Below are 57,671 nucleotides of genomic sequence, written 5' to 3'. Positions count from 1 at the left end.
CGTCACCGACGACACCCTGATGACCCACGCCCTGATCCGGGTGTACGAGAAGGTCCGCGACCACCTCGACGCGTACGCGGTCGCCGAGCACCTGGTGCCCGAACTCATCGGCCGCACCGTGTGGATCCCGGAACTGGAGGCCGAGGCGCTGCCGCTCCAGCGGGTCTTCCTGGCCGAGAAGTGGATCGTGACCCGGCTGCACTACGCGCACGCCGACCCGCGCGAGGCCGGCACCGGGAACATCGTCAACTGCGGCGCGGCGATGTACATGGCCCCGGTCGGGCTGGTCAACGCGGCCGACCCGGCGGGCGCCTACGCGGAGGCCGTGGACATCGCGGGCGCCCATCAGTCCTCGTACGGGCGGGAGGCCGCCGGGGTGTTCGCGGCGGCCGTCGCCGCGGCCTGCGCTCCCGGCGCCGGCCCGCGCTCGGTCGTCGACACCGCGCTCGCCCTCGCCAAGGACGGCACCCGGGCCGCCATCGAGGCGGTCGCCGAAGTGGCCGACGGATACCGGGACTTCGAGTCCGCGCTGGGGCCGCTGCGGCGGGCGGTCGCGCCGTACGACTCGGTCGGCCCCGACTACCGCTCCCCCTCGCTCGACGCCCGCCGCCCCTCCCGTACCCACGCGATCGAGGAACTGCCCATCGCCCTCGGCATGCTGCTCGTCGGCGACGGCGACTACCGGCGTACGGTGCTCGGCGCGGTCAACTACGGCCGGGACTGCGACTCGATCGCCACCATGGCGGGCGCCCTCGCGGGCGCCCTGCACGGCGCGGCGGCGGTGCCCGCCGACTGGGCGAAGCGGGTGGCGGAGGCGAGCCGGCTCGATCTGCGCGCGCCGGCGGACGCGCTGGCGGCCGTGGCGCGCGAGGTGTTCGCCCGGGACGGCGAGCGGCGGCGCGCGCACGAGGCCGCGTACGCGCGGCTGACGGGCGCGGCCCGGTGACCTCCGCCGTCCCCGCCGCCACTCCTCCCCCGCCGTCCGACGTTCCCGCGTCGGCCGGTCTTCCCGCGCTGTCCGACGGTCCTCCGTCGCCCGGCTTTCCTGCGCTGTCCGACGGTCCTCCGCCGCGGGTCACCTGGGTGCAGCCGGAGGACCTGGTCGGGCACGAGCCGCGGCAGGCCGCCGAGGACGGCCGCGACGCCCGAGCCCTGCCCGCCCGCTGGACCTCCCCTCTCAAGAACCGGCTGTCGACCTCGGTGCCGTCCTTCGACGGCGTCGGCTTCGACACGCCGGCCGCACTGACGCATTCGGAGGCAGTACGCCCATGACCAGCTCCGCAGACCCCTCGAAACCCACCGGCCGCACCGAGCCCACGGGCCCTCTGACCCCTGTCGACCCCACCGCCCCCGTCGCCCCCGTAGCCGCTGCCGGACGCCCCGGGCTGGCCGGACTCACCGGGTCTGCGGGGCCTGCCGGGCCCGGCCGTCCGATCCCCGTCCGCCCGGCCGGCATCGTGGTGCTCGGCAGCGTGACCATGGACCTGGTGACCCGTGTCGACCGCGCCCCCGCCCGGGGCGAGACCGTCACCGGCCGCGCCTTTCACACCGTGCCCGGCGGGAAGGGCGCCAACCAGGCCGTCGCCGCCGCCCGCGCGGGCGCCGAGGTCGCGCTGATCGGAGCGGTCGGCGCCGACGGTCTCGGCACCCGGCTGCGCACCGCGCTCGACCACGGCGGCGTCGACACCGATCTGCTGCGCACCGTCGAAGGCCCGTCCGGCACCGCGCACATCGTCGCCGACGACGAGGGCGGCAACGCGACCGTCGTCGTCCCCGGCGCCAACGGCACCGTCACCTCCCTCGGTCACGGCGACGAAGCGCTGATCGCCACCGCCGACATCCTGCTGCTCCAGCTCGAACTCCCCCTTCCCGCCGTCACCGAGGCCGCCCGGATCGCCCGCGCGCACGAGGTGCGCGTCGTCCTCACCCCCGCGCCCGCGCCCACCCGTCCGCTGCCGCCCGAACTCCTCTCCGTCACCGATCTGCTGGTGCCCAATCAGCACGAGGCCGCCGCGCTCACCGGCTTCACCGACCCGCGCGCCGCCGCCCGGGCCCTCCTCGCCGACGTGCCCGAGGTCGTGATCACCCTCGGCGAGTCCGGCTGTCTGTACGCCGCGCGCGGCCGGGAACCGGTCGCCGTGCCCGCGCCCCGCGTGGCCGCCGTGGACACCACCGCCGCCGGTGACACCTTCGTGGGCACCCTGGCCGTGGCACTCGCCGAGGGCCGGCCCGTGCCCGAGGCGCTGGCCTGGGCGTCGGCCGCCGCCGCGCTCTCCGTCCAGCGCGAGGGCGCGTCCCCGTCGATTCCGTACCGCACCGAGATCGAGGCGGCCCTCGCCCCGGACCACAGCCTCCCGGACCACCACACGAACCCGGCCCACCAGGGGAATCCGGCCCGCGAAGAGCCGGCCCGCGACCAGGAGGCCGACCGCGTATGAGCCCCGCCGGCCACCCGGACCCCGTGAACACCGCGACCACCGCGAACGTCACAAGCCCCACAGACCCCACAGACCCTGCGAACACCACACTCCCCACCGGCACCGCCGCCCCCACCCCCGGCTCCACTCCCAGCTCCACCCCCGGCTCCCCTCCCGCCCCTCCCCTGCACGGGCTGCGCGTGCTCGACCTCGCCACCCTCTTCGCGGGCCCGCTCGCCGCGACCCTGCTCGGCGACTTCGGCGCCGACGTCGTCAAGATCGAGCATCCGCGCAAGCCCGACCCGTCCCGTGGCCACGGCCCGGCCAAGGACGGCGTCGGCCTGTGGTGGAAGGTCCTCGGCCGCAACAAGCGGACGATGACGCTCGATCTGTCCACCCCCGGCGGACGCGACACCCTGCTGCGGCTGGCCGCCGGCGCCGACGTGATCGTGGAGAACTTCCGGCCCGGCACCCTGGAACGCTGGGGTCTCGGCTGGGAGGAGCTGTCGGCCGTCAATCCCCGGCTCGTACTGGCCCGGGTCACCGGCTTCGGACAGTTCGGCCCGTACGCCCACCGCCCCGGTTTCGGCACCCTCGCCGAGGCGATGAGCGGGTTCGCCGCCCTCACCGGCGAACCCGGCGGGCCGCCGACCCTGCCGCCCTTCGGCCTCGCCGACTCCGTGGCCGCGCTGGCCACCGCGTACGCCGTGATGACCGCGCTCAGCGCGAGGACCACCACCGGCCAGGGCCAGGTCGTGGACCTGGCCATCATCGAACCGATGCTCTCCGTCATCGGACCCCACCCCCTCTGGTACGACCAGCTCGGCTACGTCCAGCCCCGCACCGGCAACCGCTCCCGCAACAACGCCCCGCGCAACACCTACCGGACCGCAGACGGCTCCTGGGTCGCCGTCTCCACCTCCGCCCAGTCGATCGCCGAACGCGTGCTGCGGCTGGTCGGCCGGCCGGAGCTGACCGACGAACCCTGGTTCGCCGACGGCACCGGCCGGGCCGCGCACGCGGACGTGCTCGACGAGGCGGTGGGCACCTGGATCGCCCGGCACACCCGCGACGAGGCCCTGGCCGCCTTCGAGAAGGCGGAGGCCGCCATCGCCCCCGTCTACGACATCCGGGACGTCCTCGCCGACCCCCAGTACCAGGCCCTCGGCACCGTCACCGAGGTCCCCGACCCCGAACTCGGCCCGCTCCGGATGCAGAACGTCCTCTTCCGGCTCTCCGACACGCCCGGCGCTATCCGCTGGGCCGGGCGCCCGCACGGCGCCGACACCACCGCCCTCCTCACCGAACTGGGCCTCGGCCCCGCCGAGATCGACACCCTGCGCGCCGAAGGAGCCGTATGACCCCCGACCACACCGCGCCCGCCCGCCGGACCGCCACCGCGGCCGCGCAGCCGGCCCGGCCCACGCCCCTCACCTGGCTCTACGCGCCGGGCGACCGCCCCGAGATCGTCCGCAAGGCGCTCGGCTCCGGGGCCGACGTCGTCATCGTCGACCTGGAGGACGCGGTGGCCCCGGACCGCCGGGCCTACGCCCTCGACGCCACCGCCGAACTGCTCGCCGACCCCCAGCCCGTACCGGTCCATGTCCGTGTCCACGCGCCCCGCGACATTCCCCCACTGGTGTCCCTCCCCGGACTCGTCGCTCTCCGTGTTCCCAAGGTGACACACCCCACTGACATCGGCCGGATCGCCGAGCTGTCCCAGGGCCTCCCGCTCTACCCGCTCCTGGAGAACGCGCTGGCCGTGGAGCACGCGTACGCCATCGCCACCGCCCATCCCTCGGTGCACGGCATCGCCCTCGGCGAGGCCGATCTCCGCGCCGACCTGGGGGTACGGGACGACCGCGGCCTGGACTGGCCGCGCAGCCGGATCGTGGTCGCGGCCCGCGCGGCCGCGCTTCCGCCGCCGGTCCAGTCGGTCCATCCGGACGTCCGGGACCTCGACGGACTCGCCGCGGACTGCGCGCGGGGCCGGGCGATGGGCTTCCTCGGCCGGGCCGCGATCCATCCCCGGCAGCTCCCGGTGATCGAGCGGGCCTATCTGCCGTCCCCCGACGAGATCGCCGACGCCGAGAAGATCGTCAAGGCGGCCGAGGCATCCGCCGACGGCGCCTTCCTGCTGCCCGACGGCCGCTTCGTGGACGCGGCGGTCGTCACCGACGCCCGTCGCGTCCTGGCCTTGGCGGCGCGCCGGGCCTGACCGGGCATCGCCCACCGCCACCCCGGCAGCCCCCTTCTCGGGCGGCTGCCGGGGGCGTCGACGCCTCGGAGCACCGCCGCCTACTGGCCTCCCCGCACACCCCGGACGCCCCGGACGAGCAGGGTGCCCGTGCGCCGGTTTCCCGGGGGCGCGGCGAGCACGGAGACGGACACGTCCGTGAAGCCGTGTTCGCGGAGGATCCGCGCCCACTCATCGGGTTCGTAGTCCCACCGTTTGACGACGGCGGGGTCCTCGTCCGGGCCTCGGGGGATGTACGACGCCTGGCAGCCGTAACACCCCTCCACCGGAGGGCGCTGGGAGAAGGCGAGCACGCCGCCCGGCCTGAGGTTCGCGTGAACGGCCGGCAGCAGCAGACCCGGGTCGGTGAACCACACGGCACCGAACACGCTGTAGACGGCGTCGAAGACCGTGGACGTGTCCGCGAGATAGGCGAGGGCGTCGGCCTGGTGGAGTTCCATCCCGTCCACGCCGGTCCACCGCTCGCGCGCCTTGGCGAGCTGCCCGGCGGAAAGGTCGATCCCGACGGACGTCATCCCGAGCGTGGCGAGATGCGCGCTGTTCCCTCCCGCCCCGCACCCGAGATCGAGCACCCGGTCCCCCGGGGCGAGCCCGAGCACATCCGCGCCGGGGCCGTGGTCCGGGTACTGGGTCCAGTTGAACCATGTGGTCTCGCCCTTGGCGTTGACCGTCCGCCGCTGGGGCTCGCTCCGCGCATAGGTGTCCCATGCGGTGGGACGAGAGTCGGTCATGTGTCCGTCCGTTCTCAAGAGACCCTCGGTCGGGCAGCGCATCCCGACAGCCGACCGGGGACCGGATGGGCGGAGGGCCGCCGGGACCCGTGGTCCCGACGGCCCTCCGTCGTGCGTATCCGTACGCGTGCGGGGCGTACGTGCGGTCTCAGCGCTTGCCCGCGCCGTCCTTGACCTCGTCCTTGTCCTTGTCCTCGGCTTCGGTCTCCGCCTCGGCCTTGGTCTCCGCGTCCCCGTCCGCCTCGGTCCCGGCCTTGTCCTTGGCCTTCGCGTCCTTCGGCTCGGCGTCCTTCGGCCCCGCGTCCCCGTCCGTCTCGGCGCCCTCGGCCGCCTCCGCGGCCGCCTGCCGCGGCTCCACGACCTCTTCCTGGCCCGGGCGCAGCTTCGCCGAGATCACGATGTAGACGACGGCCAGCAGGCCGACGATGAGCGCGGTCCACACGTTCAGCCGGAGGCCCAGGACGTGGTGCGCCTCGTCGATGCGCAGGTACTCGGTCCAGGTGCGGCCGACACAGTACGCGGCGACGTAGAGCGCGAAGGTGCGGCCGTGGCCCATCGCGAAGCGGCGGCCGGCCCAGATCACGAAGACCGCGACGGCGATGTCCCACAGGAACTCGTACAGGAAGGTCGGGTGGTAGAGCCCGGCCACGCGGTTCGGGGCGTCGCTGATCTCCAGCGCCCACGGCAGCTTGGTGGGCTTGCCGTACAGCTCCTGGTTGAACCAGTTGCCCCAGCGGCCGATGCCCTGGGCGAGGGCGATGCCGGGTGCGATGGCGTCCGCGTACGCCGGGAGCGGGATGCCGCGCCGGCGGCAGCCGATCCAGGCGCCGACGGCGCCGAGCGCGATGGCGCCCCAGATACCCAGGCCGCCCTGCCAGATCTTGAAGGCGTCGACCCAGTTCTTACCCTCGCTGAAGTACAGCTGGTAATCCGTGATCACGTGGTAGAGGCGACCGCCGGCGAGGCCGAAGGGCACCGCCCAGACGGCGATGTCGGCCACGGTGCCGGCGGTGCCGCCCCGGGCGACCCAGCGCTTGTTGCCGAGCCAGACGGCGGCGAAGACACCGAGAATGATGCAGAAGGCATAGCCGCGCAGCGGGATCGGTCCGAGATGGATCACGCCGATCGACGGGCTGGGAATGTAGGCAAGGTCCATGGCACCACCGACGCTACCTTGCCGGACGGGCCCCAGGGCAGCCCGCCCGGCAACTTCTCCGTAACTACCGACCCCGTCACCCGGCCGGAAGCGGGAGCCCGCGAGGCCGGGAACGGGGTCCATCCCGCCGGAATCGGGGAGTCCGATTCCGGGCGGGAACGGGGCCCACGCGGCCGGGTACGGGCCTCCCAGCCAGGGCCGAGGCCCGCGCGGCCCGGAGGAACGGCGGTGGTCAGTGCTCCGGGGAACCCGGGGCCGGCGACGCCGTGCCCGCCTTCTTGCCCTTGTTGGCCTCGGCGACCCACTTCTTCAGATTCTCCGGGGAGATCTGCACGCCGTCCTTCTGCGGGAAGACCGGCGTCCCGTTGAGCAGCACGGACGGCGTGCCTCGGAAGTCGCTCTTCTTGAACGCGGCGTGCGAGGTCTTGACCCAGCTGTCGTGGGTGCCGTCCTCGACGCAGGCGCGGAAGGCCGGGGTGTCGAGCCCGGGCACCTTCGCGGCCAGTTCGATCAGCTTCTCGTTCTTCGCGAACGCGTCGTTGGTCTCCGGCGGCTGGTTGCTGTAGAGCACGTCGTGGTACGCGGTGAACTTGCCGGCGTCCTGCGCGCAGGCGGCGGCGTTGGCGGCGCGCAGGGAGCCGGTGCCGCCGAGGTTGCCGTCGATGAGGGTGGCGAGGTGGTAGTCGACCTTGAGCGCGCCGGACGCCATCAGCTGGTGGACGCTGGTCCGCATGATGCTCTCGAACTGGGCGCACGCGGGGCAGCGGAAGTCCTCCCAGACCGCAAGCGTGGAGGGGGCGTCCGGCCGGCCCTGCGGGATGGCGGGCTTGTCGCCGGCGGTGGCCCCGGCGGGCGGGACGACCGGGCCCGCCTTGTCGGAGCTGTCCCCGCCGCCGCCCGCGGCGGCGATCACGCCGACCACCCCGGCCAGGCCGAGGACGCCGACGACCGCGGCCGTCACGATGAGGACGCGCCGCCGCTTCTCCCGGGTCTTGTCCTGCTCGCGCTGCTGCTTGAGGCGCTCGCGCGCGCTCCGCATTCCGTCTCGGTTCTTCTCGCTCACGCCCTCAGCAACGAACCGGGGAGGCGCGCGCACGCCTCCCCGGTCCGTATTCCACCCGTACGTGTGACGGGAACGCCGCAGGTGTTACGCGGTGCGGCGGACGCCCGCGGCGAGCTCGGCCGCCAGTTCCTTCACGGCGCCGAGCGCGGCGGTCTCGTCGCCGTCGGCGTCGAGCATGCGCTTGACGAAGGCGGAGCCGACGATGACCCCGTCGGCGAACCGGGCGACCTCGGCAGCCTGGGCCGCGTTGGAGACGCCGAGACCGACGCAGACCGGCAGGTCGCCGGCGGCCCGGGTCCGGCCCACCAGGTCGGCGGCCTGCTCGCCGACCGACTCGCGGGTGCCCGTGACGCCCATCAGGGAGGCGGCGTAGACGAAGCCCGAGCCGGCCGCGGTGATGGTGGCGAGGCGCTCGTCCTTGCTGCTGGGGGCGACGACGAAGACGGTCGCGAGACCGCGCTTGTCGGCGTGCGCCCGCCACAGGGCGGACTCCTGGACCGGCAGGTCCGGCAGGATGCAGCCGGCGCCGCCGGCCGCGGCGAGTTCCTCGGTGAAGCGCTCGACGCCGTAGCGGTCGATGGGGTTCCAGTAGGTCATCACGAGGACCGGCTTGCCGGTGGCCTCGTGCGCCTCCTTGACCGTGCGCATCACGTCGGCGATCTTCACGCCGCCGCGCAGGGCGATGTCGTCGGCGGTCTGGATCACCGGCCCGTCGAGGACGGGGTCACTGTGCGGCAGTCCGACCTCGACGATGTCGGCGCCGCCGTCGAAGACGGCCTTGATGGCGGCGATGCCGCCGTCGACGGTCGGGAAGCCGGCCGGGAGGTACGCGATGAGCGCGGCCCGGTTCTCGGCCTTGGCGGCGGCGAGCGTGTCGCCGAGCAGCTGGATGTTCCCGGTCACTTGGCGTCCCCCGCGATCTCGGCGGTGGCGGTCGCGTCGGCGGCCACCTCGGCGTCGGTGTCGTACAGCCCGAAGTAGCGGGCCGCGGTGTCCATGTCCTTGTCGCCGCGTCCGGAGAGGTTGACGACGAGGAGCCCGTCCTTGCCCAGCTCCTTGCCGATCTCCAGGGCCCCGGCGAGGGCGTGCGCCGACTCGATGGCCGGGATGATGCCCTCCGTACGCGACAGCAGGCGCAGCGCCTGCATGGCGGCGTCGTCGGTGACGGCCCGGTACTCGCCGCGCCCGCTGTCCTTGAGGTAGGCGTGCTCGGGGCCGATGCCCGGGTAGTCGAGGCCGGCGGAGATCGAGTACGGCTCGGTGATCTGGCCCTCCTCGTCCTGAAGCACGTAGGAGCGCGAGCCGTGCAGGATGCCGGGCTCGCCGGCGGTGAGGGTGGCGGCGTGCTCGCCGGTGGCGAGGCCGTGACCGGCCGGTTCGCAGCCGATCAGCCGGACGGAGGCGTCCGGGATGAAGGCGTGGAAGAGGCCGATGGCGTTGGAGCCGCCGCCGACGCAGGCGACGGCCGCGTCGGGCAGCCGGCCGGCCTGCTCCAGGAGCTGGCGGCGGGCCTCGACGCCGATGACCCGGTGGAAGTCGCGCACCATGGCCGGGAAGGGGTGCGGGCCCGCGACCGTACCGAAGAGGTAGTGGGTGCGGTCGACGTTGGCGACCCAGTCTCGGAACGCCTCGTTGATGGCGTCCTTGAGGGTGCGGCTGCCGGACTTCACGGCGACGACCTCGGCGCCGAGCATGCGCATCCGGGCGACGTTGAGGGCCTGGCGCTGGGTGTCGATCTCGCCCATGTAGATGGTGCAGTCGAGACCGAAGAGGGCGCAGGCGGTGGCGGTGGCGACGCCGTGCTGGCCGGCGCCGGTCTCGGCGATGACCCGGGTCTTGCCCATGCGCTTGGTGAGCAGGGCCTGGCCGAGCACGTTGTTGATCTTGTGCGAGCCGGTGTGGTTGAGGTCCTCGCGCTTGAGGAAGATCCGGGCGCCGCCGGCGTGCCCGGCGAAGCGCGGGACCTCGGTGAGGGCGCTGGGACGGCCGGTGTAGTGCACCATCAGCTCGCCGAGCTCACGGGCGAACTCGGGGTCGTTCTTGGCCTTGTCGTACTCGACGGCGACCTCGTCGACGGCGGCGACGAGGGCCTCGGGGATGAACTTGCCGCCGTAGGCGCCGAAGTAGCCCTCGGGGGTGGGGACCGACCCCTCCGGGTCGGGGATGAAGAAGTCGCTGGTCAGGTCGGTGGACGACATGCTGGACATGCGGATGCGCTCCTCGCGGGGCGGGGCCCCGGTGACGTCTGGACGATGGTCACGTTATGCGCATGCTCTGACACGTTCCGCACCCTGGCGGCACCGGCTCGCGCCGTTCCGCGTACGCGGGACGGGCGGCGGGCGCGCGGCGGGCCCTCGACGGGCGCTCGACGGGCGCTCGGCGGGCTTCGCACCGGCCCTCGGGACGGCCTGCGAGGCGACCTCGGGACGGCCCCGAAGAGCGGTCCCGAAGGGCGTTCTCGAAGAGCGGTCGCGAAGGACGGACTCGAAGGGCTTTCCCGAAGGACGGGGCACGCCTGCGAGGCTCCCCGGCGGGGCGTTCCGGCCCCCGGCCGCGAGGTGCGGCAAGGCGGCACGGGCGGGGCGGCACCGTTTTCGGGTACGGCGTCCCGTCCGTGCGGGCCGGAAACCTCGCGCGAGGGCCCGGTGGATGACCGGGAAGTGTCAGGAGTTGCGCGCGGTGGACGCGCGCCATCGCATGCCGTTGACCTGGCCCGGCTCGTCGCCTATCACGTACCGCACCCGGCGGCCGTGAACCCGGCGCGCGGGGGCGCGGCAGCCGCGCGGGCGGCAGCCCCGGGCCAGCGGGGCGTGCCGCCGGTCGCCCTCGTCCGCGCGCGCACCGGCGGCGCCCCGGGCATCACGGCCCGGGACGCACGCCTGTGCGTCGCTTCGGAGAAGGCGTCGGGACATGTGGGGTCAGCTCCGCCCGTGCCGCAGGGCCGGGTGGGCGCCGGCGGCGACCAGGTCGGCCACGGCCACCTTGGGGTCGCGGCCGGTGACCAGGGACTCGCCGACCAGGACCGCGTCGGCGCCGGCGTTGGCGTACGCGATCAGGTCGTGCGGGCCTCGGACGCCGGACTCGGCGACCTTGACGATGCGGTCCGGGATCTCGGGGGCGACGCGCTCGAAGGTGGAGCGGTCGACCTTGAGGGTCTTCAGGTTGCGCGCGTTGACGCCGATGATCCGGGCGCCGGCGGCGACGGCCCGCTCGGCCTCTTCCTCGTCGTGGGCCTCGACCAGCGGGGTCAGCCCGATGGACTCGGCGCGCTCGATGAGGGAGACCAGGGCCTCCTGCTCCAGGGCGGCGACGATCAGCAGCGCGAGGTCCGCGCCGTACGCCCGGGCCTCCCAGAGCTGGTAGGCGCTGACGATGAAGTCCTTGCGCAGGATCGGGATGTCGACCCGGGCCCGGACGGCCTCCAGGTCGGCGAGCGAGCCGCCGAAGCGGCGCTGCTCGGTGAGGACGGAGATGACGGCGGCGCCACCCGCCTCGTAGTCGGCGGCGAGGCCGGCCGGGTCGGCGATCGCGGCGAGCGCGCCCTTCGACGGGCTGGAGCGCTTCACCTCGCAGATGACCTTGACTCCGTCGCCGCTCAGCGCGGCGACGCCGTCCTTGGCCTGCGGCGCTCTCGCGGCGCGCTCCTTGAGCTCGTCGAGGGAGACCCGCGCCTGCCGCTCCGCGAGGTCGGCGCGTACGCCTTCGATGATCTCGTCGAGCACACTCACGCGAGGAGCCCCCTTCCGGGACGGTGACGGTCTGGATACAGCCAAGGTCGATGGTATCCGCAGGTGCGCCCCGGATCCGCATCGAAGGGGCGTCGTCCCACGTGCTGGGACTCCCGCCGGGTGCCGGCCGTGCAGGTCAGGGGGCCAGCGCGGCACCGAACGGCAGGTTCCGGACCAGCGTGAACGCGGTCAGGACGGCGCCGATCCCCCACCACCAGACCGGGGAGAGCGTCACTCGCAACGGGATGCCCCGGATGGCGCGGACCAGCCACAAAACCATGACGGCGGCGAAGACGCCGTAGCCGACGACGGCGAGGGCGTTGGAGCCGAAGGCGGCGGCGAGGTCGCCGTGGGCGAAGGCATGGGCGCTGCGCAGCCCGCCGCAGCCGGGGCAGTACAGGCCGGTGAAGCGCAGCAGGGGGCAGACCGGGTAGTGGCCGGGCTCGTTGGGGTCGACGGTGCCGACGTACGCGAAGGCGGCGACGACGGCGGCGAGGGTGCCGACCGGGGTGAGCAGCCGCCGGGTGAGCGGCGGCGGGGGCTGCGGGGCGTACAGCGGCAGGGACGGGAACGGGGCCGCTGACGGGCCCGCTGCCGGAGACGGGTGCGGCGGGGCATATGCCGGGACCGGGGCGTACGGGTCGGCATATGCCGGTGCGTACGGGTCGGGGGGCGTCCCCCCGGAGCTCTGGGGCTGGGGCTCGGTCACGGCCGCCGCCGTCGGGTTCGGGTCCACCGGGTGATTGTCGCCCCTGACGCACGAGGGCGCAGCACGGTTGTTCCGTACTGCGCCCTCGAGGTGAGCGGCAAGGCTGCCGGGAGCGTCAGGCGCGGGCCCGGATGCTCGCGGTGGCGGTGTCGCGGGCGGCCTGGACGGCAGCGGTGGGCTTCGGCGTCCCCATGCCGACCATCTTCAGCACGCCGCCGACGATGGCACCGAGGAGCATCAGGCCGATACCGACCCAGAAGCCGACCACGTTGGCGCCGACCATGAAGACTCCGCCGACGCAGAAACCGATGAAGGCGATGATGACACCGGCCCAGGCGGCCGGGGTGTGTCCGTGGGCGCTGCCCGACATGAGTTGCTCCTCTTTGGTGGTGCTCGGTGCTGACGCCTCATTCTTCCGCACATGACCGCGCGGTGGTGACTCGGGGGGCTCCGGGCGATCACGCGTCGCGGCGGAACGGGGTCCGGCGGTCGTCGCGGGGTCGTATCCGGCACCCCGGCACGGGCCGCCGGACGGGACCGGCAGGTCAGCGGCGGGTCAGCGGCAGGTCAGCGGCAGAGCGCCATCAGGTCGTCGTCGAAGTCCGGGAACTCCCGGGCCGCCGCCGCGATCAGCGCCTCGGCCGGCGCTTCCCGCTCCGGGGCGAACCTCCGCGCGACGGCGGCGCGCGCCGCGTCGGGCCGCGGGGTCCAGTCGGGTTCGTGCTCGGTGGCCGCCTCCAAGGGGCCGAAGCCGCCCGCGAGCACCCAGAGGAAGTCGCCGAGGCAGCGGGCCACGACGCCGGTCTCGCCCTCGGATCCGAGAAAGACAACGGGCTGGTCGGTGAGGGGCGCGCCGGGGCGGATCAGCCAGAACGCGGCGTATCCGCCCGTGCCGTCCTGGCCGAGGACGCGGAAGGCATCGCCGTCCAGTTCACGGTTGCCGGTCCAGGCCCGGAACCAGTCGGTGGTGTCCTCGGCGCTCAGGAAGGCCGGGAAGGGTTCGAAGTCGATGCCCTTGCCGTCGTCGTACGCGAAGGGGACGGCGAGAGCGGCGGCGAGAGCGGCCGGGAAGGTCCGGTCGTCGGGAGGTGTCGTCACGCCGGAAGCGTAGTGATCACGTCCGACAGCCGACGTCTGCGCCCGCACCCGCGCGAGGGCCGCCGACGACCGGTGCCCGATGCCCGGTCCCGGTCAGCCGCCGTGCGTCGGGTCCTCGCCTCGGTCCAGGGCCTTCCAGAGGTCCTCGGGGCGGTCGGGGTCGGTGGTGGCGGCCGTGGCGCGGCGGGCCGGGCGGGGGGCGCCGGAGCGCTCGTAGCGGCCGCCCATGGCAGGCCAGGACTTGCCGAAGCGCAGCGCGAAGAGTCCGGCGATCAGGATGAGCAGGGCGCCGCCGGCGGTGACATACGGCCAGGCGGTGTGGCTGAGGCCGTCGACGGCGGCGGCCGTGTTGCCGCTGATACGGGCGGCCTCCGCGTCGAGCGCGGAGCTGTCGCCGGCGCCGAGGACGGCGGCGGCCGCAGCGCCCGCGCCGCTCAGCGCGAGCAGCCCGGACACCAGCGCGCGGCCGGTGCGGCGGACGGCGAAGACGGCGACGAGCGCGGCGAGGCCGACGACCGCGAGGGCGGTCGGCACACCGGTGACCGTGCCGCCGTCGGCCTCGACCGGGACGGTGCCGCCGCCGACGGCCGCCGTGCCCTCGGCCCAGATCTGACCGGCGGAGAGCAGGACGACGGTGGATCCGAGCGCGCCGAGCAGCAGGGCGGCGGCCAGGCTGCGGCGGGCACCGGACGAGGCGGCGCCGGGGCGGGCGGCGCGGGGCTGGGGTACGGGTACGGCACTCACGTACCCCACTATCCCCTACGGTCTCAGGATCCGTTCATCCGGTTATCCGCTTGTGTCCGTTTCGATGGACGACCGATGGACGGAGCCATGGATGGCCGGTGGCCGGATCGATGAACGGATCAAGGGACCATCCGCCGACGATCATTTCCCCGTCATCCGATTGGCCGTGTGGACGGCGCGCAGCACCGCCGCCGCCTTGTTGCGGCACTCCGTGTCCTCGGCGGCCGGGTCGGAGTCGGCGACGACCCCCGCGCCCGCCTGCACGTACGCGGTCCCGTCCCGCAGCAGCGCCGTACGGATGGCGATGGCGGTGTCGGAGTCGCCGGCGAAGTCGAGATAGCCGACGCACCCGCCGTACAGCCCGCGCCGGGACGGCTCCAGCTCCTCGATGATCTGCATCGCGCGCGGCTTGGGCGCGCCGGAGAGGGTGCCCGCCGGGAAGCACGCGGTGAGCACGTCGAAGGCGGTCTTCCCCTCGGCGACCCGGCCGGTGACGGTGGAGACGATGTGCATGACGTGCGAGTAGCGCTCGACCGACATGAAGTCGACCACCTCGACGGAGCCGGGGGCGCAGACCCGGCCGAGGTCGTTGCGGCCGAGGTCGACGAGCATCAGGTGCTCGGCGCGCTCCTTGGGGTCGGCGAGCAGTTCCTCGGCGAGGTCGTGGTCCTCCTGCGGGGTCGCCCCGCGGTGCCGGGTGCCGGCGATGGGGTGGACCATCGCCCGGCCGTCCTCGACCTTGACCAGGGCCTCGGGCGAGGAGCCGACGACGTCGAAGCCGTTCTCGAAGCGGAACAGGTACATGTACGGGGACGGGTTGGTGGCCCGCAGCACCCGGTAGACGTCGAGCGCGGAGGCCTCGCACGGGGTCTCGAACCGCTGCGAGGGCACCACCTGGAACGCCTCGCCCGCCCGGATGCGCTCCTTGATGTCCTCGACGGCCTCCTGGTACGCGGGGCCGCCCCAGCGGGCCGAGAAGGCGGGCAGCTCGGAGTCCGGCAGCGCGACGGGCGCCCCGACGAGGGGGCGGGCCAGGTCGGCCTCCATCGCGTCGAGCCGGGCCACGGCGTCCGCGTACGCCTCGTCGACACCGGTCGCCAGGTCGTTGTGGTTGATCGCGTTGGCGATCAGCAGCACCGTGCCGTCCCAGTGGTCGAGGACGGCGAGATCGCTGGTGAGCAGCAGGGTCAGCTCGGGCAGTTCGAGGTCGTCGGTGCCGTGCTCGCCGATGCGCTCCAGGCGGCGGACGATGTCGTAGCCGAGGTAGCCGACCATGCCGCCGGTGAACGGGGGCATGCCCGCGGTGAGGTCGCGCGGGGTGTGCAGGGTCTCAACGGTGGCGCGCAGGGCGTCGAGCGGGTCGCCGCCGGTGGGGACGCCGACCGGCGGGGTGCCGAGCCAGTGCGCCGCGCCGTCCTTCACGGTCAGGGTGGCGTCGCTGCGGACGCCGATGAAGGAGTAGCGCGACCAGCTGCGGCCGTTCTCCGCGGATTCGAGGAGGAAGGTGCCGGGGCGCTCGCCGGCGAGCTTGCGGTACAGCCCGACCGGGGTGTCGCCGTCCGCGAGGAGCCGGCGGCTGACGGGGATGACGCGGCGGTCCGCGGCCAGCCCTCGGAAGGTCTCGAGATCCATGGCGCCCGACCCTACTCGGCCGCGTCGGAGCGCTCGGCGGGATCAGCAGGATCGGAAGGATCAGCCGGATCGGCGGGCCCGGTGGGACCGGCGGGATCGGCGGGATCGGAAGGATCGGCCTGCTTCGCGGACCCGTCCACGGGGGCCGCGAGCAGGACGTCGGTGTCGAAGCAGGTCCGGGTGCCGGTGTGGCAGGCGGCGCCGACCTGGTCGACCTTGACGAGGAGGGTGTCGGCGTCGCAGTCGAGGGCGACGGACTTCACGTGCTGGACGTGCCCGGAGGTGTCGCCCTTGACCCAGTACTCCTCGCGGCTGCGCGACCAGTAGGTGCAGCGGCCGGTGGTGAGGGTGAGGTGCAGCGCCTCGTCGTCCATCCAGCCGAGCATGAGCACCTCGCCGGTGTCGTACTGCTGGGCGATGGCGGGGACCAGCCCGTCGGCGCTGCGCTTGAGGCGGGCGGCGATGGCCGGGTCGAGGTCGCTGGGGGTCCGGGGCGTGCTGCTCATGGCGCCATTGTGCCGCCGCGCGGACCGGAGCCGCTGGGGCGTCCACTGGGCGGACCGGTGGCGACGGTCGTAGGGTGGCGGACATGTCGACCCATGCCAAGCGTGAACGGCTTCTGCTCGCCGACCTGTTGGAGGCCGCGGGCCCGGACGCCCCGACCCTCTGCGAGGGCTGGCTGACCCGCGACCTCGCGGCGCACGTGGTGGTGCGGGAGCGCCGCCCCGACGCGGCGGCGGGCGCGGTCGTGCCGGTCCCGGCACTGAAATCGCGGCTCGACCGGGTGCAGGCCGAGTTCACCGGGAAGCCGTACGACGAACTGATCCAGCTCATCCGAACGGGTCCCCCGCGGATGTCCCCGTTCACCATCAAGCAGGTGGACGAGGGCGCGAACGTCGTCGAGTTCTTCGTCCACGCCGAGGACGTACGGCGGGCCCAGCCGGACTGGTCGCCGCGCGAGCTGGACCCGGTCTTCTCGGACACCCTGTGGTCCCGCCTGGAGAAGTCGGCGCGGCTGCTCGGCCGGAAGGCGCCGGTGGGGCTCGTGCTGCGGCGCCCGAACGGCCAGACGGTGGTGGCGCACCGGGGCACCCCGGTGGTGACGGTCGCCGGGGAGCCGGGCGAGCTGATGATGTTTCTGTTCGGACGGCAGGACGTGGCGAAGGTGGACCTCGACGGGGAGCCGGAGGCCGTGGAGCGGGTGAGCGGATCCAAGCAGCTGGGGATCTAACAGCCCCGGGCGGGGCCCGTCGCCGCCCCGCCCTACTTCGGCAGCTCGGCCCGGCGCAGGGCCGGGATCAGCAGGGTGAGCGCGCCCGAGACGACGCAGACCGAGGCGCTGACCACGAAGACCGGGCCGGGGCCCCACAGGCCGATGGCCGCGCCGGTGAGCGGAAGGCCGAGCGGGGCGATGCCGAGGCTGCCCAGGCTGGAGACGGCGCTGACCCGGCCCAGGAAGGCGGGGTCCGCCTCGGTCTGGACGAGGGAGCCGCACAGGACTCCGTTGAGTCCGGCGAGCAGGCCGATGGAGAAGGCGACGAGCGCGGCGGCGTACAGCTGGGGCACGAAGGCCAGGGTGCCGATCGCGACCGCGCCGAGGATCATGCTCCAGCCCATGACGGCTCCTGCGCGCGGGACCCGGCCGCGCACGGTGAGGAGCAGCGAGGCGGCGCCCGCGCCCGCACCGAAGCCGAAGAGGACCCAGCCGATGCCGGCGGCGCCCCAGCCTCGCTGGTCGGACAGGATCGCGAGGCCGATGTTGAGCGGGCCGACGAAGCCGAGGTCGGCGAGAAGGATGACGATCATCAGCGGGCCGAGGACACGGTGGCCGCGCAGATAGCGCAGGCCGCCGGTGAGGTCGCGCAGGGCGCCGCCGCCCCGTGGGGCGTCCTCCTCCCGCGCCTCCTCGCCCGGCGCCGTGCCTGGCCCCTCCCCGCCCGGCAGCGGGCGGAGCTTGAGCGCGCACAGCAGGGGCAGGGACAGTGCGAAGAGCACACCGGCGACGGCGAAGGCGGTCTTCGAGCCGCCGGTGGCGACCGCGAGGCCGCCGAGCGGGGAGCCGAGGACGGAGCCCATCCGGTACGAGATCCCGCGCATGCCCTGGACCCGGGCGAGCTGGTCGCGCTCCGCGATCCGGGGCGGCAGGGCGCCCACGGCGGGCAGGAACAGGGCGTCGACGGTGCCGAAGACCAGCCCGACGGCCGCGAGCACCCACAGCCCGGGCGAGGCGAGAAAGAGGACGGCGGCGAGGCCGAGGGTGGACAGGCAGCGGACCGCGTCCGAGACGATCACGACGCGGAGCGGACCCAGCCGGTCCGCGACCACTCCCCCGACGAGCATGAGCAGGGCGCGGGGGACGGCGGAGACGGTCACGACGAGTCCCGCCTGAGCGGGGCTGCCGCTGCTGACGGCGGCCCAGGACAGGGCGAGGTAGTAGACGCTGTCACCGAGGGTGGAGGCGGTGTACGCGCCCAGCCAGCGCAGGACCTGGGGGTCGCGGTGGGCGGGGCGGGCCGCGGCGGCACCGGCTTCGGCGGGAGTGGCAGCGGTAGCGGTGGCCTCGGAAGTGGTCGCGGGCGTGGTCGCGGTCACGGTCTCAGCCCCGGTATGGGAAGCCGTAGAGGTGGACGGCGACCTTCTCGCGGCCCTCGATGTCGCCGGCCGCCTCGGCGGCGCGGGCCTTCTGGTCGTACTTGTGGAGGACCGCCTCCAGCTCCTCGCCGAGCGCGGCGAGTTCGGCGGCGGTCAGCCGGGGCAGCCACTCGGAGCTGACGGAGGCGGAGCGCCACTCCTCGGACCAGGTGAGGCGCTCGTCGAGGAAGCGGCGGTGGAGCGCGGCGCGCTGCTCGTTGACGACGCGGCCGAACGCGTCGCTCGCGGCGACCAGTTCGGGCGAGTCCCGGACATCCTCGTCGCGGACCGACACCCCGTACGAGCTGGGCTGCCACCAGCGCTCACGGCCGTCCGCCGACTGCGGCTCGGCCTCCTCGATGAGGCCGTGGTCGGCGAGTTTGCGCAGGTGGTAGCTGACGAGCGAGACGGCCTCGTCGACCTGCTCGGCGAGCTGCGAGGCGGTCGCGGTGCGGGCGACGAAGAGGGCGCGGTAGAGGCGCATCCGCAGCGGGTGCGAGACGGCCTTGAGGGTGCCGAGATCGGTGATCCGGCGGTTCTCCTGCGAGGTCATGCACCTGACCGTAGATACAAAAGAAAACTTGCGCAAGAGAAATTGCGCAACTGATCCTGCGCATCTTGGCAGACCGTCACATAACGAAGGGCCCCCGCAGGGGCCCTTCGTGACGCTCATTCAGGCATATGCCTCGCCGAAGCCGGCTCAGCGGACCGGGTGGCCCGCCTCCCGCAGCGTCTCCTTCACCTCGCCGATCCGCAGATCGCCGAAGTGGAAGACGGAGGCCGCGAGGACCGCGTCCGCGCCCGCCTCGATGGCCGGCGGGAAGTGCGCCAGCTCGCCGGCGCCGCCCGAGGCGATGACCGGGACGGTCACGTGCTTGCGTACGGCCCGGATCATCTCGGTGTCGTAGCCGTCCTTGGTGCCGTCCGCGTCCATCGAGTTGAGCAGGATCTCTCCCGCGCCCAGCTCGGCGGCCCGGTGCGCCCATTCGACGGCGTCGATGCCGGTGCCCTGGCGGCCACCGTGCGTCGTCACCTCGAAGGAGCCGGAGGCCGTACGGCGGGCGTCCACCGACAGGACGAGGACCTGGCGGCCGAAACGCTCGGCGATCTCGCGTATCAGGTCGGGACGGGCGATGGCGGCCGTGTTCACGCCCACCTTGTCGGCCCCGGCGCGCAGCAGCTTGTCCACGTCGTCGGCGGAGCGGACGCCGCCGCCCACCGTCAGCGGGATGAAGACCTGCTCGGCGGTGCGGCGCACCACGTCGTAGGTGGTCTCCCGGTTGCCGGACGAGGCGGTGATGTCGAGGAAGGTCAGCTCGTCGGCGCCCTCGGCGTCGTACAGCTTGGCCATCTCGACGGGGTCGCCTGCGTCGCGCAGATTCTGGAAGTTGACGCCCTTGACGACGCGGCCGTTGTCCACGTCCAGGCAGGGGATCACGCGTACGGCGAGGCTCATGCCGCACCTCCCTCGGCGGTCTCGGCGGCGGTCTCGGCGGCGGACGCGGGGGACGACGCGGCGGCCGGCTCGTCGGCGGACACGGCACCGGACACCACGACGGGCGCGGCGGGCTCGGAGCGGTACGCCTCGACCTCGATCTCCACGACCAGGCGCGGGTCGACGAAGCCGGAGACGATGACCATCGTCGCGGCGGGCCGGATGGCGTCGAACAGCTCCTTGTGGGCCCGGCCGACCTCGTCCACATCGCGCGCGTGGGTGACGTACATCCGGGTCCGCACCACGTGCTCGGGGCCGAGATCCAGCTGCTTCAGGGCGTCGAAGGCCACGGCGAAGGAGTTGACGGCCTGCTCGTACGGGCCGCCCTCGACGACGGCGCCGTCCACGACGGACGTGCAGCCGGCCACCAGGACGGTGCCGTTCGGCAGTTCCACGGCGCGGGAGTAGCCGAACTGCTCCTCCCAGGGGGCGCCGGTCACCACCTTGCGCGGCTTGGCGCGGTCCTCGCTCATCCGGCGGCCACCGCCTCCAGGGCCGCTTCCAGGGTGAACGCCTTCGCGTACAGCGCCTTGCCGACGATCGCGCCCTCGACGCCCTCGGGGACGAGCCCGGCCAGGGCGCGCAGGTCGTCCAGCGAGGAGACGCCGCCGGAGGCGACGACGGGCTTGTCGGTGGCGGCGCAGACGTTGCGCAGCAGTTCCAGGTTGGGGCCCTGGAGCGTGCCGTCCTTGGCGATGTCGGTGACGACGTAGCGGGCGCAGCCCTCGGAGTCGAGGCGGGCCAGCGTCTCGTACAGGTCGCCGCCGTCGCGGGTCCAGCCCCGGCCGCGCAGGGTGGTGCCCCGGACGTCCAGGCCGACGGCGATCTTGTCGCCGTGCTCGCCGATGACCTTGGCGACCCACTCGGGGGTCTCCAGGGCGGCGGTGCCGAGGTTGACGCGGGTGCAGCCGGTGGCGAGGGCGGCGGCGAGCGTGGCGTCGTCGCGGATGCCGCCCGACAGCTCGACCTTGATGTCCATCGCCTCGGTGACCTCGCGGACCAGGGCGCGGTTGTCGCCGGTGCCGAAGGCGGCGTCCAGGTCGACCAGGTGCAGCCACTCGGCGCCGGCGCGCTGCCAGGCGAGGGCCGCCTGGAGCGGGGAGCCGTAGGAGGTCTCGCTGCCGGACTCGCCGTGCACGAGGCGGACCGCCTGGCCGTCGCGGACGTCGACGGCGGGAAGGAGTTCGAGCGTCCTGCTCGGCGGGACAGTCACAGGGTTCCGATCCAGTTGGTGAGGAGCTGGGCGCCGGCGTCGCCGGACTTCTCGGGGTGGAACTGGGTCGCCCACAGGGCGCCGTTCTCGACCGCGGCGACGAACGGCTCGCCGTGGGTGGCCCAGGTGACCTTGGGGGCGCGCATGTTCGGGTTGACGGTCTCCAGGGTCCACTCGCGCACCGCGTAGGAGTGCACGAAGTAGTACCGGGTGTCGGCGTCCAGACCGGCGAAGAGTTCGCTGTCGGCGGGCGCGTCGACCGTGTTCCAGCCCATGTGGGGGACGACGGGCGCGTCGAGCGGGCCGACCGTGCCGGGCCACTCGTCGAGGCCCTCGGTCTCGACGCCGTGCTCGATGCCCCGCTCGAAGAGGATCTGCATGCCGACGCAGATGCCCATGACGGGCCGGCCGCCGGACAGCCGGCGTCCGACGACCCAGTCGCCGCGGGCCGCCTTGAGGCCCTCCATGCAGGCGGAGAAGGCACCGACGCCGGGGACCAGGAGTCCGTCGGCGTTCATGGCCTTGTCGTAGTCGCGGGTGATCTCGACGTCGGCGCCGACCCGGGCGAGGGCGCGCTCGGCGGAGCGGACGTTGCCGAAGCCGTAGTCGAAGACGACGACCTTCTTGGACGGCGCGCTCATGACCACAGGTCCAGTCGCAGGAGGCCGGCCGCGAGGCTCAGGGCGGAGCTCAGCGCGAGGACGGTGATGACGCTCTTCGACTGTTTCTGCTTGACGAAGGAGTACACGCCGCCGAGCAGGAAGAGCCCGACGACGATGAGGATGGTGGACAGGCCGTTCACGGTTAGAGCGCGCCCTTCGTCGAGGGGAGGATTCCGGCGGCGCGGGTGTCGCGCTCGGAGGCGTAGCGCAGGGCCCGCGCCAGCGCCTTGAACTGGCACTCGACGATGTGGTGCGCGTTACGCCCGTACGGCACGTGGACGTGCAGCGCGACCTGCGCCTGGGCCACGAAGGACTCCAGGATGTGCCGGGTCATGGTGGTGTCGTACGCGCCGATCATCGGCGCCATGTTCTCGGGCTCGGTGTGCACCAGGTAGGGGCGGCCGGAGAGGTCGACGGTGACCTGGGCGAGCGACTCGTCCAGCGGGACGGTGCAGTTGCCGAAGCGGTAGATGCCGACCTTGTCGCCGAGGGCCTGCCGGAAGGCGGCGCCGAGCGCGAGGGCGGTGTCCTCGATGGTGTGGTGCGAGTCGATGTGCAGATCGCCGTCGGTCTTCACGGTCAGGTCGAACAGACCGTGCCGGCCGAGCTGGTCGAGCATGTGGTCGAAGAATCCGACCCCGGTCGACACGTCGACCCTTCCGGTGCCGTCGAGGTCTATCTCGACGACGACGGACGTCTCCTTGGTGGTGCGTTCCACGCGGCCTACGCGGCTCATGCGCTCTGCTCCTTCTTCAACTCACGAACCGCGTCGAGGAACGCGTCGTTCTCGTGGGGGGTGCCGGCGGTGACCCGCAGCCGGCCCGGTACGCCGTTGTCCCTGACCAGGACACCCCGGTCGAGGATCTTCCGCCATGCCTCATGGGCTCCCCCGGGCCCGTCGAAGCGGCCGAACTGGACGAAGTTGGCGTCGGATTCCGTCACCTCGTAGCCCATCGCCCGCAGCTCCTCGACGAGGCGGTCGCGCTCGGCCTTGAGCTGTTCGACGTACCCGAGGAGGGTGTCGGTGTACTCCAGGGCGGCGAGCGCGGTGGCCTGGGTGACGGCGGACAGGTGGTACGGCAGACGGACCAGCTGGACGGCGTCGACCACGGCCGGGTGGGCGGCCAGATAGCCGAGGCGAAGCCCGGCGGCGCCGAACGCCTTGGACATGGTCCGCGAGACGACCAGGTTCGGCCGGCCGTCGAGCAGCGGCAGCAGCGAGGGGCGGTGGCCGAACTCCACGTACGCCTCGTCCAGCACCACCATGCAGGGCTTCGCGGCCTGGGCGGCCTCGTACAGCGCGAGGACGGTCTCCGTCTCGACCGCCGTGCCCGTGGGGTTGTTGGGCGAGGTGATGAAGACGATGTCCGGCGCGTGGGTGGCGAGGGCGCGACGGGCCGCGTCGACGTCGATGGTGAAGTCGTCGTTGCGCGGGCCGGAGATCCAGCCCGTGCCGGTGCCCCGGGCGATCAGCGCGTGCATCGAGTACGAGGGCTCGAAACCGATCGCGGTGCGGCCGGGGCCGCCGAAGGTCTGGAGCAGCTGCTGGAGGACCTCGTTGGAGCCGTTGGCGGCCCAGACGTTGCGGACGCCGACCTCGTGTCCGCCCGTACGGGTGAGGTAGCGCGCCAGCTCGGTGCGCAGTTCGACCGCGTCGCGGTCGGGGTAGCGGTTGAGGCCTCGGGCGGCCTCGGCGACCCGCTCCGCGATCCGGGCCACCAGGGGCTCGGGCAGCGGGTAGGGGTTCTCGTTGGTGTTCAGCTGGACGGGTACGTCGAGCTGGGGCGCGCCGTACGGGGTCTTGCCGCGCAGCTCGTCGCGGATGGGGAGATCGTCAATGCCGAGGCTACCGAGGCTGCCGAGCGTGTCGAGCGCGTCGTCCGGCCGTGCGGGGTCGTGCGAAGTCACTTGTTCTCCGGAACCTTCCAGCCGAACCTTGCCTTGATCGCCGCGCCGTGGGCCGGCAGGTCCTCGGCCTCGGCGAGGGTCACCACGTGGTGGGCGACGTCGGCGAGCGCGTCGCGCGTGTAGTCCACGATGTGCACACCGCGCAGGAAGGACTGCACGGACAGGCCGGAGGAGTGGCAGGCGCAGCCGCCGGTGGGCAGGACGTGGTTGGAGCCGGCGCAGTAGTCGCCGAGGGAGACCGGCGCCCAGGGGCCGACGAAGATCGCGCCCGCGTTGCGGACCCGGTCGGCGACGGCGGCGGCGTTCGCGGTCTGGATCTCCAGGTGCTCGGCGCCGTAGGCGTCGACGACCTTGAGGCCCTCCTCCAGGCCGTCGACCAGGACGATCGCGGACTGCCGGCCGGCGAGGGCCGGGACGATCCGGTCGTCGACGTGCTTGGAGGCGGCGACCTGGGTCTTCAGCTCGGCCTCGGTGGCCTCGGCCAGTTCCGCCGAGTCGGTGACGAGGACGGCGGCGGCCATCGGGTCGTGCTCGGCCTGGCTGATCAGGTCGGCGGCGAGGTGCGCCGGGTCGGCCGTGTCGTCCGCGAGGATCGCGATCTCGGTGGGGCCGGCCTCGGCGTCGATGCCGATACGGCCCTTGAGCAGGCGCTTGGCGGCGGCGACGTAGATGTTGCCGGGGCCGGTGACCAGGTCGACGGGGGCGCAGCCGGGCTCGCCCGCCGTGCTCCGGGCGCCCTCGGTGCCGTACGCGAACATCGCGATGGCCTGGGCGCCGCCGGCCGCGTACACCTCGTCGACGCCGAGCAGGGCGCAGGCGGCGAGGATCGTGGGGTGCGGCAGGCCGTCGAACTCCTTCTGCGGCGGGGAGGACACGGCGATGCCCTCGACGCCGGCCTCCTGCGCCGGGACGACGTTCATCACGACGGAGGACGGGTAGACGGAGCGGCCGCCGGGCACGTAGAGGCCGACGCGGGTCACCGGGATCCACTTCTCGGTGACCGTGCCGCCGGGGACGACCTGGGTGGTGTGGGTGGTGCGGCGCTGGTCGCGGTGGACCATGCGGGCCCGCCGGATGGACTCCTCCAGGGCCGCGCGGACGGCCGGATCCAGCTCCTCCAGGGCGCGGGCCAGCGCCTCGGCGGGAACCCGCAGGCTCGCCGGCCGGACACCGTCGAATTTCTCCCCGTAGTCGATCACCGCGGCCGCGCCATGATGCCGTACGCCCTCGCAGATGGGCCGCACCTTCTCCAGGGCGGCTTCCACGTCGAACTCGGCACGGGGCAGCAGGTCGCGCAGTGCGGAACCCTCGGGGAGGGTCTCGCCACGCAGATCGATTCGAGAGATCACGGGTCAATTCTCTCAGACGCCCCAGGAAGCCGGTCGTTCGTATCACTGGCTGATACGAACCACTCTGGCGACTGGTCGCCACTCCTGACCGTTAGCGTTCAGTCCGTCACACAGCGGGAAGAACGGCTGTACGAATCCGGGATACGGAATCGTGGGAAGCGAGGGGGCGGCAGTGACCGAGCCGCGCGAGGACGACCAAATGCCCGAGGGCCTGAGCGGCCCCGAGCGGGAGATGTGGCGGGCATTCCGGATCGGTGACACCTGTGACCTGCGGGAAGGGGTCGCCGAACGGGACGATCCGTTCGCGGTGCGCGAGGTGTGGGACGAGGAACGGAGCGTACGGGCCCAGATCGTGGCGCTTCTGCTGCTGCACGGCCCGCCGGCGCGGGCCGGGCGGGTCGCGGCGCTCAAGCTGCGCGGGGTGCGGATCACCGGGGCGCTGAATCTGGCGGGCGGCGAGATAGGCCCGTACGTGGAAATGAACGGGTGCCGGTTCGACGGGGAGGTGGTCCTGCCGGAGGCCCGGTTCGGGACGCTGCGGATGGTGGAGTGCGCCATTCCGCGCCTGGAGGCGGCGCGCCTGCACACCGCCGGCGATCTGCACCTGCCGCGCTGCCGGGTCGAGCGGGGCATCCGGCTCACCGACGCACACATCGGGACGGACCTGCTGATCAACCAGATCCGGGTGTGGCCGGACCGGCGCGGCCGGGCCATCACCGCGGACGGCCTGGTGGTCGCGCAGGACTTCCAGGCCGAGCTGATCGAGACCTACGGGGAGGTGAGCCTGCGCGGGGCGCGCATCGGAGTGTCGCTCAGTCTGCGGGGCAGCGTGCTGCGCGGCTCCCAGCAGCGCCGCGCCCTGAACGCGCCGCAGCTGACCGTCGAACGCACCCTGTACCTGGACTCCGCCTGGGTCTACGACAGCTCGGTGCCCTCCACCACGACGACTCCGCCGTACGGGGTGACCCCGGCCCAGGGCGGCCGGCGCAAGGCCGTGGAGTGCCACGGCGGGGTCCGGCTCGACGACGGACGCTTCGGCGACTCGGTGGACCTGCGGCACGCCCGCTTCATCCTGGACGGGGCCCAGCGCGAGGAACTGTCGCTGCGCCGGATCGTCACCCCCGAGCTGCGCTTCAACGGGGAGCGCCCCGAGGAGGGCCGGGTGGTGCTCAACGGGGCCAAGGTCGTGACCCTGATCGACCTGGCGGGCAGCTGGCCGGGCCCCGGCGGGCTCGCCATGAGCGGATTCGTCTACGAGACCCTCGTCCCCTACGGGCACTTCCCGCTGGCCCGGCGCCTGGAATGGGTCGCGGCCGCCACCCCGGAGTACGCGCCCGAGCCGTACGAACGCCTCGCGACCGTGCTGCGCAACAGCGGCGAGGACGCCGACGCGCGCGAGGTGCTGCTCGCCAAACAGCGGCGGCGGCGCGAGACGCTGCCGGTCGCCGGGAAGCTGTGGGGGTACGTCCAGGACCTCGCGGTGGCGTACGGCTACCGGCCGGGACGGGCCGCGCTGTGGATGGCGGTGCTGTGGGCGGCCAGCGCGTACGCCTTCTCGCTGTACGAACCGGTGGCGCTCAAGCCCGACGAGGCACCGCACTGGGACGCCACGCTGTACGCGCTCGACCTGCTGCTGCCGGTCATCGACCTGGGCGAGGTCGGCTACTGGCGGATGGAAGGGCTGTGGCAATGGCTGTCGACCGGGCTGATCCTGGTCGGCTGGGTGCTGGCGACGACGGTGGCGGCGGGGGCGTCGCGGTTGCTGCGGCGGGGGTAGGGGGCGGGGCGCTGCGCTGTGGGGGTGGGGATGGTGGTGCGGGAGGGGCGGAAGTGAAGAATGGGGGGTCGCATCAGCACCGGTTCGCCCCTTTCTTTACGCTGTCTTGACCCCCGTCAATACAACCTTCCGGCCGCCACCAAAGCTTCACAGGCCGCCACTGGCGCCGCCCTCACCTGCGGTTTTCAATGATGCGCACGATGTCACTGCTCCGCGCCCTGATCGGCACCGCACGCCTGGTCCGGCACGCGCCCCGGCTCGCCGCCGGATGCCCGCCGGACGACGACGTGCTGCTCGACGTACCGGACACCCGGCTGGCTCCGGCCCTGGTCGCGGCCGCCCTCGGCGACCCGGGGCCGGCCGCCGGGCTGCTCGCCGCCACCCGGGACGCCGCCGCGTGGGAGGACCGGGACCGCCATGTGACCCGGCTCGCCGCCTTCGCGTACCACCGGGACGGCTGGCTGCACCGCCTGCTCGCGGACACCCCCGACGATCCCGACGCCCTGCTCGTCCACGCGCAGCTCGCGGTCCGGCGCGCCTGGGACTCCCCCGCGCGGGCCGAACGGCTGCGCGAGACGGGTCCGCTGATCCAGGCGGCGGCCGAGGCATGCCCGCGCGACCCGGTGCCCTGGCGGCTCGCCCTGGACCACGCCCACGGCACCCGCGCCGGGCACTCGGCGTTCGAGGCGCTGTGGGAACAGGCCGTCCGCCGGGCCCCGCACCACTACGGCAGCCATGTGGCGGCCCTGAAGTACCTGTCGGCCCAGGACGGCGCGCGGGGCGGCGGCCGCCCCCACCGCCCGCACCGCGAGTGCTTCGACTTCGCCGAGCAGGCCGCCGAGGACGCGCTGCCCGGGTCCCTGGCGCAGGCGCTGCCGGTACGGGCCGCCTTCGCGCAGCTGATCGCCGGGGCCGGGCAGGAGCACGGGGTGCCCGGCGAGCGGATCGACGCGGCGGCCGATCGGGCGCTCGCGCTGTCGGCGGAGTACCCGGCGGGTGATCTGTGGCCCGCCGAGGTGCGCAATCTGCTGGTGTACGTCCTGGTGGCGCGGGGCCGCCCGCACGACGCGCTGGCCGAGTTCCGGCGGATCGGCCCGCACGCGACCTCGTTCCCGTGGCGGCTGGTCGCCGACGACCCGCTGCGCGGCTTCCTGGACGCCCGGACCGCCGCCGTACGCGAGGTGGCGCGCCGTACCCCGCTGCGTGCCGGGGGCGAGGTCGGGGGCGGGGTCGGGGGCGAGGTCGGGGGCGGGGTCGGGGGCGGGGTCGGGGGCGGGGTCGGGGGTGCGTTCGGTGCCGGGGCCGAGGTCGGATCCGGTGCCGGTGCCGAGGTCGAACCCGGGGTCGGATCCGGGCTCGCGCCGGAGGTCGGATCCGTGGTCCTGCCAGGGGCCCGGGCGGGTGATCCGAGCCGCTCGGGGGCGGTCCCGGAAGCGGTCCGGGGCGCGGGCGCGGGGGCCGATCGTACGGGTCCGAACGGGCGGCCCGGCCGGGGCGGGCCCGGCGGCCATTACGCTTGACCGCTGTGACCACCGCTCGTCTGCCACTCTTCCCGCTCAACGCGGTGCTGTTCCCGGGCCTCGTGCTGCCCCTGAACGTCTTCGAGGAGCGTTATCGCGCCCTGATGCGCGAACTGCTCCGGACGGACGAGTCCGAGCCGCGCCGCTTCGCCGTCGTCGCCATCCGCGACGGCCTGGAGACCGCGCAGACGGCACCCGGTCTGCCGGACCAGACGAAACTCCCGGAGAAGGGACCGGCGGCCGGCTTCGGCCCCGACCCGCTCCGGTCCTTCCACGAGGTCGGCTGCGTGGCCGACGCGGTGTCGATCCGGGAGCGCCCGGACGGCGGCTTCGACGTGATGGCCACCGGCACCACCCGGGTGCGGCTGCTCTCCGTCGACGCGACCGGGCCGTTCCTGACCGCCGAGGTCGAGGACGTCCCCGAGGAGCAGGGCGAGGAGGCCGGTCCGCTCGCCGAGGGCGTGCTGCGGGCCTTCCGCGCGTACCAGAAGCGGCTCGCGGGCGCCCGGGAGCGGTCGCTGACCACGAGCGAGCTGCCCGACGACCCGTCGGTGGTCTCCTATCTGGTGGCCGCCGCGACGGTCCTGGACACCCCGGCGAAGCAACGGCTGCTCCAGGCGCCGGACACCGCGTCCCGGCTGCGCGAGGAGCTGGCCCTGCTGCGGGCCGAGACGGCGGTGCTGCGCCATCTGCCGTCGCTCCCGGCGGTGGAGCTGACCCGTACGCCGACCAGCCCCAACTGAGCCCGGCCAGTCCGAGAGAAGAGAACTCCAGGTGGCGAAGAAGCAGAAGAAGAACGGCGGCGGGACCCCGGCGACGGTCGCGCTGACCTCGGCCGGCACGGCGTACACCCTGCACTCCTACGACCACGACCCGGCGGCCCCCTCGTACGGCGGGGAGGCGGCCGAGGCGCTCGGCGTGTCGCCCGCGCGGGTGTTCAAGACGCTGGTCGCGGACGTGGACGGGGAGCTGACGGTCGCGGTCGTCCCGGTGGCCGGCCAGCTCGATCTGAAGGCCCTGGCGGCGGCGGTCGGCGGCAAGCGCGCCGCGATGGCCGACCCGGCGGCGGCCGAGCGGACCACCGGCTACGTACGGGGCGGGATCTCCCCGCTGGGGCAGCGCAAGCGGCTGCGGACCGTGCTCGACGACTCGGCCTCGGACCACGAGACCATCTGCGTCTCGGCGGGCCGGCGCGGCCTGGAGGTCGAACTGACCCCACAGGATCTGGCGGTTCTCACCGGCGCCGTCCTGGCCCCGATCGGCCGCGCCTGACGCCAGTGCCACCGGCCCCCTGACCGCCGCGTCCCCGCCCGGGAACCACTCCGGCCCCTGTCCCCGCGCCGTACGCGCGCGGGGACAGGGGCCGGATCGCTTCTCGCGCCGCGCCGGGCGTCAGTGCGAGGGGGCCTGCGGCACCGGCGGGACCGGCGGCCAGAGCTGCGGCTCGGGCTGCGGGTCGCGGGGCCCGAACAGGGCCGTGCACAGCAGGTGCGTGATCATGGCGCCGATCGGCCAGGCCAGCATCGCGGCCGCGGCCATGTTCAGTTCGAGCGGCGCGTCGAAGGGGACCTTGGGGCCGACCTCCTTGGCCCGGGCGACCACATCGCCGCCCGGTCCCAGCCAGATGCCCACGCCCCAGGCGAGCAGCGAACCGAGCACCCCGCCCAGCGCCAGGCCGAACACCAGCGGGACCCCGCCGCGCCGGTGGACCAGGAAGGCCAGGATCCCGGCCACGGCCCCGAAGCCGAGGGCGAGCAGGATGAACGTGCCGTCCCCGCCGACGGCCGCCTCCGCCTCGCTGTTGCGCAGATAGACCGCCTTGCCGTCGGAGATCAGCCCGACCCTCGGCGCCAGCCACAGCCACATCAGCCCGAGCAGTACCCCGGCCACACCCGAGACGAGGGCGACCACGGCGGCCTGCCGGATCTCGGCCGGCGTGACGGGACCGCCATCGGGCGGCTCCGGCGGGTTCCCGAAACCGAAGGGGTCGGGCGGCGGCTCGTGCGGGGGCGTCAGGGGTGCGGTCACCACGCCATCGTGCCAGGTGTGTCTGTGTGCCGCCGCGCCGGGACGTCAGCGCACCGCGGCCCGCCGGTAGGCCCAGGTCGCCACCGCGAGCGACACCACGCCCACCGCCCCGCACACCGCGAGGTCGAGGCCGACGGCCACCCAGTCCGGGTGCGGGTCGAAGGTGCGGGCCAGGGCCTCCACGCCGTACGTGGAGGGCAGCAGGTCCCGGGCCCAGACGATCGGGCCGGGCATCCGGTCGGCCGGCAGGACCCCGAGGAGCAGCGCCGCCGACATGCCGAGCTGGCCGAGCAGGGTGGCCAGCTCCGGCCGGGGGGCGAGCAGGCCGAGGGCCGCGCCGAGTCCGGCGAGCGCCGCCCCGGACAGCGGGACGACGGCCGCCAGGATCCACAGATGGCCGAGCGGCAGCCCGAACAGGACGGACCCGGCGACGGCCGTGAGCACCGTGCCGGGCACGGTGAAGGAGGCGTACGCGCCGGCCGCGCCGAGGACCACGGCGGCGGGCGGCACCGGGAGGGTCGCGTAGTGGTCGAGCCCGCCGCCGGCCCGGAGCTGGCCGAAGTACTGGGCGAGCAGGTTGAGGGCGACGAACGCGACGACGAGGACGGCGGAGCCGGCCACCACGGCCCGGGCCTCCGAGCCGCCGTCCACGACCCCGCGCATCAGGATCATGATGCCGACGGACTGGAAGGTGGCCACGAAGAGCAGCGGGATCCGGGAGACCCGGGCGCGCGAGAGCTGGGCTCGGTAGACGGCGGCCAGGGCGGGCAGCAGCCGGGCGCGGGGGGCGAGCGGCGCGGCGCCGGGTTCCTCGCCCCGGGCCGGGCGGGCCACGGCGGCGGCGCCGGCGGCCGGCGGGGCCTCGGCGGGCAGGGTGCTCAACTCGTCCAGCTCCTGACAGTCCATGCGTACGTCGTTCCACCCGTCGCGGGACGGGGCGCGGCACCGGTCGCGGTGTGGGGTGCGGCGCAGGCTACCCCGTACGACGGCCCGTACGTCACCTCGACCGGCCTCTCGGCCGACGCGGTCCCCCCGTGCGCTCCCCTGTCCGCCGTGCCTGTCCTGCCCATCGTGCCCGTCGTGCCCGTCATGCCTTGACCAGTCCCCGGGCCTGCCCGCCGAGCGCCAGGTACACGTCCTCCAGGCTCGGCGTCGCCAGGGTGAAGTCGTCGAGGGAGGCGAACGCCGCCCCGCCGGTCACCGCGGCGACCGCCGCCCGGGCCTCGTCCGGGGCGAGCCGCAGCACCCAGCGGCGGCCCGACTCCTGGGCGAGTTCGCGCAGCGCGGCCACCTCGGGGACGTCGAGCGGGGCGCGCTCGCGCCACACCAGCTCGACCCGGACCTCCCCCGCGACGCGCTCCTTGAGCCCGCTCGGGGTGTCGCAGGCGATGACCCGGCCTCGGTCGATGACGGCGACCCGGTCGAGGACGGTCTCGGCCTCGATGACGTTGTGGGTGACGAGCAGGACGGTGCTGCCGCGCTCGGCGCGGCGGCGGTCGACGGCGGCCCACACGGCGCGGCGGGCGACGGGGTCCATGCCGGTGGTGGGCTCGTCGAGGACGAGGACGGGCCGCTCGCCGACGAGGGCGGCGGCGAAGCAGGCGAGCCGGCGCTGGCCGCCGGACAGCTTCTTCAGCGGCCGGCCGGCGATCGGGGCGAGGCCCAGTTCGTCGAGGACGGCGTCGCGCTCGGCGCGGGCCTCGTGGACCCCGAGCCCGCGCAGCCGGCCGGTGGTCTCGGCGGCGAGGGCGACGGTCAGCTCGTCGAGGGCGGTGGACTCCTGGCCGAGGTACGCGAGCAGCCGGGCCGCGCGCTCGGGGTGGCGCACCAGGTCGTGGCCGAGGAGGCGTACGGAGCCGGAGTCGGGGCGCATCAGACCGGTGAGCTGGCGGACCAGGGTGGACTTGCCGGCCCCGTTGGGACCGAGCAGTCCGAAGATCTCACCGCCGCGCACATCGAGGCTGATCCCGTCGGTGGCCCGCACCTCCGGGGTCGCCGGAACGCCGCGCCTGCCGCGTGTGGCGGGGTACGTCTTGACCAGATCCCGCACCTCGCACACCGTACTCACGAGAGATGAGCCTACGTGGTCGCGTCCGCCTCCTCGGGCGCGGGGGCGGGTCGGGCGGCGGCGTGCAGATCGATCTCGCGCCAGAATCCGGCCCGGATCGCGTACCGGTCGTGCTCGTCGATCTGATCGTCCTTGTGGGCGAGAAGTCCGAAACGCGCGGCATAGCGGAGAAGTTCGCCGTCGATGCGGTGCGGGATGCGCGGGTACATGGCGGCGAGCCGGGGTACGTGGCCGGGCTCGGGCAGCCGGTCCAGCCAGCGGCGGGCGAAGACCTGGCCCACCTCGTAGGGGTCGCCGCCGACGGTGGTGATGTCCTCCTCGCGGTCGGCCCAGCGCTGCTCGGCGCTGGTGAGCTGGGCGAGGGTGGGCAGCAGGGCCGTCTCGGCGGGTTCGCCGAGCGACGGCGGGCGGTCGATCCAGCCCCGGTCGGAGGACCAGCGCAGGGTGGCGCTCGCCGGCTGCGGGGCGGACGCGAGGGCGGTGCCGGGGCCGCGCAGCCCGGCGAGGTCCTTGGGGGTGGGCACGGTCGTCCGGCCGCCCGGGGGCGCGGGGACGGCGGAGCCGTTCAGCGAGGCGCCGGTGTCCCGGCCCCCGTCCCGGTCCCGGCCTTCCTCCTCGTCCGCGTCACGGCTGTGGACGACGACTCCGGCGTACTCCGGTTCCGGCTCCGAATCCGACTCGCGGACCGGTTCCCGGCCCAGATCCCGGCCCGGATCCCCCCCGTCAAGGTCCCGGCCCTGGCCGCGGTCATGACCGTAGTCGTGCCCCTGGCCGTGTCCATGTTCCTGTCCACGGTCCCGGTCCAGATCCCGTCCGGAACTCCGGTCGAGACCCGCTCCCGGGCTTCCCGCCCCGCCCGCTCCCGGCCCGGTGGCCCCGTCCGCCGGCACGGCGACCCGATCGGTGACCCGGTCGGCGGCCCGATCCGCGGCCCGGTCCGCGGCCCGCTCGGCGGCGGAGAGTCCGGACTCGGGCAGCGGCGCGGAGAGGATCGCGGCGATCTCGGGACGCGGCACGGGCGGCTGGGCGCACGAGCCGCCCAGTTCCTTGGCGCGGATGGCCCGGGTGATCCAGGCCCGGTCGAGCACCCGGCGCTCGTCGGCCTCGGCGACCAGGTCCTCGGACTGGTTGTAGTCGCCGTCGGCGGCCTGGACGGCCCAGAGGTGGACGGCGACGCCGTGTTCCTTGGCGGACATCAGACCGGGCAGCAGATCGCCGTCGCCGGTGACGAGGACGATGTCGGAGCAGGCGCGGTTACGGGACAGTTCGGTGAGCTCGGTGTGCATCGCGGCGTCGACGCCCTTCTGCGCCCAGCGGCCGTCGCTTCGGGTCAGCGCGCCCAGCCGGACGGTGACCCGGGGCAGGACGCGCAGTCTGCGGTGCTCGGGCTGGGGTGCGCGGCCGGGCGCGCCGTCGAACCAGTAGATCCGCAGCAGGGGCAACCGGGTGTCGGCTTCGGCGCATTCGCGCAGCTGCCGGATGAGCGCCGTGTGGTCCACGGCGATCCGCGCGCGGGCCGGCTCTCCGGCGAGGAGACTGGCGGCTGCGCCCAGCAGGTAGCCGGCGTCCACCAGGACGACGCATCGGTCCACGTGTTCCACCCTCTTTCGCCCACACTCTTCGGGGATCTCGGGATCGGAAGTGCTCCAGGATTCTTCGAGTCTGCCCGACCGGGGTGTGGTTGAGGTCCGGAACTGGATCATCGGCGTGGCGAATCTCACTTCAGGGCGGCGCCTACCGTCCGTAATGATCCAAAATGCGACCCTTTGCCCCGTGTGTGAGTCTGACAGCGGCCCGGCCCCCAGAGCTCAGACCCCCCACGAGGAGGCACCACCCCATGGCCAAGAACCGCAAGCAGGACCGCAGTCAGCAACAGCAGCAGCGCGCCACCCCGGCCGAACGCGGCACCCAGCAGGCGCAGCGGTCCTCACTCGAGGCCCAGTCGGAACAGCGCACGAGCCAGGTCACCCCGGGCGACATCGCCCGCAAGGGCCGCCAGAAGCGCTTCGGTCACAACTGACCGGCCCGGCACACAGCACCGAGGGGCGCGCCCGTGACGACGGGCGCGCCCCTCGCGCGTAGGCCCCGCGTAGGGCCGGTGGATCAGGCGGTGGCTATCCCGCCAGGCAGGACGGGCCGAGCAGCACCTTCAGGTCGCCGAAGAGCGCCGGGTCGGCCGTGACCCGGTGCCGGTCGAGCCGCAGCACGGTGGTGTTGCGCGGGCCCTGGAGCTTGATGCGGACCTCGGTGTTGCCCTTGTGGCTCTGGAGGATCTCGCCGAGCCGGCTGATCATCGGCGGGGTCACCCGGACCGTGGGGATGGTGAGGATCACCGGCGCGTTGGTGCCCGCGTTGGACAGGTCGGGGACCATCAGCTCCATGGCGACAAGGCGCGGGATGTCCTCGCGCTTGTCGAGCCGGCCCTTGACGAAGACGACGGCGTCCTCGATCAGCTGGGTGGAGACCAGCTGGTAGGTGGCCGGGAAGAACATGCACTCGATGGAACCGGCCAGGTCCTCGACCGTGGCGATGGCCCAGGCGTTGCCCTGCTTGGTCATCTTCCGCTGGAGGCCGGAGATGATGCCGCCGATGGTGACGACCGCGCCGTCCGCGTGCTCGCCGCCGGTGAGCTGGGAGATGCCCGCGTCGGACTTGTCGGACAGGACGTGTTCGAGACCGAAGAGCGGGTGGTCGGAGACGTACAGACCGAGCATCTCGCGCTCCTGCGCGAGCAGATATGCCTTCTCCCACTCGACGTCGGAGAACTCGACGTCGAGACCGAAGCCCGGCTCGTCGCTGTCCTCCTCGCCCATCCCGCCGAAGAGGTCGAACTGGCCCTCGGCCTCCTTGCGCTTGACCGCGACCACGGTGTCGATCATCGGCTCGTGCTGGGCGACCAGGCCCTTGCGGGTGTGGCCCATGGTGTCGAAGGCGCCGGCCTTGATCAGCGACTCGATGGTGCGCTTGTTGCAGACGACCGCCTCGACCTTGTCGAGGAAGTCGGGGAAGGAGCTGTACTTCCCCTTGCTCTTGCGCGTACGGATGATCGACTCGACGACGTTGGAGCCGACGTTACGGACGGCGGTGAGGCCGAACAGGATGACGTCGTCACCCTGGGCGGCGAAGTTCGACTCCGACTCGTTGACGTTCGGCGGGAGCACCTTGATGCCCATGCGGCGGCACTCGTTCAGATAGACGGCCGACTTGTCCTTGTCGTCCTTGACCGAGGTCAGCAGACCCGCCATGTACTCGGCCGGGTAGTTGGCCTTGAGGTACGCGGTCCAGTACGAGACCAGTCCGTACGCGGCGGAGTGCGCCTTGTTGAAGGCGTAGCCGGCGAACGGGACCAGGACGTCCCACAGCGCCTGGATGGCCTCGTCGCTGTAGCCGTTCTTCTGGGCGCCGGCCTGGAAGATGGTGAAGTTCTTCGCCAGCTCGTCGGGCTTCTTCTTGCCCATGACGCGGCGGAGGATGTCGGCCTCGCCGAGCGAGTAGCCGGCGATGATCTGCGCGGCCTTCTGCACCTGCTCCTGGTACACGATCAGGCCGAAGGTGACCGCCAGGACCTCCTGGAGCGGCTCTTCCAGCTCCTTGTGGATCGGCGTGATCTCTTGCTGGGCGTTCTTGCGGAGCGCGTAGTTCGTGTGCGAGTTCATGCCCATCGGGCCCGGGCGGTAGAGCGCGGACACGGCGGAGATGTCTTCGAAGTTGTCGGGCTTCATCAGCCGCAGCAGGGACCGCATGGGGCCGCCGTCGAACTGGAAGACTCCGAGGGTGTCGCCGCGCTGGAGCAGTTCGAAGGTCTTCGGGTCGTCCAGCGGCAGGGCGAGCAGGTCCAGGTCGATGCCCTTGTTCGCCTTCACCATTTTGACGGCGTCGTCCATGATGGTGAGGTTGCGCAGGCCCAGGAAGTCCATCTTCAGCAGGCCGAGCGACTCGCACTGCGGGTAGTCCCACTGGGTGATGGTGACGCCGTCGGTGTGCCGCACCCAGATCGGGGCGTGGTCGACGATCGGCTCGCTGGACATGATCACGCCGGCGGCGTGCACACCCATCTGGCGGACCAGGCCCTCGACGCCCTTGGCGGTGTCGATGACCTTCTTGACGTCCGGCTCGTTCTCGTACATCGCCCGGATCTCGCCCGCCTCGCCGTAGCGCGGGTGGGTGGGGTTGGTGATGCCGTCGAGGTCGATGCCCTTGCCGAGGACGTCGGCGGGCATGGCCTTGGTGAGCCGGTCGCCCATCGCGTACGGGTAGCCGAGGACGCGGGCGGAGTCCTTGATCGCGTTCTTGGCCTTGATCTTGCCGTACGTGCCGATCATGGCGACCTTGTCGGCGCCGTACTTCTCGGTCACGTACCGGATCACCTCGACGCGCCTGCGCTCGTCGAAGTCGATGTCGACATCGGGCATCGAGATGCGCTCGGGGTTGAGGAAGCGCTCGAAGATCAGACCGTGCGGGATCGGGTCGAGGTCGGTGATGCCCATGGCGTACGCGACGATCGAGCCGGCCGCGGAGCCTCGGCCCGGGCCCACCGCGATGCCCTGCTTCTTCGCCCACATGATGAAGTCGGCGACGACGAGGAAGTAGCCCGGGAAGCCCATCGAGATGATGGTGTCCATCTCGTACTCGACCTGCTTCATGCGGTCGTCCGGGATGCCTCCGGGGAAGCGGCGGGCCATGCCGCGCATGGTCTCCTCGCGGAACCAGGTGACCTCGGTGTAGCCCTCGGGGATGTCGAACTTCGGCATGAGGTCGCGCTTCTCGAACATGCCGGTGGTGTCGACCTGCTCGGCGACCAGGAGGGTGTTGCGGCAGCCCTCCTGCCAGGCGTCCGAGGAGTCGACGGCGTACATCTCGTCCGTCGTCTTCAGGTAGTAGCCGGTGCCGTCGAAGCGGAAGCGGTCCGGGTCGGAGAGGTTCTTGCCGGTCTGGATGCACAGCAGGGCGTCGTGGGCGGTGGCCTCGTGCGCGTAGGTGTAGTGCGAGTCGTTGGTGACCAGCGGCGGGATGCCGAGCTTCTTGCCGATCTCCAGCAGACCGTCGCGGACCCGGCGCTCGATCTCGATGCCGTGGTCCATCAGTTCCAGGAAGTAGCGGTCCTTGCCGAAGATGTCCTGGTACTCGGAGGCGGCCTTCAGGGCCTCGTCGAACTGGCCGAGGCGCAGCCGGGTCTGGAGTTCGCCGGAGGGGCAGCCGGTGGAGGCGATCAGGCCCTCCGACCACTGGGCGATGGTCTCCTTGTCCATCCGGGGCCACTTCTGGAGCCAGCCCTCGGCGTACGCGTCGGAGGACAGCTTGAAGAGGTTGTGCAGACCCGTCGCGTTCGCGGCCCAGATGGTCTTGTGGGTGTAACCACCGGAACCGGAGACGTCGTCCCGCTTCTGGTGCGGCTGGCCCCACTGGATCTTCCGCTTGTTGCGGCGGGACTCCGGGGCGACATATGCCTCGATGCCGATGATCGGGGTCACCCCGGCCTTCTTGGCCGAGTGGAAGAAGTCGTAGGCGCCGTGCAGGTTGCCGTGGTCGGACATCGCGATATGGGTCATGCCCATCTCGTTGCACGCGTTGAACATGTCCTTCAGCCGCGCGGCACCGTCCAGCAGGGAGTACTGGGTGTGGACGTGGAGGTGCGTGAAGGGCGGCTTGGACACGGGGTTGCCTCCGGCTGCTTTTCTGGGGGATAGGCATGGAAGTCTACGTCTCCGAGAGACGTGACGACGGCCGCCGGGCGGGTGCCGTCGCATGGTGTAGGCGTCGCACGACTGTCCGCTTTGTCATATGCCCTGCGGGCGGTGTGCCGCGTCGGATCCGCCCCCTTGGTCCGCCCCCGGAATCCACACCCGGGCCGCCCCTGACTCCTCCCTGGTCCTCACCCTGGTTCGTCCCCGGGACCCGGCCCCCGGACCCGCTCCCCCGGCCCGGCGGGAGCCGTACAAGGGTCACAGGGCCCGGGCCGAAGGTCCTCCGTGTCCGGGCGGGCACGGCTCACAGCCCTCTTTTAGAGACCTCTTATGGCGTGTCGTGGCACACTTCCCGGCGATGGACATGGCAGGCATCCCGCTGAGAGCTCTCCGGGCGGCGTTCTTCACGGCAGTGGCCGTGGCGCTGTCCGTGGCCTCGCATGTCCTGCTGTCGGGGGTGCCCCTGCCGCTCGGGACGGTCGTCCCGGTCGCGGTGGCCGTCTTCGCCGCCGCGTTCGCGCTGGCCGGCCGCGAGCGCGGCTTCGGGCCGATCGCGGGGCTGCTCGTCCCGCTGGAGCTGGCCGCGGACACCCTGTTCACCAGCGGGCAGGTGGCCTGTTACGGCCCCGCGGGCGGGCCGGTCTCCGGATCGCTGCGGTCGGTCGGTTTCGCCATGGACACGCTGTGCGGCGGAGCCGTCGGTACGCCGCTGCCCGGGGTGACCGCCTCCGGGACCGGCGCCGCGGCGGCCCTGCTGTCCTCGCCCGACCCCTCGGTGCCCTGGCTGCTGCTCGCCGCCCATGTGGCGGTCGGGCTGACGGCGGCCGGCTGGCTGCGCGGCGGCGAGCGGGCGCTCGGCCGGCTGCTGCGCGCGGCCGTGGCCCTGGCGTTCCGGCCGCTGCTGCTGGTCACCGCTCTGCACCGCGCCGCCGGGTCGGCCCCTCGGCGCGCCGGGCGCCCCGCGGACCGGCCGCGCCGGTCGCGGATCCTGCCGCTCGTGCACTGCGTGGCGCGGCGCGGGCCGCCGAGCGCGGCGAGCCCGAGGCGTACGGCTCCGGCCGGCGCGCCCGTGCTCGCCCTCGTCTTCGCTTAGAGGCCGTCCGACGGATCAGGGTCGGACCGGGCCTCGGAACAGGCAACCGCCCCTTTTCCCGTGTCACGGAGTGATTCCTCATGAGCAACCGCAACAACCAGGCCAACAAGGCAGCCGCCCGCGAGCGGCTGCGCGCCGAGCGCGAGAAGCAGGCCAAGAAGGACAAGGCCCGCCGTCAGGTGATCGTCGCCGCGTCGGCCGTCGCCGTGCTCGCCGTCGCGGGCGGCATAGGTTACGCCGTCGTCCAGGCCAACAAGCCGTCCGAGTGGGTGGCGGCGGCGGACGCGAAGAACGTGACGGCCCCGAAGCACACCGAGGGCGAGAACGGCACCACGGTCGTCATCGGCAAGCCCGAGGCGAAGAAGACCCTGGAGATCTACGAGGACTCGCGCTGCCCGGTGTGCGCGACCTTCGAGCAGAACGTGGGCGCCAAGGTCGACAAGGACGTCGAGGCCGGCACGTACAAGCTGCGCTACGTCGGCGCCACCTTCATCGACAACTCCGACCAGGGCACGGGGTCGAAGAACGCGCTGTCGGCCCTCGGCGCGGCGCTCGACGTGAGCCCCGAGGCATTCCTCGCGTACAAGAACGCGCTCTACTCGCAGCAGTTCCACCCGGAGGAGACCGACGACAAGTTCTCCAAGGACTCCTACCTCCTGGAGGTGGCGGACACCGTTCCGGCGCTGAAGGGCAACGCGAAGTTCCGCGAGAACGTGGAGGGCGGCACCTTCGACGCATGGGCGATGAAGATGTCGAAGACCTTCGACAAGAGCGGGGTCCGGGGCACGCCGACCCTGAAGATGGACGGCAAGCCGGTGACCGCCGAGGGCAGCGAGAACGCGCCCATGACGGTCGCGCAGTTCGACGCGGCCATCGCCAAGGCGCTGAAGGCCTGACCCTTCCCGCTTCTTCCCCTTTCTTTCCGTCCTCCGGCCCCGGCCCCGCTCTCGCGCGGGGCCGGGGCCGGAGGCGTGCCGGGCGGGGCCTGCGCCGGGGCGGATTCCGGGTGGCGGCAGGACGGGGATTCCGGTTGCCCCGGGGATGTCCGGCGGGTCCTGTACGGGGCCGTCACCCGGGTCCGTTCCGGTCCGCGGCCTCGCCCGGGTTCCGGTCCGGAGAACGCCCGTCGAAGAGTCGGCGAACTTCGTCTCGCCCTCTGCCCCCGGGCCTTACCTGTCGGTAATCTGACGCGCCGTGACCAGTCGTAACCACATATCCGCCCCCACCCGCCGCACCGTGGTGAAGGCCGCCGCCGTGACCGCCGTCGCCACACCGGCGCTGGTCGGGGCCGCCTCGCCCGTACTCGCGGCCTCCGGGGCCCCCGCGTTCCGTCACGGCGTCGCCTCCGGCGACCCGCTGCCCGACGGCATCCTGCTCTGGACGCGCGTCACCCCCACCCCCGACGCCCTGCCCGGCTCCGGTCTCGGCCCCGACCTCCAGGTCGGCTGGGAGCTGGCCGAGGACCAGGCCTTCTCCCGGGTCGTGGCCCGCGGCACCACCGTCGCGACCGCCACTGCCGACCACACCGTGAAGGCCGATGTCCGCGGTCTGCGGGCGGCCACCGTCTACTGGTACCGCTTCACCGCCGGGACGACCGTCTCCCCGGTGGGCCGCACCCGCACCGCGCCCGCCGCCGACGCGGCCGCCGGGATCCGCTTCGGCGTGGTCTCGTGCGCCAACTGGGAGGCCGGTTACTTCTCCCCGTACCGCCACCTCGCGGCCCGGCCCGACCTCGACGCGATCCTGCATCTCGGCGACTACATCTACGAGTACGCGACCGGTTCCTACCCGGCCGCGAAGTACACGGTGCGCCGGCACCAGCCGGAGCACGAGATCATCTCGCTGGCCGACTACCGGATCCGGCACGCCACGTACAAGACGGACGCCGACCTCCAGGCGCTGCACGCGGCGCACCCGATCGTGGCGATCTGGGACGACCACGAGTTCGCCAACGACGCCTGGTCGGGCGGCGCGGAGAACCACACGCCGGGCGTCGAGGGCGACTGGGCGGACCGGGTCGCGGCGGCCAAGCGCGCGTACTTCGAGTGGATGCCGGTCCGTACCTCCACCGAGGGCACGGTCTACCGCCGGCTGCGCTTCGGCAAGCTGGCCGATCTGCATCTGCTGGACCTGCGCTCGTTCCGCTCGCAGCAGGCGAAGATCGCCGACGGCGCGGTGGACGACCCGAACCGCACCATCACCGGGCGGGCGCAGCTGGACTGGCTGAAGTCCGGGCTCGCGTCCTCGACGGCGACCTGGCAGCTGGTGGGCACCTCGGTGATGATCTCGCCGGTGGCCTTCGGCTCGCTGCCGGCCGAACTCCTCGCGCCGATCGCGGAGCTGCTGGGGCTGCCCAAGGGCGGCATCGCCATCAACGTCGACCAGTGGGACGGCTACACCGACGACCGCAAGGAGCTGCTGGCGCACCTGACGGACCGGGGCATCCGCAACACCGTCTTCCTGACCGGCGACATCCACATGGCGTGGGCCAACGACGTGCCGGTGAAGGCGGCGACGTACCCGCTGTCGGCGTCGGCGGCCACGGAGTTCGTGGTGACGTCGGTGACCTCCGACAACCTGGACGACATCCTGCACGTGCCGGCGGGCACCGTCTCGGTCGTCGCGGCGGCCGCCCTCAAGGCCGCCAACCGGCACGTGGAGTGGGTGGACCTGGACCACCACGGTTACGGCGTGCTCGACGTGACGTCCGAGCGCTCGCAGATGGACTACTACACGGTCTCGGACCGGGCCGATCGCAACGCGACGGCGGCCTGGGCGCGTTCGTACCGCACGCTCAGCGGAACGCAGCATGTCGAGCGGGTGTACCAGCCGGTACGTTGACAGATGCTTTTCGGCCATGATCCCTTCTGTTAACGGGAGATCACATGGCTACGGCGGGTGGCGAGTTCGGGGCATCGAATCCGGACACACCACCCGCCTTCGCCGCCTCTTCTGTGACGGTCTTGTTTCAAACTCCGAAGCCCTCACGAGTTTTTCTCACCCATGCCCCGCTTTGCCCGCCAGGTGATTGGGCTTGATCACTCCTGAACCTGACCTGACATGAACGCGTAATCTCCCGGCAGTCGGTGGCGAGGAACTACCTCCCACAACCCCCCAAGGAGTCACCGTGCCCGCTCTTGCCCGTATATCGCCGCGTACGTCCCGTCGCCTGCTCGGCACCGCCGTGATGGCCGGAACCCTGGCCCTGGCCCCGCTGTCGGCCCCGGTCGCCGCCCCGGTCTCCGCCGGCAAGACCCTCGCCTCGGCCGAGAAGTGCGCCGACGGTGGCGCCGCGCTCTCCGGCGCCCGCAAGGCCAAGGGCAGCACCACCAAGGCCGAGCCCAACGAGCTGACCGCCGCCCAGGTCAAGGCCATGGACGCCGACCTGGTGAAGAAGGTCGACGCGGCCCGCGCCGCCGGTCGTTCGACCGCCGCCGCCGGTGCCACCGCGGTCAGCATCCCGGTCTACTTCCACGTCATCCACAGCGGTACGACGGGCAAGCTGAGCGCCACCGCCATCAACAACCAGATGGCCGTGCTGAACGCCGCCTACGCGGGCCAGGGCACCGGCAACACCAACTCGGGCTTCCAGTTCACGCTGGCCGGCACCGACTACACGGACAACGCCACCTGGTACAACGTCAGCGACGGCACCTCCGCCGAGACGAACATGAAGAACGCCCTGCGCAAGGGTGGCGCCAACGCCCTGAACATCTACACCGCCAACCTCAGCGGCGGTCTGCTCGGCTGGGCCACCTTCCCGTCCTCGTACAAGTCGAGCCCGAAGATGGACGGCGTCGTCATCCTCGACGCGTCGCTGCCGGGCGGCTCGGCCACCAACTACAACCAGGGCGACACCGCCACCCACGAGGTCGGCCACTGGATGGGCCTCTACCACACCTTCCAGGGCGGCTGCTCCGGCAGCGGCGACTCCGTCGCCGACACCCCGGCCGAGGCCAGCCCCGCGTACGAGTGCCCGACCGGCCGTGACACCTGCACCTCGGCCGGCGTGGACCCGATCCACAACTTCATGGACTACACGTACGACTCCTGCATGTACCAGTTCACCCCGGGCCAGGTGGCCCGCATGAGCAGCTCCTGGACCGCCTACCGCGGCTGACGCTCCACCGCCTTCACGCGAAGGGCCGGCGGCTCCGGGTGACTCCCCGGGGCCGCCGGCCCTCGCGTGCTTCTCGCGTGCTTCTCGCGTACTTCTCGTACGCTTCTCGCGTCTTCGGACGGTCTCGCCGATTTCCTAGAGGCTGTCGAGGAAGGCCAGGGCCACCGCCCAGGTGCGCTCCGCCGCCTCCGCGTCGTAGTCCGGCAGCTCCGGGTCGGTGTACAGGTGCCCGGCGCCCCGGTAGCGGTAGACCTCCACGTCCGCGCCCACCTGGCGCATCCGCAGATACCAGGACGACAGCCAGTCGTCCGTCTCGAACGGGTCGGGCTCGGCCACGTGCAGCTGGACCGGGAGCTCGTCCACGGCCGCCGACTCGGCGATGTCCGAGGTGCCGTGGAACAGCAGCAGTCCGCGCGCCTTCTCGTCGCCCAGCGCCAGCGTCTGCGCCACCGAGGCCCCGAAGGACAGGCCCATGTAGACCAGGCCCTGCTCCGAGTACGGCGCCGCCGCGAGCACCGCCCGCTTCAGCAGCTCCTCCTTGCCGAGGGCGTCGCGCAGCGCCATGCCCTCCTCCACCGTGGCGGCCGTCCGGCCGTCGAAGAGGTCCGGCGTCCAGACCCGGTGCCCGGCGGCCCGCAGCCGCTCGGCCGCGGCGGTCACGGAAGGCGTCAGACCGTAGGTGGAGTGGAAGAGCATGATGTCCATACGTCCCATCCTGCCATCCGGTCCCGGCCGCGCCCGCCGCCGCGGTGCGGCATATGCGTACCGTGCGCGAGGCCGGACCGGCATATGCCGTACGTCCCGGCCGACGCCGTACGCTCCCCCGCCCGCACTCCCGCCCCGCACGCCCGACGCGCCCACCCGCCGGCCCGGCCACCCGCCGGCCCGGCCGCCCGTCCGCCGCCTCCGTCAGCGCATGCTGCGCACGTCCAGCTGGCGCAGCACCCGGTCCACCACCTCCGGATCGGCCCCCGGTTCGCTGCGCGCCGCCAGGACCTCGTGCCGGGCGGCCGACATCATCTCCCGCTGGACCCGCTGGAGGGTGGCCATCCGCTGCACCCGCTGGGTGAAGGCGGCCCGCCGCTCGTCGTCCACCATGTCCGCGCTGATCCGGGCGCCGATGTCGAAGGCGGCGCGCTGCAACCGCTCGGCCAGGTCCTCGGGCAGCTCCTCCACCTCCTCGACCTCCTTCAGCCGCAGGCGCGCGGCCTTGGCCGCCCGGATCGCCAGGTCCCGCTCGTAGACCCGCTCGGCCTCGGCGTCCGCCTTCACCCCGAGCTTGCGCACCAGCCAGGGCAGGGTGAGCCCCTGGAGCACCAGGGTCGTGAGGATCACGCAGAACGCGATGAAGATCAGCACGTCACGGCCGGGGAAGGGCGAACCGTCGCTCGTCTCCAGCGGGATGGCGAGCGCCAGCGCGACCGAGGCCACCCCACGCATCCCGGCCCACCACATGACGACGCTCTCCCGCCAGCTCATCGGGATCTCCTCGGCGAAGTCCCGCCGGGTGTGCAGCCGTTTCGCCAGCCAGGACGCCGGCAGCAGCCAGAGCAGCCGCACCCCGACGACCACACCGACGACGGCCGCGCCCCAGCCGACCATCTGCCAGCCGCGCCCCTCCGCGACACCGAAGACGTGCACCAGCTCCAGGCCGATCAGACCGAACGCGATACCGGTGACGAGGGTGTCGACGACCTCCCAGAAGGTCTGCCCGGCGAGCCGCCCCATCACGTCGTCGGCGTCGCTCGCGTGCTCCGCCAGGAACAGCGCGGTGACCAGCACGCCGAGCACGCCCGAGCCGTGCAGCTCCTCCGCGATGACGTAGGAGACGAAGGGCACGAGGAGGGTGAGACCGGTCTGCAGGGTCGGATCGCCCAGGATGACGATCAGTTTGTTGGTGATCCAGCCGAGGGCGACACCGACCACGACCGCGACGACCGCCGACAGGACCAGTTCGCCCAGCGCGTGCGACCAGGAGAAGTGCCCGCTGACGACGGCCGTGATCGCCACGTGGTAGAGCACGATCGCGGTGACGTCGTTGAACAGGCCCTCGCCCTCCAGGATCGACACCAGGCGCCGGGGCAGACCGAGCGACCCGGCCACGGCGGTGGCCGCGACCGGGTCGGGGGGCGCGACCAGGGCGCCGAGGGCGAGCGCGGCGGCCAGCGGGATGCCCGGCACCAGCGCGTCCGCGACGGCGCCGACGGCGGCCGTGGTGACGAACACCAGGGCCACCGCGAGCAGGAAGATCGGCCGCCGGTTGGCCGCGAACTGCCGCCAGGAGGTGCGCTGGACCGACGCGTAGAGCAGGGGTGGCAGCACCAGCGGCAGGATGAACTCGGGTGGGATGTCGACGTTGGGAACGAACGGGAGGAAGGCCAGCGCGACCCCGATGAGGGTCATCAGAACGGGCGCGGGCAGCCCGAGCCGGCTTCCGAGCGGAACGGTGAGCACGGCGCCGAGCAGGAGCAGGAACAGCAGGGCCAATTGATCCACGACCCCTACCCTGTCACGTACGTCCCGTTTGGCATCGATTGCCCCCGGTCCTTCCTCCGTGAGCCGGTGTGTCCTACCCGGCGGGAGCGGGCGAAGGGGCCGTCTCCCGCCCGGGAATCCGGCCGGTGCGGCGGGCCCATGCCTCGAAGGCCAGGGTCGCGAACGGCGGTACGGAGGCCAGCAGGGCGAAGAGGGTCGTCCGGCCCAGCCGCCACTTCAGCCGGATCGCCAGCAGGGCGGTCAGGAGGACGTAGACCACGAACGCGGCACCGTGCAGGGCCCCGAAGATCCGTACGCCCAGTTCGGTGGTCCCGGGCCCGTACTTGACGTACATCCCGACCAGCAGCCCGGCCCAGGTGCAGGCTTCGACGACCGCGATCCAGCGGAACGCGCGCAGCAGACGCCCGGTCAGGACGTCGACCGCCGGGGCCGGATGGGATCCCGGGTCCGACAGGTCCACCGGATCCACCGGATCCACCGGGTCCACCGGGTCCGCCGGGAGCGAGGGGCCCGCGGGGTCGGCGGGCCCCGTGGGACGCGGGGGACGCGCCGGCCACAGCGCGCGGTCGCCGAGCAGCCGCACCAGAGCCGGGACCAGGAGCGGCCGGACCAGGAAGGTGTCCAGCAGGATGCCGAGGGCCATGGCGAACCCGAACTGGAAGAGTTCGCGGATCGGCTGGGTCGTCAGGACGGCGAAGGTCGCCGCGAGGATGAGCCCCGCCGAGGAGACCACCCCGCCGGTACGGGTCAGGGCGACGCTGATGGCCTCGGCCGGCGGCCGGCGGCGCAGCTCCTGCTTGAACCGGCTCATGATGAAGATGTTGTAGTCGACGCCGAGCGCGACGAGGAAGACGAAGATGTAGGCGGTGACGCGGTTGCCGATGCCGTCGTCGCCGAGGACGGTCAGGGTGAGGAACGTGGTCGCGCCCAGGGTGGCCAGGAACGACAGGACGAGGGTCGCGACCAGGTAGAGCGGCGCGAGGAGCGAGCGCAGCAGCAGGCCGAGGACCGAGGTGACGATGCCGAGGACCAGCAGGACGACGAGCTTCGTGTCGCGGTCGAGGGCGGAACGGATGTCGGCGCTCCGGGCCGTCTCCCCTCCGATGTACACCGTGGCGTCGTCCGCTCCGGCTCCGGTGGCCGCGGTCCGCGCGGTCTCCCCCAGCGGAGCGATCGCGTCGAGGGCCTCGGTGCTGTAGGGGTCGCGGTCCAGGACGACCTCGTAGAAGGCGGTTTTGCCGTCCGCCGCGAAGCGGGGACGTTCCCCGACCCGGGCGACGCCGTCGGCGGAGGCGAGCGCGCCGGTGACGGCGGCGGACACGGGGCCGGTCCGCAGATCGCCTCGGGAGCGGACGACGACGGTGGCGGGCGCGCTCTCGCCGGGCCCGAACTCCTCCTGGACGAGGCGCTGTCCGCGTTCCGACTCGGTGGCGGCCCGGAAGCCGCCGAGGGTGTCGAAGCTCTCCTGGTAGCCGAGCAGTCCGGCGCTCATCACGACGAGCAGGGCGACCACGGCCGAGGCGACCTTGACCGGGGCCCGGGCGACGAGCACGGCGACGCGGTGCCAGACGCCCGCGCCCTGACCGCGGCGGGCGGCCCGGTCCACGCCGCCCGGCCAGAAGACGCCCTTGCCGAGGAGGAGGACCAGGGCGGGGATGAAGGTGAACGCGACCAGCGCCATGACGGCGACGCCGAGGGCGAGATACGGACCGAAGCCGTGCAGCGCCGGGGAGACGGCCGCGAGCAGGGCGAACATGGCGAGCACGACGGTGGAGGCGCTGGCCAGGACCGATTCGGCGGTCCGGCGCACCGCGAGGAGCATGGCGCGCGGGCGGTCCGGTTCGCCGAGCAGGGCCTCGCGGTAGCGGGCGGTGAGGATCAGCGCGTAGTCCGTGCCCACCCCGAACAGCAGCACGGTCATGATCGACGCGGTCTGGGAGCTGACCGTGATGACCCCGGCGTCCGCGAGGAGCGCGCCGGTCGTCTCCGCGACCCGCATCGCCACGCCGACGGCGACCAGGGGCACGAGCGCCATCAGGGGCGAGCGGTAGATGGCCAGGAGGATGACGAGGACGAGCAGGACGGTGGCCAGGAGCAGGACCTTGTCGCCGCCGCTGAAGACCTTCACGGTGTCGGTGGCGATCCCGGCGGGGCCGGTCACGGCGACCTCGGCCTGCCCGGCGCGGTCGGCGGCGAGGGCCCGTATCCGGTCGACCGTGTCCTGGAAGGACTCGTCCGAGGGGTTCCCGGCCAGGGGTACGACGATCAGCTGGGCGCCCCGGTCCCGCGAGACCAGCTCCGCCGCCGCGCCGGGCGCGCTCACGGTGGAGATCACGTCCGTGACGCCTTCAGGCCGGCCGGGGCCCGACAGGGCCGAGGCGATACGGGCGACGGCCTGCCCGGCGCTCGCCGCCGGGTCCGCGCCGGCGCCGCGCACCACGACGACCGCCGGTGTCGCGTCCTGGCCCGGGAGCTCGGAACGGACCAGGTCAAGGGCCCGCATGGAGTCCGAGGCGGCGGGCGGGAGGTTGGCGGAGGCGTTGTCCTCGACGGAGTCCAGCGCGGGGGCGACCCCGGCGAGCAGGCCCGCGAGCAGGATCCAGAACGCCACCACCGCGGCGGCGCGTCTCCTCGAACCCAGCAGACATCGGAGCAGGCGGGAGTCTTTCGATTGCATCGGGGGCCTCTGATCGGACGCACGGAGGAAACTTAGAGACAGGGTGTCTCTAAGTTTCGTCAAGCTAACACGCGCCCGGAGCGCCCCGGGCGCAGGGGTAGATTTGGCGTGAGACCGAGATGGGGACGGGGGCGGAACGGCGCCCCCGAGGCGGAGCGGAGAGCATGCCCAAGATCGAAGCCGGCAGTGTCCGCGAGCACCGGGCCCAGCGGCTCGCCCGGCTGATCGACGCGACCGAGGCGATCCTGGACGAGGGCGGTGCGCAGACCCTCACCGCCGGCGCGGTCGCCAAGCGGGCGGGCATCGCCCGCAACAGCATCTACCGGTACGTCGACTCCGTCGAAGACCTGATCGAACTGGTCGTGACCCGGGAGTTCCCCGCCTGGATCGAGGCCGTGGAGCAGGCGATCGCGGCCGAGAGCACCCCCGAGGAGCAGGCGGCCGCCTATGTCCGGGCCAACCTCGAACAGGCCGCCCGGGGCACCCACGGCTGGCGCGCCTCGCTCTCGCGCAGCACGCTCTCGCCGTCGGCGCGGGAGCGGGTGCGGAATCTGCACACCTCGCTGCACGAGGCGCTCGCCCGGGTCGTCGCCGACCTGGGGCATCCGCAGCCGGAGCTGACGGTGGCCGTGCTCCAGGCCGTGGTCGACGCGTGCATCCGCAGGATCGACCAGGGCGACGAGCTGGCGACGGTCGCCGACTTCGCGTCGGGGGCCACCCGGCGGCTGCTCGCGGACGACCACGCCTGACGGCCCGCAGCACCCCGGGCAGGGCGCGACAGGCAGCACCCCCGCACGCGAAAGGGCGGTGGGCCCGGCGATCAGGTGATCGCCGGGCCCACCGCCCGTTCAGAAATCCTCTTCGCGCCGCTCAGAGCGCGCGGCGCATCGCCCGGTGCGGAATGCCCGCGTCGGGGAACTCCGGACCGTACGCGACATAGCCGAGCCGCTCGTAGAAACCGAGGGCCCTGGTCTGCGCGTGCAGATCGACGGCGGTGAGGCCACGCGCCCGGGCCGTCTCCTCGATCGCCCGTACCAGCGCGGCACCGACCCCGAGACCGCGCGCGGCGCGGGACACGGCGAGCCGGCCGAGGGAGCCCACGGAGGCGTCGGCGCCGGTCTTGCCGGTGGCGTCCGCCCCGTACAGCAGCCGTCCGGTGCCGAGCGGCAGGCCGTCGGCGCGGACCGCGAGCAGCTGCGTGGCGGTCTCGTCGTACGCGTCGAACTCCTCGTCCGCCGGTACGCCCTGCTCCTCGACGAAGACCTCGCGACGCACCGCGAAGCAGGCGTCCCGGTCGGCGGGCCCGGTGATCTCGCGCACCGCGTACGCGAGAGGAGACCGTACGGAATCCGCCGAGCCCGCCGAGCCCGAGGCTCCCGCCGGCTCCGCGGCGAGGGTCACCGGCTCTCCGACGCGATCCGGTCGAGGGCGGTCTGGAGGTCGGCCGGGTAGGTGCTCTCGAACTCGACCCAGCGGCCGTCGCCGGGGTGCTCGAAGCCGAGCCGGACGGCGTGCAGCCACTGCCGGGTCAGCCCGAGGCGCTTGGCCATGGTCGGGTCGGCCCCGTAGGTGATGTCACCGACGCAGGGGTGGCGGTGGGCGGACATGTGCACCCGGATCTGGTGGGTGCGGCCCGTCTCCAGCTTGATGTCGAGCAGCGAGGCCGCCCGGTACGCCTCGATGAGGTCGTAGTGGGTCACGGATGCCTTGCCGTCGGCGGTCACGGCCCACTTGTAGTCGTGGTTCGGGTGCCGGCCGATGGGCGCGTCGATGGTGCCGCTCAGCGGGTCCGGGTGGCCCTGGACGAGGGCGTGGTAGCGCTTGTCGACCACGCGCTCCTTGAACTGGCGCTTCAGCGAGGTGTACGCGTACTCCGACTTCGCCACCACCATCAGACCGGAGGTGCCGACGTCGAGCCGGTGCACGATGCCCTGGCGCTCGGCGGCGCCGGAGGTGGAGATGCGGTAGCCGGCGGCGGCGAGGCCGCCGATCACGGTGGTGCCGGTCCAGCCGGGGCTGGGGTGGGCGGCGACCCCGATCGGCTTCATGATGACGACGATGTCGTCGTCGTCGTGGATGATCTCCATGCCCGGGACGGGCTCGGCCACGATCTGCACCGGGGCGGGCGCGCCGGGCATCTCGACCTCCAGCCACGCACCCCCGCTGACCCGCTCGGACTTGCCGACGACGGATCCGTCGACGAGGACCTTGCCGGCGGCGGCCAGCTCGGCCGCCTTCGTACGGGAGAACCCGAACATACGGGCGATGGCGGCGTCGACGCGCTCGCCCTCCAGGCCGTCGGGTACGGGCAGGGTGCGGATCTCGGGACTCGTGCTCACCCTGTCGAGTATGCCTTGTGCCGGAAGGCGCTCGGACCTCACCGGCCCCGGGCCCCTCGCCTCACCGGCGTCCGGCCCGTGCCCCGCCGGTGCCGTACGACGCTCCGCAGCGCCGTACGGCCCGTCCGGCCCGGTCCTTCTCGGCCCTGCTCGGGCCTGCTCGGTCCTGCTCGGGCCTTCTCGGTCCTGCTCAGTCCTTGTGGATGGTCCCGTCGGGGTCCAGGCCCCGGAACGACAGCAGCACGATCAGGATGCCGCCGCAGACGATCGCCGAGTCGGCGAGGTTGAAGACGGCGAAGTGCGCGGGTGCGATGAAGTCGACGACCGCGCCCCGGAAGATGCCGGGCGAGCGGAAGATCCGGTCGGTCAGGTTGCCGAGCGCGCCGCCGAGCAGCAGACCGAGGGCGATGGCCCAGGGCAGGCTGTAGAGCTTGCGCGACAGCCGGATGATCACCGTGATCACGACGGCCGCGATCAGGGTGAAGATGACCGTGTACGCCTCGCCCATGCCGAAGGCGGCACCCTTGTTGCGGATGGCGTTGAGGCGCAGCAGATCGCCGATCACGTCGATCGGCTCGTGCCCCTCAAGGCGCGCGACCACGAGCATCTTGCTGCCGAGGTCGAGGAGGTAGGCGAGCACGGCCACCACCAGCAGCGCCGCGAGCTTCCGCTTCCCGCGGGGGCGCTCCTCGGTCTCGGGACCGGCCGACTCGTCGGCTCCTGCTGATTCGGGCGTATCGATGACGCCCTCCGCCTCTGCCATGTGCACGAGGGTACGACACGCCCCCACGCGCGCGTCAGAGCCTGTCGGGTGTCCTTGGGTCGGAGAGCGGACGCGGCGTGGCGCGTGCGATTCCAAGGCGCCGGGATGCCCTTGTAGCGGAGCTACCAGGGTATTTCGGCAACGCCGGAAGCGTGCGTGTCAGGGCGTGGCCGCCCGATCAGAGGTCATCCGGCAGGCTCTCAGCCGCGGCGTTCCTGTTTCTGCTTGTCCTCGACGCACAGCGTGGCCCGCGGAAACGCCTGCATCCTGGCCTTGCCGATGGGCTTGCCGCAGATCTCGCAGAGTCCGTAGGTCCCCGTGTCGAGCCGTTCCAGGGCGTGCTCGGTCTGCTCCAGCATCTCGCGCGCGTTGGCGGCCAGGGAGAGTTCGTGCTCACGGGTGATGTTCTTGCTGCCCGTGTCGGCCTGGTCGTCGCCGGCGCCCTCGCCGGAGTCGCGCATCAGACCGGTCAGCTCCTCCCTGGAGTGGATCAGCTCGCTGCGCAGCCGCAGCACCTCGGCCTGGAGCTCGTTGCGGGCCTCCGCGACCTCCTCGGGGGTCCACGGGTCCTCACCCGGGCGTACGGCGAGCTCACCGGCCCGGGCGGGGGGCACCGCGGCGTCGGCCCCGATCTTCGTCGCGACCCCCGCGGTCTTCTTCGCTGGCACCTTCCTGGCTCCTGTCTTCTCACGCGCGGCCCGGGGGGCCGGGGCCTTCTTCGCCGCGGCGGCCTTCTTCACGGGGGTGGCGGCCGCCTTCTTCACGGGCGCCGCCGCCTCGGCGGCTTTCCCGACCGCCTTTTTCGAGGCGGCAGCCTTCTTCACGGCCTTCTTCGCCACCTTCCCGGCGGCCTTCCGAGCCGTCTCGCCGGCCGTCTCGTCGGCCGTCTCGTCGGCCGTCTCGCCGGCCGTCTCCCCGGACGCCGCCGCCTTCCCGGCCGGCGGCGCGGTCTTCTCCGCGGCGGTCTTCTTCGCCACCATGTCGCGGCCCCTTCACACTTCGTGATCACGCGCGCGCATCGTGCTGGGACGATAAATCGGCCCGGGACACTCGGCAACGGGGCACGCCGCCCCCTCCCGCGCTCCGGCGGCGCCCCCGCGCCGACCGGCCCCGGCCGCACCCGGCGCACGGGCGGGCCGTCCCGGCACCGCTCCCCCGTACGGCCGCCGCCGAAGTCCGTCCGGGGCGGTGTCGCCATTCGGGTCACGCCGGACCGGACACGGCCGGGGACGCGCCCGGGGCCCCGCCCGTGCCCGCCACCCGCCGGAAATCGAGTCGGCCGACCCGCGCCCGGCCCCGTACACTGGGCGGAGCGAAAGGCTTGGATGGGGACGAGTAGCGTCGTACGCAGCCATGAGCGACCCGGGGACGGTGCGAGCCCGGGGGCGTGCCCGATGTGAAGCATCACCCCGGAGCTGCCGGAAGAAAGCCGTGGCGGACCCACGGCGAGTAGACCCGGTGTCGCGACCCCAATGAGGGGGCTTCGGACGCGGTCGTGTCCGTGGCCAAGGAGGGTGGTACCGCGGGAGCCGAGGCTCTCGTCCCTCCGGACGGAAACGTGGCACATCACATCCGCCGGAGGAAGATCGATGTCTTCGCAGTACCGCCAGGTACCCGCCCAGGTAGACCTGCCCGCGCTCGAGCACGGCGTGCTCGACTTCTGGCGCGACAACAAGGTCTTCGCCAAGAGTCTGGAGCAGTCCGAGGGACGCCCCGAGTGGGTGTTCTACGAGGGCCCCCCGACCGCGAACGGCATGCCGGGCGCCCACCACATCGAGGCCCGCGTCTTCAAGGACGTCTTCCCCCGCTTCCGCACGATGCGCGGCTACCACGTCGCCCGCAAGGCCGGCTGGGACTGCCACGGCCTGCCCGTCGAGCTGGCGGTCGAGAAGGAGCTGGGCTTCGCCGGCAAGAAGGACATCGAGGCGTACGGCATCGCCGAGTTCAACGCCAAGTGCCGCGAGTCCGTGACCCGGCACACCGACGCGTTCGCCGAGCTGACCAGCCGTATGGGCTACTGGGTCGACATGGACGACGCGTACCGCACCATGGACCCCTCGTACATCGAGTCGGTCTGGTGGTCGCTGAAGACCATCTTCGACAAGGGCCTGCTGGTCCAGGACCACCGCGTCGCCCCCTGGTGCCCGCGCTGCGGCACCGGCCTGTCCGACCACGAGCTGGCGCAGGGCTACGAGACGGTCGTCGACCCGTCCGTCTACGTCCGCTTCCCGCTGACCTCCGGCCCGCTCGCCGGCAAGGCCGCGCTCCTGGTGTGGACGACCACCCCGTGGACCCTGGTGTCCAACACGGCCGTCGCCGCCCACCCCGAGGTGACGTACGTGGTCGCCACCGACGGCGACGAGCGCGTCGTCGTCGCCGAGCCGCTGCTCGACAAGGCGCTCGGCGAGGGCTGGGTGACCACCGGCGAGTCCTTCACCGGCGCCGAGATGGAGCGCTGGACCTACCAGCGTCCCTTCGAGTTCGTCGAGTTCACCGAGCCGGCGCACTACGTCGTCAACGCCGAGTACGTGACGACCGAGGACGGTACGGGTCTGGTCCACCAGTCCCCCGCCTTCGGCGAGGACGACCTCAAGGTCTGCCGCGCCTACGGCCTGCCGGTCGTCAACCCGGTCCGCCCCGACGGCACCTTCGAGGAGGACATCCCGCTGGTCGGCGGCGTCTTCTTCAAGAAGGCCGACGAGGCGCTGACCGCCGACCTGGACACGCGCGGGGTGCTCTTCAAGCACATCGCGTACGAGCACAGCTACCCGCACTGCTGGCGCTGCCACACGGCCCTGCTCTACTACGCGCAGCCGTCCTGGTACATCCGTACGACCGCCGTGAAGGACCGCCTTCTCGAAGAGAACGAGAAGACCAACTGGTTCCCGGACTCGGTCAAGCACGGCCGCTTCGGCGACTGGCTGAACAACAACATCGACTGGGCGCTGTCCCGCAACCGCTACTGGGGCACCCCGCTGCCCATCTGGCGCTGCGCCGACGACCACCTCACGTGCGTGGGCTCGCGCGCGGAGCTGACCGAGCTGACCGGCACCGACCAGTCGGAGCTCGACCCGCACCGCCCGTACATCGACGCCGTCACCTTCACGTGCCCGGCCGAGGGCTGTTCCCTCGAAGCGGTGCGCGTGCCCGAGGTCATCGACGCCTGGTACGACTCGGGTTCCATGCCGTTCGCGCAGCACGGCTACCCGTACCAGAACAAGGAGCTGTTCGAGCGCCGCTACCCGGCGCAGTTCATCTCCGAGGCGATCGACCAGACCCGCGGCTGGTTCTACACGCTGATGGCGGTCGGCACGCTCGTCTTCGACAAGTCCTCGTACGAGAACGTGGTCTGCCTCGGCCACATCCTCGCCGAGGACGGCCGCAAGATGTCCAAGCACCTGGGCAACATCCTCCAGCCGATCCCGCTGATGGACCAGCACGGCGCCGACGCGGTGCGCTGGTTCATGGCGGCCGGCGGCTCGCCGTGGGCGGCCCGCCGGGTGGGCCACGGCACCATCCAGGAGGTCGTCCGCAAGACCCTCCTGACGTACTGGAACACGGTCGCCTTCCAGGCGCTGTACGCCCGTACGTCCGGCTGGGCCCCCTCCGCGGCCGACCCGGCCCCGGCCGACCGCCCGGTCCTCGACCGCTGGCTGCTCGGCGAGCTGAACACGCTGGTGGCCGAGGCCACCGAGGCGATGGAGGCGTACGACACCCAGCGGACCGGCAAGCTGCTCTCGGCGTTCGTCGACGACCTGTCGAACTGGTACGTCCGCCGCTCCCGCCGCCGCTTCTGGCAGGGCGACAAGGCCGCGCTGCGCACCCTGCACGAGGTCGTGGAGACGGTCACGCGGCTGATGGCCCCGCTGACCCCGTTCATCACCGAGCGCGTGTGGCAGGACCTGGTGGTCCCGGTGACCTCGGACGCCCCGGAGTCCGTCCACCTGGCCTCGTGGCCCGAGGCGGACGCCGCCCTGGTCGACCCGGTGCTGTCGGAGCGGATGCTGCTGGTCCGCCGGCTGGTCGAGCTCGGCCGCGCCACCCGCGCCGAGTCGGGCGTGAAGACCCGTCAGCCGCTGTCCCGCGCCCTGGTCGCGGCGACCGGCTTCGCGGACCTGACCCCGGAGCTCCAGGCCCAGATCACGGAGGAGCTGAACGTCTCCTCTCTGGCCTCCCTCTCCGAGGTCGGCGGCTCGCTCGTCGACACCACCGCCAAGGCCAACTTCCGCGCGCTGGGCAAGCGTTTCGGCAAGGGCGTCCAGGACGTGGCCAAGGCGGTCGCGGCGGCGGACGCGGCGGCCCTCGCCCTGGCCCTGCGCTCCGGCGAGGCCCCGCTGGAGGTGGGCGGCGAGACGATCCTCCTCACCGCCGAGGAGGTCATCATCACCGAGACCCCGCGCGAGGGCTGGTCGGTCGCCTCCGACTCGGGCGCCACGGTCGCCCTGGACCTGGAGATCACCCCGGAACTCCGCAAGGCGGGCCTGGCCCGTGACGCGATCCGCCTGATCCAGGAGGCCCGCAAGAACAGCGGCCTCGACGTCGCGGACCGCATCGCCCTGCGCTGGACCTCCACCTCCCCGGAGACCACGGAGGCCCTGACGGCCCACGCCGGCCTCATCGCCGACGAGGTCCTGGCGACGGACTACGCCGAGGGCGAGGCCGACACCACGTACGGCACCGCGTTCGAGGACGAGGGCCTGTCCCTCACGTTCCGCCTCCGCAAGGCGTAACCACACCAGCGAAAGGCCCGCCCCCACCACAAGACAAAGGTGGGGCCGGGCCTTTCGCATATCCCGGGCCCCCAAAAAATCGGAAATCCCCCCACACACAACCGGCAAGGCCCCCACCACAGCCACCCCCACCCACCTCCCTCCCACCCAACTGGCGGCACCCACCCCCATCCCCCACTCAAGCGGAAGGGGTGCGGGGTGGTGCGCGGAGAGACAGCGACGGGAGCGGGGGCCGGGAAGGGGGTCGTGTTCGAAACGTAAAGCGTGATTTGTGGCGCGGAAAAAGAACGCTTTACGCACAAGTGAGGGCTCCGCGCCGTAAATCATGCAGTGCAGAACACGACCCCCGGACCGGCCCACGCGCCCCCACCACAAACCCCAGCGCACCACCCCGCAACCCCGACCGCGCCCCCGCACGCCCCGCCACCACCACGCAACCCCCACCCGCAAAGCCGCAGCGCCCCCGCACCACCCCACCCCCACAGCACAGCGCAGCGCCCCACCCCCGAACCCCCAGAAACGCCGAAGGACCGACCCCCCAAGGGGCCGGTCCTTCAACGACTGCCGCCGACGGCTACGCGCTCACGCGCGGCTCCGCCGCCCTCAGTTGTCGTCCTCGTCGATCAGGAACCCGCGCATCGGCGCCGGCGCCTGCTGCATCGGCTGCGGCGCCTGCGGCCGCACCGGTGCCATCGGCTGGGTCATCGCCGGGGACATCTGCTGCTGTCCGCCGTACGAAGGGCCGCCGGCCATCGCGTTGTTGCCGCCGTAGGACGGCGCTCCCGCGCCCGCCGGAGCCATGGAGGGCGACGGCGGCAGCGAGGGGGCCGCCGGGCTGCGCGGCGGGGCCAGCGAGTCGTCGGCCTGGGTCTCCAGCTGACGCAGCTGGGACTCGAGGTACGACTTCAGGCGGGTCCGGTACTCACGCTCGAAGCCCCGCAGGTCCTCGACCTTGCGCTCGAGGGTGGCGCGGGCGGACTCCAGGGAGCCCATCGCGACGCGGTGCTTCTCCTGCGCGTCCCGCTCCAGCGCGTCGGCCTTGGCGCGGGCGTCCCGCTCCAGGCCCTCGGCGCGCGAACGGGCCTCGCCGACGATCTTGTTGGCCTCGGAACGGGCCTCCGCGATCGCCTGGTCGGCGGTCTGCTGAGCCAGCGACAGGACACGCGCGGCGCTGTCGCCGCCCGGACCCTGGGCCTGCGGCGGCATCGGCGGCTGCTGCTGCGGGTGACCCATGGGGCCGCCCTGCATCTGACCGCCCTGCATCTGGCCGGGGCCCATCGGGCCACCCTGCATCTGGCCGCCCTGCATCTGACCCGGGCCGGGGCCCATGGGGCCGCCCTGCATCTGGCCGGGGCCGGGGCCCATCGGGCCACCCTGCATCTGGCCGCCCTGCATCTGACCGGGACCGGGGCCCATCGGGCCGCCCTGCATCTGGCCGGGGCCGGGGGGAAGCTGGGGAGCACCGGACGGCAGCTGCGGCGGGCCCATCTGCGGCTGCTGCTGTACCGGCGGGCCCGATATGGCGGCGGGCACGGGAGCCCCGGGTCCGCCGGGTCCGGGACGCTCCGGCTGCTCGGGAGGCT

Annotated in this window: 52 protein-coding genes and 1 pseudogene (2 of these 53 cut by a window edge); 17 read left to right on the top strand and 36 right to left on the bottom strand. The window is 72.8% G+C overall.

From position 1 onward, the window contains the following. The 5 genes from ABZ990_RS10810 to ABZ990_RS10790 form a co-directional block, all read left to right on the top strand. A protein-coding gene (locus ABZ990_RS10810) for an ADP-ribosylglycohydrolase family protein (RefSeq protein ID WP_361228535.1) crosses the window boundary here: on the top strand, window positions 1–946 show its 3' portion. It extends 206 nt beyond the left edge of the window; 946 of the gene's 1,152 nt are visible here — the last part of the coding sequence; the start codon falls outside the window, past its left edge; it ends in the stop codon at window positions 944–946. 137 nt (window positions 947–1,083) lie between these two features. Next, on the top strand, window positions 1,084–1,272 hold the full coding sequence (locus tag ABZ990_RS10805; protein WP_361228700.1) for a hypothetical protein: 189 nt from the start codon (window positions 1,084–1,086) through the stop codon (window positions 1,270–1,272). 182 nt (window positions 1,273–1,454) lie between these two features. Continuing rightward, window positions 1,455–2,438 carry a ribokinase gene (gene rbsK / locus ABZ990_RS10800; protein ID WP_361228694.1) on the top strand — a complete coding sequence of 328 codons (984 nt, stop codon included), beginning with the start codon at window positions 1,455–1,457 and terminating at the stop codon, window positions 2,436–2,438. Beyond that, complete coding sequence (locus ABZ990_RS10795) at window positions 2,435–3,778, top strand: CoA transferase (RefSeq protein WP_361228532.1); 1,344 nt, start codon at window positions 2,435–2,437, stop codon at window positions 3,776–3,778. Before rbsK ends, ABZ990_RS10795 begins: the two co-directional genes overlap by 4 nt. After that, window positions 3,775–4,635 carry a CoA ester lyase gene (locus tag ABZ990_RS10790; protein WP_361228529.1) on the top strand — a complete coding sequence of 287 codons (861 nt, stop codon included), beginning with the start codon at window positions 3,775–3,777 and terminating at the stop codon, window positions 4,633–4,635. The genes ABZ990_RS10795 and ABZ990_RS10790 overlap by 4 nt, the downstream gene beginning before the upstream one ends. A gap of 80 nt (window positions 4,636–4,715) precedes the next feature. Here ABZ990_RS10790 and ABZ990_RS10785 read toward each other — a convergent pair whose 3' ends face one another. The 13 genes from ABZ990_RS10785 to hisI all read right to left on the bottom strand — a co-directional run bounded on the left by ABZ990_RS10785 (window position 4,716) and on the right by hisI (window position 16,041). After that, entirely contained in the window at window positions 4,716–5,405 is a 690-nt protein-coding gene (locus tag ABZ990_RS10785) for a class I SAM-dependent methyltransferase (protein WP_361228522.1), read from the bottom strand. Window positions 5,406–5,553: 148 nt separating this feature from the next. Next, window positions 5,554–6,561 carry a prolipoprotein diacylglyceryl transferase gene (gene lgt / locus ABZ990_RS10780; protein WP_361228519.1) on the bottom strand — a complete coding sequence of 336 codons (1,008 nt, stop codon included), beginning with the start codon at window positions 6,559–6,561 and terminating at the stop codon, window positions 5,554–5,556. Between the two features lie 232 nt (window positions 6,562–6,793). Continuing rightward, entirely contained in the window at window positions 6,794–7,624 is an 831-nt protein-coding gene (locus tag ABZ990_RS10775; RefSeq protein WP_361228516.1) for a thioredoxin domain-containing protein, read from the bottom strand. An 84-nt stretch (window positions 7,625–7,708) separates the two neighbouring features. Further along, on the bottom strand, window positions 7,709–8,527 hold the full coding sequence (gene trpA / locus ABZ990_RS10770) for a tryptophan synthase subunit alpha (RefSeq protein ID WP_361228513.1): 819 nt from the start codon (window positions 8,525–8,527) through the stop codon (window positions 7,709–7,711). Further along, complete coding sequence (gene trpB / locus ABZ990_RS10765) at window positions 8,524–9,807, bottom strand: tryptophan synthase subunit beta (protein ID WP_361228691.1); 1,284 nt, start codon at window positions 9,805–9,807, stop codon at window positions 8,524–8,526. Before trpB ends, trpA begins: the two co-directional genes overlap by 4 nt. 480 nt (window positions 9,808–10,287) lie before the next feature. Further along, window positions 10,288–10,536, bottom strand: a complete 249-nt coding sequence (locus ABZ990_RS10760; RefSeq protein ID WP_361228510.1) for a tryptophan synthase subunit(beta) — start codon at window positions 10,534–10,536, stop codon at window positions 10,288–10,290. Window positions 10,537–10,542: 6 nt separating this feature from the next. Then, a complete protein-coding gene (gene trpC, locus ABZ990_RS10755; protein ID WP_361228507.1) occupies window positions 10,543–11,352 on the bottom strand; it encodes an indole-3-glycerol phosphate synthase TrpC in 810 nt (269 codons plus the stop codon). A 136-nt stretch (window positions 11,353–11,488) separates the two neighbouring features. Continuing rightward, window positions 11,489–11,914: a DUF2752 domain-containing protein gene (locus ABZ990_RS10750; RefSeq protein WP_361228688.1), complete on the bottom strand. Its 426-nt coding sequence runs from the start codon at window positions 11,912–11,914 to the stop codon at window positions 11,489–11,491. A 262-nt stretch (window positions 11,915–12,176) separates the two neighbouring features. Then, entirely contained in the window at window positions 12,177–12,431 is a 255-nt protein-coding gene (locus ABZ990_RS10745; protein WP_361228504.1) for an HGxxPAAW family protein, read from the bottom strand. A gap of 197 nt (window positions 12,432–12,628) precedes the next feature. Continuing rightward, a complete protein-coding gene (locus ABZ990_RS10740) occupies window positions 12,629–13,159 on the bottom strand; it encodes an SMI1/KNR4 family protein (RefSeq protein WP_361228501.1) in 531 nt (176 codons plus the stop codon). 93 nt (window positions 13,160–13,252) lie between these two features. Next, window positions 13,253–13,912 (bottom strand): TIGR02234 family membrane protein, encoded by a 660-nt coding sequence (locus ABZ990_RS10735; RefSeq protein WP_361228498.1) that lies wholly within the window; start codon window positions 13,910–13,912, stop codon window positions 13,253–13,255. 132 nt (window positions 13,913–14,044) lie between these two features. Beyond that, window positions 14,045–15,535, bottom strand: a complete 1,491-nt coding sequence (locus ABZ990_RS10730; protein WP_361228496.1) for an anthranilate synthase component I — start codon at window positions 15,533–15,535, stop codon at window positions 14,045–14,047. 11 nt (window positions 15,536–15,546) lie between these two features. Beyond that, window positions 15,547–16,041: a phosphoribosyl-AMP cyclohydrolase gene (hisI, locus tag ABZ990_RS10725; protein ID WP_361228493.1), complete on the bottom strand. Its 495-nt coding sequence runs from the start codon at window positions 16,039–16,041 to the stop codon at window positions 15,547–15,549. A gap of 83 nt (window positions 16,042–16,124) precedes the next feature. Between hisI and ABZ990_RS10720 the strand changes: the two genes are divergently transcribed. Continuing rightward, a complete protein-coding gene (locus tag ABZ990_RS10720; protein ID WP_361228491.1) occupies window positions 16,125–16,766 on the top strand; it encodes a TIGR03085 family metal-binding protein in 642 nt (213 codons plus the stop codon). A 32-nt stretch (window positions 16,767–16,798) separates the two neighbouring features. On the opposite strand, the gene ABZ990_RS10715 is transcribed toward ABZ990_RS10720, so the two are convergent. The 10 genes from ABZ990_RS10715 to hisD all read right to left on the bottom strand — a co-directional run bounded on the left by ABZ990_RS10715 (window position 16,799) and on the right by hisD (window position 24,793). After that, window positions 16,799–18,019 (bottom strand): MFS transporter, encoded by a 1,221-nt coding sequence (locus tag ABZ990_RS10715; RefSeq protein WP_361228685.1) that lies wholly within the window; start codon window positions 18,017–18,019, stop codon window positions 16,799–16,801. 112 nt (window positions 18,020–18,131) lie between these two features. Then, window positions 18,132–18,719, bottom strand: coding sequence for a helix-turn-helix domain-containing protein (locus tag ABZ990_RS10710; protein ID WP_361228488.1), 588 nt, complete (start codon window positions 18,717–18,719; stop codon window positions 18,132–18,134). A gap of 147 nt (window positions 18,720–18,866) precedes the next feature. After that, window positions 18,867–19,622, bottom strand: coding sequence for an imidazole glycerol phosphate synthase subunit HisF (hisF, locus tag ABZ990_RS10705; RefSeq protein ID WP_361228485.1), 756 nt, complete (start codon window positions 19,620–19,622; stop codon window positions 18,867–18,869). Further along, window positions 19,619–20,134, bottom strand: a complete 516-nt coding sequence (locus ABZ990_RS10700; RefSeq protein ID WP_361228482.1) for a RidA family protein — start codon at window positions 20,132–20,134, stop codon at window positions 19,619–19,621. The genes hisF and ABZ990_RS10700 overlap by 4 nt, the downstream gene beginning before the upstream one ends. Continuing rightward, complete coding sequence (gene priA / locus ABZ990_RS10695; RefSeq protein ID WP_361228479.1) at window positions 20,131–20,874, bottom strand: bifunctional 1-(5-phosphoribosyl)-5-((5-phosphoribosylamino)methylideneamino)imidazole-4-carboxamide isomerase/phosphoribosylanthranilate isomerase PriA; 744 nt, start codon at window positions 20,872–20,874, stop codon at window positions 20,131–20,133. The genes ABZ990_RS10700 and priA overlap by 4 nt, the downstream gene beginning before the upstream one ends. Beyond that, the gene (hisH, locus tag ABZ990_RS10690) at window positions 20,871–21,515 is read right to left on the bottom strand and encodes an imidazole glycerol phosphate synthase subunit HisH (protein WP_361228476.1); all 645 of its coding nucleotides are present in this window, start codon (window positions 21,513–21,515) and stop codon (window positions 20,871–20,873) included. Before hisH ends, priA begins: the two co-directional genes overlap by 4 nt. After that, window positions 21,512–21,676 carry a hypothetical protein gene (locus tag ABZ990_RS10685; protein WP_361228473.1) on the bottom strand — a complete coding sequence of 55 codons (165 nt, stop codon included), beginning with the start codon at window positions 21,674–21,676 and terminating at the stop codon, window positions 21,512–21,514. The genes hisH and ABZ990_RS10685 overlap by 4 nt, the downstream gene beginning before the upstream one ends. 2 nt (window positions 21,677–21,678) lie before the next feature. Next, a complete protein-coding gene (gene hisB, locus ABZ990_RS10680) occupies window positions 21,679–22,272 on the bottom strand; it encodes an imidazoleglycerol-phosphate dehydratase HisB (RefSeq protein ID WP_361228470.1) in 594 nt (197 codons plus the stop codon). Then, the gene (locus ABZ990_RS10675; RefSeq protein ID WP_361228682.1) at window positions 22,269–23,375 is read right to left on the bottom strand and encodes a histidinol-phosphate transaminase; all 1,107 of its coding nucleotides are present in this window, start codon (window positions 23,373–23,375) and stop codon (window positions 22,269–22,271) included. The genes hisB and ABZ990_RS10675 overlap by 4 nt, the downstream gene beginning before the upstream one ends. A 65-nt stretch (window positions 23,376–23,440) precedes the next feature. Then, window positions 23,441–24,793 carry a histidinol dehydrogenase gene (hisD, locus tag ABZ990_RS10670; protein WP_361228467.1) on the bottom strand — a complete coding sequence of 451 codons (1,353 nt, stop codon included), beginning with the start codon at window positions 24,791–24,793 and terminating at the stop codon, window positions 23,441–23,443. 172 nt (window positions 24,794–24,965) lie between these two features. Here hisD and ABZ990_RS10665 point away from each other — a divergent pair, with 172 nt between their 5' ends. From ABZ990_RS10665 to ybaK, 4 genes and pseudogenes are all read left to right on the top strand, one after another. Beyond that, window positions 24,966–26,570, top strand: a complete 1,605-nt coding sequence (locus tag ABZ990_RS10665; RefSeq protein WP_361228465.1) for an oxidoreductase — start codon at window positions 24,966–24,968, stop codon at window positions 26,568–26,570. A 188-nt stretch (window positions 26,571–26,758) separates the two neighbouring features. Continuing rightward, window positions 26,759–27,775 (top strand): annotated as a pseudogene (locus ABZ990_RS10660) (hypothetical protein); the annotation flags it as partial. Window positions 27,776–28,095: 320 nt separating this feature from the next. After that, window positions 28,096–28,833 (top strand): LON peptidase substrate-binding domain-containing protein, encoded by a 738-nt coding sequence (locus ABZ990_RS10655; RefSeq protein ID WP_361228462.1) that lies wholly within the window; start codon window positions 28,096–28,098, stop codon window positions 28,831–28,833. 31 nt (window positions 28,834–28,864) lie between these two features. After that, complete coding sequence (ybaK, locus tag ABZ990_RS10650) at window positions 28,865–29,362, top strand: Cys-tRNA(Pro) deacylase (protein WP_361228459.1); 498 nt, start codon at window positions 28,865–28,867, stop codon at window positions 29,360–29,362. A gap of 120 nt (window positions 29,363–29,482) precedes the next feature. Here the strand turns inward: ybaK and ABZ990_RS10645 are convergent, their stop codons facing one another. From ABZ990_RS10645 to ABZ990_RS10630, 4 genes are all read right to left on the bottom strand, one after another. Next, on the bottom strand, window positions 29,483–30,118 hold the full coding sequence (locus ABZ990_RS10645; protein WP_361228456.1) for a DUF2567 domain-containing protein: 636 nt from the start codon (window positions 30,116–30,118) through the stop codon (window positions 29,483–29,485). A gap of 45 nt (window positions 30,119–30,163) precedes the next feature. Then, the gene (locus ABZ990_RS10640; protein ID WP_361228679.1) at window positions 30,164–31,000 is read right to left on the bottom strand and encodes an ABC transporter permease; all 837 of its coding nucleotides are present in this window, start codon (window positions 30,998–31,000) and stop codon (window positions 30,164–30,166) included. A gap of 205 nt (window positions 31,001–31,205) precedes the next feature. Beyond that, window positions 31,206–32,177, bottom strand: coding sequence for an ABC transporter ATP-binding protein (locus ABZ990_RS10635; protein WP_361228676.1), 972 nt, complete (start codon window positions 32,175–32,177; stop codon window positions 31,206–31,208). A gap of 20 nt (window positions 32,178–32,197) precedes the next feature. Then, window positions 32,198–33,787, bottom strand: a complete 1,590-nt coding sequence (locus ABZ990_RS10630; RefSeq protein WP_361228453.1) for an NYN domain-containing protein — start codon at window positions 33,785–33,787, stop codon at window positions 32,198–32,200. A 236-nt stretch (window positions 33,788–34,023) separates the two neighbouring features. Between ABZ990_RS10630 and ABZ990_RS10625 the strand changes: the two genes are divergently transcribed. Beyond that, a complete protein-coding gene (locus ABZ990_RS10625; RefSeq protein WP_361228450.1) occupies window positions 34,024–34,206 on the top strand; it encodes a hypothetical protein in 183 nt (60 codons plus the stop codon). Window positions 34,207–34,300: 94 nt separating this feature from the next. Here the strand turns inward: ABZ990_RS10625 and dnaE are convergent, their stop codons facing one another. Next, window positions 34,301–37,840: a DNA polymerase III subunit alpha gene (dnaE, locus tag ABZ990_RS10620; protein WP_361228448.1), complete on the bottom strand. Its 3,540-nt coding sequence runs from the start codon at window positions 37,838–37,840 to the stop codon at window positions 34,301–34,303. Between the two features lie 388 nt (window positions 37,841–38,228). On the opposite strand from dnaE, the gene ABZ990_RS10615 reads away from it, so the two are divergent. The 4 genes from ABZ990_RS10615 (at window position 38,229) to ABZ990_RS10600 (ending at window position 43,083) form a co-directional block, all read left to right on the top strand. After that, window positions 38,229–38,963 (top strand): hypothetical protein, encoded by a 735-nt coding sequence (locus ABZ990_RS10615; RefSeq protein WP_361228445.1) that lies wholly within the window; start codon window positions 38,229–38,231, stop codon window positions 38,961–38,963. A gap of 80 nt (window positions 38,964–39,043) precedes the next feature. Continuing rightward, complete coding sequence (locus ABZ990_RS10610) at window positions 39,044–39,859, top strand: DsbA family protein (protein ID WP_361228443.1); 816 nt, start codon at window positions 39,044–39,046, stop codon at window positions 39,857–39,859. 298 nt (window positions 39,860–40,157) lie between these two features. Beyond that, window positions 40,158–41,804, top strand: coding sequence for an alkaline phosphatase D family protein (locus ABZ990_RS10605; RefSeq protein ID WP_361228440.1), 1,647 nt, complete (start codon window positions 40,158–40,160; stop codon window positions 41,802–41,804). A gap of 346 nt (window positions 41,805–42,150) precedes the next feature. Beyond that, window positions 42,151–43,083, top strand: coding sequence for a zinc metalloprotease (locus tag ABZ990_RS10600; protein ID WP_361228437.1), 933 nt, complete (start codon window positions 42,151–42,153; stop codon window positions 43,081–43,083). 135 nt (window positions 43,084–43,218) lie between these two features. On the opposite strand, the gene ABZ990_RS10595 is transcribed toward ABZ990_RS10600, so the two are convergent. The 3 genes from ABZ990_RS10595 to ABZ990_RS10585 all read right to left on the bottom strand — a co-directional run bounded on the left by ABZ990_RS10595 (window position 43,219) and on the right by ABZ990_RS10585 (window position 48,193). Beyond that, the gene (locus ABZ990_RS10595) at window positions 43,219–43,788 is read right to left on the bottom strand and encodes a dienelactone hydrolase family protein (RefSeq protein WP_361228434.1); all 570 of its coding nucleotides are present in this window, start codon (window positions 43,786–43,788) and stop codon (window positions 43,219–43,221) included. Window positions 43,789–43,992: 204 nt separating this feature from the next. Continuing rightward, window positions 43,993–45,579 (bottom strand): Na+/H+ antiporter, encoded by a 1,587-nt coding sequence (locus ABZ990_RS10590; RefSeq protein ID WP_361228431.1) that lies wholly within the window; start codon window positions 45,577–45,579, stop codon window positions 43,993–43,995. Between the two features lie 73 nt (window positions 45,580–45,652). After that, window positions 45,653–48,193 (bottom strand): MMPL family transporter, encoded by a 2,541-nt coding sequence (locus tag ABZ990_RS10585; RefSeq protein ID WP_361228429.1) that lies wholly within the window; start codon window positions 48,191–48,193, stop codon window positions 45,653–45,655. A 227-nt stretch (window positions 48,194–48,420) separates the two neighbouring features. Here ABZ990_RS10585 and ABZ990_RS10580 point away from each other — a divergent pair, with 227 nt between their 5' ends. Then, window positions 48,421–49,005 (top strand): TetR/AcrR family transcriptional regulator, encoded by a 585-nt coding sequence (locus tag ABZ990_RS10580; RefSeq protein WP_361228426.1) that lies wholly within the window; start codon window positions 48,421–48,423, stop codon window positions 49,003–49,005. 121 nt (window positions 49,006–49,126) lie between these two features. Here ABZ990_RS10580 and ABZ990_RS10575 read toward each other — a convergent pair whose 3' ends face one another. The 4 genes from ABZ990_RS10575 to ABZ990_RS10560 form a co-directional block, all read right to left on the bottom strand. Then, entirely contained in the window at window positions 49,127–49,576 is a 450-nt protein-coding gene (locus tag ABZ990_RS10575; RefSeq protein WP_361228673.1) for a GNAT family N-acetyltransferase, read from the bottom strand. A 77-nt stretch (window positions 49,577–49,653) separates the two neighbouring features. Next, window positions 49,654–50,595: an RluA family pseudouridine synthase gene (locus ABZ990_RS10570; protein ID WP_361228423.1), complete on the bottom strand. Its 942-nt coding sequence runs from the start codon at window positions 50,593–50,595 to the stop codon at window positions 49,654–49,656. A gap of 190 nt (window positions 50,596–50,785) precedes the next feature. Continuing rightward, on the bottom strand, window positions 50,786–51,358 hold the full coding sequence (lspA, locus tag ABZ990_RS10565) for a signal peptidase II (protein ID WP_361228420.1): 573 nt from the start codon (window positions 51,356–51,358) through the stop codon (window positions 50,786–50,788). Between the two features lie 200 nt (window positions 51,359–51,558). Then, on the bottom strand, window positions 51,559–52,338 hold the full coding sequence (locus ABZ990_RS10560) for a TraR/DksA C4-type zinc finger protein (protein ID WP_361228417.1): 780 nt from the start codon (window positions 52,336–52,338) through the stop codon (window positions 51,559–51,561). Between the two features lie 609 nt (window positions 52,339–52,947). Here ABZ990_RS10560 and ileS point away from each other — a divergent pair. After that, window positions 52,948–56,088 (top strand): isoleucine--tRNA ligase, encoded by a 3,141-nt coding sequence (ileS, locus tag ABZ990_RS10555; protein ID WP_361228414.1) that lies wholly within the window; start codon window positions 52,948–52,950, stop codon window positions 56,086–56,088. A 603-nt stretch (window positions 56,089–56,691) separates the two neighbouring features. On the opposite strand, the gene ABZ990_RS10550 is transcribed toward ileS, so the two are convergent. Next, window positions 56,692–57,671: the 3' portion of a DivIVA domain-containing protein gene (locus ABZ990_RS10550; protein ID WP_361228411.1), read on the bottom strand. Its footprint extends 208 nt past the window's final position; 980 of the gene's 1,188 nt are visible here — the last part of the coding sequence; the start codon falls outside the window, past its right edge — the gene reads right to left on this strand; its stop codon occupies window positions 56,692–56,694.

Origin of the sequence: Streptomyces sp. NPDC046203 (assembly GCF_040646255.1) — a bacterium.
GTDB lineage: Bacteria > Actinomycetota > Actinomycetes > Streptomycetales > Streptomycetaceae > Streptomyces.
The sequence above is the reverse complement of the archived record's forward strand: the minus strand, read 5'-3'. Positions and strand labels throughout refer to the sequence as shown.

Excerpts from the sequence above, each read along its gene's own strand:
- ABZ990_RS10760 (WP_361228510.1), bottom strand. The coding sequence starts at position 10,536 with ATGTCCCGACGCCTTCTCCGAAGCGACGCACAGGCGTGCGTCCCGGGC.
- ABZ990_RS10730 (WP_361228496.1), bottom strand. The coding sequence starts at position 15,535 with ATGGATCTCGAGACCTTCCGAGGGCTGGCCGCGGACCGCCGCGTCATC.
- ABZ990_RS10720 (WP_361228491.1), top strand. The coding sequence starts at position 16,125 with ATGTCGACCCATGCCAAGCGTGAACGGCTTCTGCTCGCCGACCTGTTG.
- ABZ990_RS10615 (WP_361228445.1), top strand. The coding sequence starts at position 38,229 with ATGGACATGGCAGGCATCCCGCTGAGAGCTCTCCGGGCGGCGTTCTTC.
- ABZ990_RS10610 (WP_361228443.1), top strand. The coding sequence starts at position 39,044 with ATGAGCAACCGCAACAACCAGGCCAACAAGGCAGCCGCCCGCGAGCGG.
- lgt (WP_361228519.1), bottom strand. The coding sequence starts at position 6,561 with ATGGACCTTGCCTACATTCCCAGCCCGTCGATCGGCGTGATCCATCTC.
- hisH (WP_361228476.1), bottom strand. The coding sequence starts at position 21,515 with ATGAGCGCGCCGTCCAAGAAGGTCGTCGTCTTCGACTACGGCTTCGGC.
- ABZ990_RS10790 (WP_361228529.1), top strand. The coding sequence starts at position 3,775 with ATGACCCCCGACCACACCGCGCCCGCCCGCCGGACCGCCACCGCGGCC.
- ABZ990_RS10785 (WP_361228522.1), bottom strand. The coding sequence starts at position 5,405 with ATGACCGACTCTCGTCCCACCGCATGGGACACCTATGCGCGGAGCGAG.
- ABZ990_RS10795 (WP_361228532.1), top strand. The coding sequence starts at position 2,435 with ATGAGCCCCGCCGGCCACCCGGACCCCGTGAACACCGCGACCACCGCG.
- hisF (WP_361228485.1), bottom strand. The coding sequence starts at position 19,622 with ATGAGCCTCGCCGTACGCGTGATCCCCTGCCTGGACGTGGACAACGGC.
- ABZ990_RS10710 (WP_361228488.1), bottom strand. The coding sequence starts at position 18,719 with ATGACCTCGCAGGAGAACCGCCGGATCACCGATCTCGGCACCCTCAAG.
- ABZ990_RS10745 (WP_361228504.1), bottom strand. The coding sequence starts at position 12,431 with ATGTCGGGCAGCGCCCACGGACACACCCCGGCCGCCTGGGCCGGTGTC.
- ABZ990_RS10600 (WP_361228437.1), top strand. The coding sequence starts at position 42,151 with ATGGCCGGAACCCTGGCCCTGGCCCCGCTGTCGGCCCCGGTCGCCGCC.
- hisI (WP_361228493.1), bottom strand. The coding sequence starts at position 16,041 with ATGAGCAGCACGCCCCGGACCCCCAGCGACCTCGACCCGGCCATCGCC.
- ABZ990_RS10560 (WP_361228417.1), bottom strand. The coding sequence starts at position 52,338 with ATGGTGGCGAAGAAGACCGCCGCGGAGAAGACCGCGCCGCCGGCCGGG.
- ABZ990_RS10595 (WP_361228434.1), bottom strand. The coding sequence starts at position 43,788 with ATGGACATCATGCTCTTCCACTCCACCTACGGTCTGACGCCTTCCGTG.
- ABZ990_RS10625 (WP_361228450.1), top strand. The coding sequence starts at position 34,024 with ATGGCCAAGAACCGCAAGCAGGACCGCAGTCAGCAACAGCAGCAGCGC.
- ABZ990_RS10580 (WP_361228426.1), top strand. The coding sequence starts at position 48,421 with ATGCCCAAGATCGAAGCCGGCAGTGTCCGCGAGCACCGGGCCCAGCGG.
- ABZ990_RS10700 (WP_361228482.1), bottom strand. The coding sequence starts at position 20,134 with ATGAGCGAGGACCGCGCCAAGCCGCGCAAGGTGGTGACCGGCGCCCCC.
- lspA (WP_361228420.1), bottom strand. The coding sequence starts at position 51,358 with ATGGCAGAGGCGGAGGGCGTCATCGATACGCCCGAATCAGCAGGAGCC.
- hisB (WP_361228470.1), bottom strand. The coding sequence starts at position 22,272 with ATGAGCCGCGTAGGCCGCGTGGAACGCACCACCAAGGAGACGTCCGTC.
- ileS (WP_361228414.1), top strand. The coding sequence starts at position 52,948 with ATGTCTTCGCAGTACCGCCAGGTACCCGCCCAGGTAGACCTGCCCGCG.